56 protein-coding genes (1 of these 56 cut by a window edge) are annotated in these 54,227 nt (G+C 43.5%); 38 read left to right on the top strand and 18 right to left on the bottom strand.

The features are described from left to right. Positions 1-247 precede the first annotated feature (247 nt). From mnmE to rpmH, 5 genes are all read right to left on the bottom strand, one after another. A complete protein-coding gene (gene mnmE, locus ABXT41_RS07025; RefSeq protein ID WP_415390794.1) occupies positions 248-1,615 on the bottom strand; it encodes a tRNA uridine-5-carboxymethylaminomethyl(34) synthesis GTPase MnmE in 1,368 nt (455 codons plus the stop codon). A gap of 58 nt (positions 1,616-1,673) precedes the next feature. After that, positions 1,674-3,368 carry a membrane protein insertase YidC gene (gene yidC, locus ABXT41_RS07020; protein WP_415390793.1) on the bottom strand — a complete coding sequence of 565 codons (1,695 nt, stop codon included), beginning with the start codon at positions 3,366-3,368 and terminating at the stop codon, positions 1,674-1,676. Between the two features lie 2 nt (positions 3,369-3,370). Further along, positions 3,371-3,631 carry a membrane protein insertion efficiency factor YidD gene (yidD, locus tag ABXT41_RS07015; RefSeq protein ID WP_415390792.1) on the bottom strand — a complete coding sequence of 87 codons (261 nt, stop codon included), beginning with the start codon at positions 3,629-3,631 and terminating at the stop codon, positions 3,371-3,373. Then, positions 3,628-3,993, bottom strand: a complete 366-nt coding sequence (gene rnpA, locus ABXT41_RS07010) for a ribonuclease P protein component (protein ID WP_415390791.1) — start codon at positions 3,991-3,993, stop codon at positions 3,628-3,630. The genes yidD and rnpA overlap by 4 nt, the downstream gene beginning before the upstream one ends. Before the next feature lie 76 nt (positions 3,994-4,069). Continuing rightward, entirely contained in the window at positions 4,070-4,204 is a 135-nt protein-coding gene (rpmH, locus tag ABXT41_RS07005) for a 50S ribosomal protein L34 (RefSeq protein ID WP_415390790.1), read from the bottom strand. A gap of 516 nt (positions 4,205-4,720) precedes the next feature. On the opposite strand from rpmH, the gene mnmG reads away from it, so the two are divergent. The 16 genes from mnmG to ABXT41_RS06925 all read left to right on the top strand — a co-directional run bounded on the left by mnmG (position 4,721) and on the right by ABXT41_RS06925 (position 19,713). Continuing rightward, positions 4,721-6,610 (top strand): tRNA uridine-5-carboxymethylaminomethyl(34) synthesis enzyme MnmG, encoded by a 1,890-nt coding sequence (gene mnmG, locus ABXT41_RS07000; protein ID WP_415390789.1) that lies wholly within the window; start codon positions 4,721-4,723, stop codon positions 6,608-6,610. A 3-nt stretch (positions 6,611-6,613) separates the two neighbouring features. Then, complete coding sequence (gene rsmG, locus ABXT41_RS06995; protein ID WP_415390788.1) at positions 6,614-7,243, top strand: 16S rRNA (guanine(527)-N(7))-methyltransferase RsmG; 630 nt, start codon at positions 6,614-6,616, stop codon at positions 7,241-7,243. Between the two features lie 22 nt (positions 7,244-7,265). Then, positions 7,266-8,045 (top strand): ParA family protein, encoded by a 780-nt coding sequence (locus ABXT41_RS06990; RefSeq protein ID WP_415390787.1) that lies wholly within the window; start codon positions 7,266-7,268, stop codon positions 8,043-8,045. A 22-nt stretch (positions 8,046-8,067) separates the two neighbouring features. Then, a complete protein-coding gene (locus tag ABXT41_RS06985; protein ID WP_415390786.1) occupies positions 8,068-8,937 on the top strand; it encodes a ParB/RepB/Spo0J family partition protein in 870 nt (289 codons plus the stop codon). A 145-nt stretch (positions 8,938-9,082) separates the two neighbouring features. Beyond that, positions 9,083-9,460, top strand: a complete 378-nt coding sequence (locus ABXT41_RS06980) for an ATP synthase subunit I (RefSeq protein ID WP_415390785.1) — start codon at positions 9,083-9,085, stop codon at positions 9,458-9,460. Between the two features lie 27 nt (positions 9,461-9,487). Continuing rightward, positions 9,488-10,351 (top strand): F0F1 ATP synthase subunit A, encoded by an 864-nt coding sequence (gene atpB / locus ABXT41_RS06975; protein ID WP_415390784.1) that lies wholly within the window; start codon positions 9,488-9,490, stop codon positions 10,349-10,351. A gap of 35 nt (positions 10,352-10,386) precedes the next feature. Continuing rightward, positions 10,387-10,626 (top strand): F0F1 ATP synthase subunit C, encoded by a 240-nt coding sequence (atpE, locus tag ABXT41_RS06970; RefSeq protein WP_415390783.1) that lies wholly within the window; start codon positions 10,387-10,389, stop codon positions 10,624-10,626. A 49-nt stretch (positions 10,627-10,675) separates the two neighbouring features. Beyond that, positions 10,676-11,146, top strand: coding sequence for a F0F1 ATP synthase subunit B (locus ABXT41_RS06965; protein WP_415390782.1), 471 nt, complete (start codon positions 10,676-10,678; stop codon positions 11,144-11,146). Between the two features lie 13 nt (positions 11,147-11,159). Further along, positions 11,160-11,696, top strand: a complete 537-nt coding sequence (locus tag ABXT41_RS06960; protein WP_415390781.1) for a F0F1 ATP synthase subunit delta — start codon at positions 11,160-11,162, stop codon at positions 11,694-11,696. Between the two features lie 18 nt (positions 11,697-11,714). After that, positions 11,715-13,259 carry a F0F1 ATP synthase subunit alpha gene (atpA, locus tag ABXT41_RS06955; RefSeq protein WP_415390780.1) on the top strand — a complete coding sequence of 515 codons (1,545 nt, stop codon included), beginning with the start codon at positions 11,715-11,717 and terminating at the stop codon, positions 13,257-13,259. Between the two features lie 48 nt (positions 13,260-13,307). Further along, entirely contained in the window at positions 13,308-14,168 is an 861-nt protein-coding gene (atpG, locus tag ABXT41_RS06950; RefSeq protein ID WP_415390779.1) for a F0F1 ATP synthase subunit gamma, read from the top strand. 37 nt (positions 14,169-14,205) lie between these two features. Beyond that, a complete protein-coding gene (gene atpD, locus ABXT41_RS06945) occupies positions 14,206-15,606 on the top strand; it encodes a F0F1 ATP synthase subunit beta (protein WP_415390778.1) in 1,401 nt (466 codons plus the stop codon). 21 nt (positions 15,607-15,627) lie between these two features. After that, positions 15,628-16,062, top strand: a complete 435-nt coding sequence (locus ABXT41_RS06940) for a F0F1 ATP synthase subunit epsilon (protein WP_415390777.1) — start codon at positions 15,628-15,630, stop codon at positions 16,060-16,062. Positions 16,063-16,202: 140 nt separating this feature from the next. Continuing rightward, positions 16,203-17,567 carry a bifunctional UDP-N-acetylglucosamine diphosphorylase/glucosamine-1-phosphate N-acetyltransferase GlmU gene (gene glmU / locus ABXT41_RS06935; protein ID WP_415390776.1) on the top strand — a complete coding sequence of 455 codons (1,365 nt, stop codon included), beginning with the start codon at positions 16,203-16,205 and terminating at the stop codon, positions 17,565-17,567. A 62-nt stretch (positions 17,568-17,629) separates the two neighbouring features. Next, positions 17,630-19,459, top strand: coding sequence for a glutamine--fructose-6-phosphate transaminase (isomerizing) (gene glmS / locus ABXT41_RS06930; RefSeq protein ID WP_415390775.1), 1,830 nt, complete (start codon positions 17,630-17,632; stop codon positions 19,457-19,459). 44 nt (positions 19,460-19,503) lie between these two features. After that, a complete protein-coding gene (locus ABXT41_RS06925) occupies positions 19,504-19,713 on the top strand; it encodes a DUF2805 domain-containing protein (protein ID WP_415390774.1) in 210 nt (69 codons plus the stop codon). An 81-nt stretch (positions 19,714-19,794) separates the two neighbouring features. On the opposite strand, the gene ABXT41_RS06920 is transcribed toward ABXT41_RS06925, so the two are convergent. Beyond that, positions 19,795-20,136 (bottom strand): hypothetical protein, encoded by a 342-nt coding sequence (locus ABXT41_RS06920; RefSeq protein WP_415390773.1) that lies wholly within the window; start codon positions 20,134-20,136, stop codon positions 19,795-19,797. A 452-nt stretch (positions 20,137-20,588) separates the two neighbouring features. Then, positions 20,589-22,082 carry a cryptochrome/photolyase family protein gene (locus tag ABXT41_RS06915; RefSeq protein WP_415390772.1) on the bottom strand — a complete coding sequence of 498 codons (1,494 nt, stop codon included), beginning with the start codon at positions 22,080-22,082 and terminating at the stop codon, positions 20,589-20,591. A 253-nt stretch (positions 22,083-22,335) separates the two neighbouring features. Between ABXT41_RS06915 and djlA the strand changes: the two genes are divergently transcribed. From djlA to ABXT41_RS06900, 3 genes are all read left to right on the top strand, one after another. After that, on the top strand, positions 22,336-23,124 hold the full coding sequence (djlA, locus tag ABXT41_RS06910) for a co-chaperone DjlA (RefSeq protein ID WP_415390771.1): 789 nt from the start codon (positions 22,336-22,338) through the stop codon (positions 23,122-23,124). A gap of 379 nt (positions 23,125-23,503) precedes the next feature. Next, positions 23,504-25,669, top strand: a complete 2,166-nt coding sequence (gene uvrD / locus ABXT41_RS06905) for a DNA helicase II (protein ID WP_415390770.1) — start codon at positions 23,504-23,506, stop codon at positions 25,667-25,669. Between the two features lie 41 nt (positions 25,670-25,710). Further along, positions 25,711-26,838 carry a TRAP transporter substrate-binding protein gene (locus tag ABXT41_RS06900; protein WP_415390769.1) on the top strand — a complete coding sequence of 376 codons (1,128 nt, stop codon included), beginning with the start codon at positions 25,711-25,713 and terminating at the stop codon, positions 26,836-26,838. Positions 26,839-26,864: 26 nt separating this feature from the next. On the opposite strand, the gene ABXT41_RS06895 is transcribed toward ABXT41_RS06900, so the two are convergent. The 5 genes from ABXT41_RS06895 to def all read right to left on the bottom strand — a co-directional run bounded on the left by ABXT41_RS06895 (position 26,865) and on the right by def (position 32,684). After that, positions 26,865-28,316 carry a TrkH family potassium uptake protein gene (locus ABXT41_RS06895; protein WP_415390768.1) on the bottom strand — a complete coding sequence of 484 codons (1,452 nt, stop codon included), beginning with the start codon at positions 28,314-28,316 and terminating at the stop codon, positions 26,865-26,867. A gap of 68 nt (positions 28,317-28,384) precedes the next feature. Further along, positions 28,385-29,767: a Trk system potassium transporter TrkA gene (gene trkA, locus ABXT41_RS06890; RefSeq protein WP_415390767.1), complete on the bottom strand. Its 1,383-nt coding sequence runs from the start codon at positions 29,765-29,767 to the stop codon at positions 28,385-28,387. A gap of 86 nt (positions 29,768-29,853) precedes the next feature. After that, positions 29,854-31,179, bottom strand: coding sequence for a 16S rRNA (cytosine(967)-C(5))-methyltransferase RsmB (gene rsmB, locus ABXT41_RS06885; RefSeq protein ID WP_415390766.1), 1,326 nt, complete (start codon positions 31,177-31,179; stop codon positions 29,854-29,856). After that, positions 31,176-32,135 (bottom strand): methionyl-tRNA formyltransferase, encoded by a 960-nt coding sequence (gene fmt / locus ABXT41_RS06880; RefSeq protein ID WP_415390765.1) that lies wholly within the window; start codon positions 32,133-32,135, stop codon positions 31,176-31,178. Before fmt ends, rsmB begins: the two co-directional genes overlap by 4 nt. A gap of 33 nt (positions 32,136-32,168) precedes the next feature. Then, on the bottom strand, positions 32,169-32,684 hold the full coding sequence (gene def, locus ABXT41_RS06875) for a peptide deformylase (RefSeq protein WP_415390764.1): 516 nt from the start codon (positions 32,682-32,684) through the stop codon (positions 32,169-32,171). Positions 32,685-32,770: 86 nt separating this feature from the next. On the opposite strand from def, the gene purE reads away from it, so the two are divergent. The 4 genes from purE (at position 32,771) to aroE (ending at position 35,743) form a co-directional block, all read left to right on the top strand. Continuing rightward, the gene (gene purE / locus ABXT41_RS06870) at positions 32,771-33,277 is read left to right on the top strand and encodes a 5-(carboxyamino)imidazole ribonucleotide mutase (RefSeq protein WP_415390763.1); all 507 of its coding nucleotides are present in this window, start codon (positions 32,771-32,773) and stop codon (positions 33,275-33,277) included. Positions 33,278-33,290: 13 nt separating this feature from the next. Then, positions 33,291-33,857, top strand: a complete 567-nt coding sequence (locus ABXT41_RS06865) for an L-threonylcarbamoyladenylate synthase (protein ID WP_415390762.1) — start codon at positions 33,291-33,293, stop codon at positions 33,855-33,857. A gap of 74 nt (positions 33,858-33,931) precedes the next feature. Continuing rightward, the gene (gene hemF / locus ABXT41_RS06860) at positions 33,932-34,834 is read left to right on the top strand and encodes an oxygen-dependent coproporphyrinogen oxidase (RefSeq protein ID WP_415390761.1); all 903 of its coding nucleotides are present in this window, start codon (positions 33,932-33,934) and stop codon (positions 34,832-34,834) included. Positions 34,835-34,921: 87 nt separating this feature from the next. After that, positions 34,922-35,743 carry a shikimate dehydrogenase gene (aroE, locus tag ABXT41_RS06855; protein ID WP_415390760.1) on the top strand — a complete coding sequence of 274 codons (822 nt, stop codon included), beginning with the start codon at positions 34,922-34,924 and terminating at the stop codon, positions 35,741-35,743. 52 nt (positions 35,744-35,795) lie between these two features. Here the strand turns inward: aroE and ABXT41_RS06850 are convergent, their stop codons facing one another. Continuing rightward, positions 35,796-36,359, bottom strand: a complete 564-nt coding sequence (locus tag ABXT41_RS06850) for a gamma carbonic anhydrase family protein (RefSeq protein WP_415390759.1) — start codon at positions 36,357-36,359, stop codon at positions 35,796-35,798. A 103-nt stretch (positions 36,360-36,462) separates the two neighbouring features. Between ABXT41_RS06850 and ABXT41_RS06845 the strand changes: the two genes are divergently transcribed. The 5 genes from ABXT41_RS06845 to ABXT41_RS06825 all read left to right on the top strand — a co-directional run bounded on the left by ABXT41_RS06845 (position 36,463) and on the right by ABXT41_RS06825 (position 41,256). After that, positions 36,463-36,753 (top strand): YheV family putative zinc ribbon protein, encoded by a 291-nt coding sequence (locus tag ABXT41_RS06845; RefSeq protein ID WP_415390758.1) that lies wholly within the window; start codon positions 36,463-36,465, stop codon positions 36,751-36,753. Between the two features lie 295 nt (positions 36,754-37,048). Continuing rightward, positions 37,049-38,179, top strand: coding sequence for a cytochrome c oxidase subunit II (gene coxB / locus ABXT41_RS06840; RefSeq protein WP_415390757.1), 1,131 nt, complete (start codon positions 37,049-37,051; stop codon positions 38,177-38,179). Positions 38,180-38,193: 14 nt separating this feature from the next. Then, on the top strand, positions 38,194-39,747 hold the full coding sequence (gene ctaD, locus ABXT41_RS06835) for a cytochrome c oxidase subunit I (protein ID WP_415390756.1): 1,554 nt from the start codon (positions 38,194-38,196) through the stop codon (positions 39,745-39,747). A 16-nt stretch (positions 39,748-39,763) separates the two neighbouring features. After that, the gene (locus ABXT41_RS06830; protein ID WP_415390755.1) at positions 39,764-40,315 is read left to right on the top strand and encodes a cytochrome c oxidase assembly protein; all 552 of its coding nucleotides are present in this window, start codon (positions 39,764-39,766) and stop codon (positions 40,313-40,315) included. A 41-nt stretch (positions 40,316-40,356) separates the two neighbouring features. Beyond that, positions 40,357-41,256, top strand: coding sequence for a cytochrome c oxidase subunit 3 (locus ABXT41_RS06825; RefSeq protein ID WP_415390754.1), 900 nt, complete (start codon positions 40,357-40,359; stop codon positions 41,254-41,256). An 87-nt stretch (positions 41,257-41,343) separates the two neighbouring features. Here the strand turns inward: ABXT41_RS06825 and ABXT41_RS06820 are convergent, their stop codons facing one another. After that, positions 41,344-41,601 (bottom strand): DUF2909 domain-containing protein, encoded by a 258-nt coding sequence (locus ABXT41_RS06820; protein ID WP_415390753.1) that lies wholly within the window; start codon positions 41,599-41,601, stop codon positions 41,344-41,346. 129 nt (positions 41,602-41,730) lie between these two features. Between ABXT41_RS06820 and ABXT41_RS06815 the strand changes: the two genes are divergently transcribed. The 5 genes from ABXT41_RS06815 to ABXT41_RS06795 all read left to right on the top strand — a co-directional run bounded on the left by ABXT41_RS06815 (position 41,731) and on the right by ABXT41_RS06795 (position 45,867). Then, positions 41,731-42,516 carry an SURF1 family protein gene (locus tag ABXT41_RS06815; RefSeq protein ID WP_415390752.1) on the top strand — a complete coding sequence of 262 codons (786 nt, stop codon included), beginning with the start codon at positions 41,731-41,733 and terminating at the stop codon, positions 42,514-42,516. A gap of 69 nt (positions 42,517-42,585) precedes the next feature. Next, positions 42,586-43,170, top strand: coding sequence for a hypothetical protein (locus ABXT41_RS06810; protein WP_415390751.1), 585 nt, complete (start codon positions 42,586-42,588; stop codon positions 43,168-43,170). A 112-nt stretch (positions 43,171-43,282) separates the two neighbouring features. Beyond that, positions 43,283-44,230, top strand: coding sequence for a COX15/CtaA family protein (locus ABXT41_RS06805; protein WP_415390750.1), 948 nt, complete (start codon positions 43,283-43,285; stop codon positions 44,228-44,230). 21 nt (positions 44,231-44,251) lie between these two features. Next, positions 44,252-45,139 (top strand): heme o synthase, encoded by an 888-nt coding sequence (gene cyoE / locus ABXT41_RS06800; protein WP_415390749.1) that lies wholly within the window; start codon positions 44,252-44,254, stop codon positions 45,137-45,139. A gap of 47 nt (positions 45,140-45,186) precedes the next feature. Further along, positions 45,187-45,867, top strand: coding sequence for an SCO family protein (locus ABXT41_RS06795; protein ID WP_415390748.1), 681 nt, complete (start codon positions 45,187-45,189; stop codon positions 45,865-45,867). Between the two features lie 11 nt (positions 45,868-45,878). Here the strand turns inward: ABXT41_RS06795 and znuB are convergent, their stop codons facing one another. From znuB to ABXT41_RS06780, 3 genes are read right to left on the bottom strand one after another with little or no spacing between them, the layout of a single operon-like run. Next, on the bottom strand, positions 45,879-46,661 hold the full coding sequence (gene znuB, locus ABXT41_RS06790; RefSeq protein ID WP_415390747.1) for a zinc ABC transporter permease subunit ZnuB: 783 nt from the start codon (positions 46,659-46,661) through the stop codon (positions 45,879-45,881). Next, entirely contained in the window at positions 46,654-47,427 is a 774-nt protein-coding gene (gene znuC / locus ABXT41_RS06785) for a zinc ABC transporter ATP-binding protein ZnuC (RefSeq protein ID WP_415390746.1), read from the bottom strand. The genes znuB and znuC overlap by 8 nt, the downstream gene beginning before the upstream one ends. Further along, the gene (locus ABXT41_RS06780) at positions 47,424-47,924 is read right to left on the bottom strand and encodes a Fur family transcriptional regulator (RefSeq protein WP_415390745.1); all 501 of its coding nucleotides are present in this window, start codon (positions 47,922-47,924) and stop codon (positions 47,424-47,426) included. Before ABXT41_RS06780 ends, znuC begins: the two co-directional genes overlap by 4 nt. Before the next feature lie 197 nt (positions 47,925-48,121). On the opposite strand from ABXT41_RS06780, the gene ABXT41_RS06775 reads away from it, so the two are divergent. Together ABXT41_RS06775 and polA are read left to right on the top strand one after the other, a co-directional pair. Further along, the gene (locus ABXT41_RS06775; protein ID WP_415390744.1) at positions 48,122-48,973 is read left to right on the top strand and encodes a metal ABC transporter solute-binding protein, Zn/Mn family; all 852 of its coding nucleotides are present in this window, start codon (positions 48,122-48,124) and stop codon (positions 48,971-48,973) included. Positions 48,974-49,004: 31 nt separating this feature from the next. Further along, entirely contained in the window at positions 49,005-51,731 is a 2,727-nt protein-coding gene (gene polA, locus ABXT41_RS06770) for a DNA polymerase I (protein WP_415390743.1), read from the top strand. A gap of 170 nt (positions 51,732-51,901) precedes the next feature. Here polA and yihA read toward each other — a convergent pair whose 3' ends face one another. Next, positions 51,902-52,507 (bottom strand): ribosome biogenesis GTP-binding protein YihA/YsxC, encoded by a 606-nt coding sequence (yihA, locus tag ABXT41_RS06765; RefSeq protein WP_415390742.1) that lies wholly within the window; start codon positions 52,505-52,507, stop codon positions 51,902-51,904. Between the two features lie 125 nt (positions 52,508-52,632). Here yihA and ABXT41_RS06760 point away from each other — a divergent pair, with 125 nt between their 5' ends. The 3 genes from ABXT41_RS06760 to ABXT41_RS06750 form a co-directional block, all read left to right on the top strand. Further along, a complete protein-coding gene (locus ABXT41_RS06760; RefSeq protein ID WP_415390741.1) occupies positions 52,633-53,271 on the top strand; it encodes a c-type cytochrome in 639 nt (212 codons plus the stop codon). A 22-nt stretch (positions 53,272-53,293) separates the two neighbouring features. After that, on the top strand, positions 53,294-53,935 hold the full coding sequence (locus tag ABXT41_RS06755; protein ID WP_415390740.1) for a thiol:disulfide interchange protein DsbA/DsbL: 642 nt from the start codon (positions 53,294-53,296) through the stop codon (positions 53,933-53,935). A 95-nt stretch (positions 53,936-54,030) separates the two neighbouring features. Then, positions 54,031-54,227: the start of a phosphoserine transaminase gene (locus tag ABXT41_RS06750; protein WP_415390739.1), read on the top strand. It continues 919 nt past the right edge of the window; 197 of the gene's 1,116 nt are visible here — the first part of the coding sequence; the start codon lies at positions 54,031-54,033; the stop codon falls past the right edge of the window.

Below are 54,227 nucleotides of genomic sequence, written 5' to 3'. Positions count from 1 at the left end.
CCACAATTTTTGACAAATAAAACAGGCAGACAATAATAAATAATACCCTTTTAAAACAACAAGATAAGAAAACAGGCGCCGCTGTGTTTATAAACAGCTCAAAGGCGTCTTTATGGCTATATTTGTATGCTTTCTTGTGGATAAGTTATTGATAACTTGATTTTTTCCTGTGAATTTCTTGTCACTACAATAGTCAGACTGTAAAAAATAACATTAACTATTTTAGTGACCGGTTTGCTTAAAAAAGTCACTTTCCAACACAAAAGCTGCCGAAAATTTGGCCCAACAGGTCATCACTAGTAAACGTTCCCGTAATGAGGGCTAGCGCTTGTTGGGCCAACCGCAGGTCTTCTGCTAACAACTCTCCAGCCCCAGCTCCAAGAAGCTGCGAACGGCCTAGTAAAAGAAACTCTTCCGCGTTAATTAGCGCCTCTATGTGTCGGCGCCTCGCAACAAAACTACCTTCGTTGGTACCGGTATAACCCATGCAATCCTTAAGGTGCTCAGTCAGCACCCCCAAACCCAAACCCTGTTTTGCCGAAAGCCCAATTACAGGATAGTCGTATTCTGATATTCCAGCCGGCAAACAAGAGAGGTCCACCTTATTTAGTACAAAACTAATGTTTTTTCGGCCTGGATATCGATCAAAAAACTCTGGCCAGTTTGCTTGAAGGTCTAGTGAGTACTCATCAGCGCTGTCAATAACAAATAATACCCTGTCAGCGCGATCAATTTCACCCCAGGCCCTTTTTATGCCTTCTTTCTCAATCAGGTTCTCTGTTTCCCTAAGGCCTGCAGTATCTATTATGTGCAGTGGCATTCCATCAACATGGATATGTTCTTTAAGAATGTCGCGAGTTGTGCCCGCCATAGGCGTAACGATCGCACTATCTCGACCAGAAAGGGCGTTCAGGAGGCTAGACTTGCCCGCATTGGGTTTTCCTGCAATTACAACAGTCATTCCTTCGGAAATTAACGATCCTTGATGCGCCTTAGTTTTGATTTCACGTAATTTTGCAAGCAAACGATCAAGGTCTGCGGTTATCTTGGGGTCAGCCAAAAAATCAATTTCTTCTTCTGGAAAATCAATCGCTGCTTCAACATAAATGCGCAGGGCAGTAAGCGCCCCCACCAGCGCAACTATTTGCTTAGAAAACTCACCCTGCAAAGAACGAACAGCGCACCTGGCTGCTTGCTCTGAAGATGCGCTAATAAGGTCAGCGGTAGCCTCTGCTTGCGTTAGGTCTATTTTGTCGTTCAGAAAGGCTCGTTCGGAAAACTCTCCGGCCCTAGCCAAGCGGGCCCCCAGCTCAAGACTGCGACGCAATAAGATGTCCATGACAACCGGGCCGCCGTGCCCCTGAAGCTCTAACACTGTCTCTCCAGTGAACGAGTGGGGCGAAGGAAAAAATATTGCAAGCCCTTGGTCTATGACGCTTCCGCTGGCGTCCAAAAAATCTGCGAGCACAGCATGCCTAGGCTGCAGTTCTTTTGATAACAGGCCAGATATTAATACATCAAGGTTGGGGCCAGAAATGCGCAACACAGCAACCCCACCCCTTCCTGGCGGGGTTGCTATCGCAGCTATTGTGTCCTGATCGGAAGATAAATACATTTTTAACACTCAGGCAATCATCGAACCGCTGCCCGCCGGCAGCTAAGCCCATATTGTCTTAGTTTTTTGTTCCCGCCCCTTCTATTCTGCGTGTAATAATCCACTGCTGTAGAATTGAAAGGCAATTATTTACCGTCCAATAGAGAACAAGGCCTGCCGGAAAAAATAGAAAGAAAAAAGTAAACGCTATAGGCATAATTTGCATCACCTTGGCCTGCATCGGGTCTGGTGGCGTGGGGTTTAGTTTTTGCTGTATAACCATACTGGCCCCCATAATTAAAGGGAGCACAAAGAATGGGTCTTTCACTGATAGGTCGTTAATCCACAACAACCAAGGGGCGTGTCGTAACTCAACACTTTCAAGCAGCACCCAGTATAGTGCTATAAAAACCGGCATCTGAACCAGAATGGGCAAACACCCCCCCATTGGATTTACTTTTTCACGCTTATAAAGGCTCATTGTTTCTTGAGACATTTTTTGACGATCGTCCCCGTGGAGCTCTTTTAAGCGCAGCATTTCTGGTTGAAGCCTACGCATATTAGCCATAGATGTGTAGCTTTTAGCTGATAACTGAAAAAAGGCTGCCTTAATCAAGATTGTGAGCATGATAATTGACCAGCCCCAGTTTCCTAGAAATTGGTGCAGCTGATACAGCACCCAAAATAACGGTTTTGCTATCATCCACAACCAACCATAGTCTATGGTAAGATCGAGATATGGAGATATTTCCTCTAAGCGGTACTGGTCTTTAGGTCCAGAGTAAAAGGCTGCGCTAATGTTGCCACTTTCCCCTGGGTTGACTGTAATTTCTGGGGAGGTGAAGCCTAAAATATAAACGTCTTGGCTGCCCAACCTTCGAACATTAAAGTTATTTTTGGTACTTTTGTTTGGCACCCAAGCACTTACAAAATAGTGTTGAACCATCGCAACCCAGCCACCCAAAAGACTGTCCTCAAAAGACTTGTCGGTAATGTCCTCAAAGTCTAATTTTTGATAGTTGTTCTCATTGCTTGTTAGGGCCGCTCCAAGAAACGGCTTCATTCCCATAGCATTAACAACTGTAGGGTTGTGACTGTCTCGCTTTATTTGACCATACAGGCCGGCCTTCCATGCTGTGTTGCTCTGATTTGTTATTTTATATTCAAGCTCCACAAGATAGTCGCTACGAGTAAAAGTATATTGCTTGGTAATCGTAACGTTGTTTTCTTCCAACATTAGCTGGACTTGCAATGAGTCGTCGTTTTCTTGTAATTGGTAGTGGGTGGCTTGGGCCTTAAAAACAGGCCTTCCTGCTTTTGTGTCTGTGCCGTTAACCCCGATCAAGCCGCTTTGTGCTATATAGGTTGTTGTTGCTGTGCGATTCAGCAAAATAAATGGGGTATCTTTGTCGTCAATATCAGCCAGGTGTTTTGGTAGCTCTACCCGAACAATGTCCCCCCCATGAGTATCAATATGAACTGTCAATACGTCAGTGGAAACTGTAACAACCCGCTCGCTCTTTTCGTTTTGTATGTCTTGAAAAATTGTTGTTGTTTCTCCACCCACAACGACAGAGGGGATCTCGTTTGTCATTGGTTTGGGGGTGGGGGTGTTGGTTGGTTCAACCAAGGGGATTTCTGGAACCACCAACTCACTTAAAGCAGGACTATTTGTTACGGGATTGTATTGTGCCTGAAAGCCGTCCCACTCCAAAAAAAGCATATACAACACCACCAACATGGCGCCAATAAGAAACGAGCGTTGCCAATCCATATTTATTTCTTCCGATTTTTTTGGTCTGTTGGGGGAACGGGGTCGTAACCCCCTAGATGAAAGGGGTGACACCTTATAAGTCGATAAAATGTAAAGAAAACCCCCTTAAAGACACCGTGTGCCACAATAGCTTCCTCTGCATAACAAGAACAACTGGGCGAAAATCTACAGTTGTCCCCCAGCCAAGGACTCAATATAAACCGATAGCATTTTATTGGAAAAATACATAGTTTTTGAACTACAGTGGTAGTGCCAATTGTCATGATGTAATCCGCAGCTTTTTATGCAATTTTTTCCACGCCCCTAACATAAGGCCGGTTTGATCTTTAGATGATAATTTATCCATACCCCTACGAACAAGGAATATAACATCCACAGGAGCAAGATCATGCTGCATTAAACGAAAAGAATCCCTTACAACACGCTTAATTCTGTTTCGGTGGACAGAAAACCGGATGTTTTTTTTAGCCACAACCATCCCTAATCTTGCGTTTGATAGTTGGTTGGGGCGCGCTAATAATAAAAAATTTGGGTGGGAGACCTTATGATGTGTATCACCAAAAACGGCCTGAAAAGCCTGTGTTGTCAATAGTCGCTTTTCTCTACCAAAGGTAACTTCAGACATAGTAGTTTAGGTGTTCACCCCTAAAGACAAACAACCCACCTTATAGTTAAGGCAGAAACCCCCATAAGGCGAAAAATTAAGCTGATAGGCGTTGACGGCCCTTAGCACGACGGCGGTTAATTACAGCACGCCCGCCTTTTGTAGCCATACGAGCACGAAATCCATGTGTACGCTTACGCTTTATTATGCTGGGTTGAAATGTTCTTTTCATGATCAAAACTTCCGTTAACTAACTAACACCTCTAAGGGCGATGGATTCTAAAGAAAAAACTCCGATAGAGCAATGGAATAATGAATCATATGGTTACATACTTCTAATTTTTTAATTGTTTGGCTAAAAATTCAAAAATTAAACAAAAATAACCTGTAGATTACACCAGGGGAAACAAAGGAATACTCTGTGGATCTTTTTGTGGATAAAGACCCCCTGGTTATATCTGTGGATAAGTAGCCATATTATCCACAACCTTGGGTTTATAAAAAACCGTTTATGGTTAGCTTATAAAGAGGGATTATATTGTTTTATCTTTTTGATTAAAAAAGGATTTTTTGTGTTTTGCACAGAATTAAACCTACATAATAATAATAATAAATTTAAATATATATACATAACAACACATATATAACTTAGTGCCATTAATAATACATGAAGGGTTTTTTAGAACCGCCACCCTATTTATATTATACTAAGAGACTTGTTTCTGAATTTTCTTGACTGGTTGTATTTATGTATTACCCAGAAAAATTTGACGTGATTGTTATTGGTGGTGGACATGCTGGTACAGAGGCGTGCTTGGCTGCTGCGAGAATGGGAAGAAAGACTCTTTTGCTTACACATAACATAGAAACCTTGGGGCAAATGTCATGCAATCCTGCAATTGGTGGAATAGGAAAAAGTCATCTCGTTAGAGAAATTGATGCTTTGGGTGGCGTTATGGCCCACGCTACCGATGCAGCCGGCATACAATTTCGTGTTTTAAATGAAAGAAAGGGTCCCGCTGTAAGAGCCACCCGGGCCCAAACAGACCGGTTGTTGTACAAAGCATTTATTCGCAAAACCTTGGAAAACCAACCCAACCTCTCTATTTTTCAGCAGTCAGTAGATGACCTAATAACCGAAGGAAATAGTATTACTGGTGTTGTCACTCAAATGGGTTTGATTTTTTTTGGAAAAACAGTGGTCCTAACGGCCGGAACTTTTTTGGCTGGAAAAATCCACATAGGGTTGGAAAATCATTCAGGGGGTCGCGCCGGCGACCAACCATCTATAGGTCTTGCAAACAGGTTGCGCGAGCTGCCCTTTAGGGTTGGTCGTTTAAAGACAGGGACGCCACCACGTATTGACGCGCGGTCTGTGAGTTTTGATGGGTTAGAACCGCAATGGGGCGATAAACCTGAACCAGTTATGTCTTTCTTGGGAAACACAAACGAACACCCAGAACAAATTTGTTGTTATATAACACACACCAACAAAACAACACACGAAATCATCGAGGGGGCTATGGATCGCTCTCCAATGTACACCGGGGTCATCGAGGGTGTAGGTCCTCGCTATTGCCCCTCTATTGAAGACAAGGTTGTACGATTTGCAGACAAAGAATCACATCAAATTTTCATAGAGCCAGAAGGGCTAACAACACACGAGCTTTATCCTAATGGCATCTCCACCAGTTTACCTTTTGATGTGCAAATGGAGATGGTTAGATCGATTAAGGGTTTTGAGGATGCACACATAACCAGGCCTGGTTATGCAATAGAATACGATTTCTTTAATCCTCAGGATTTAAAGCATTCCCTAGAAACCAAATGTATAGAGGGTTTGTTTTTTGCGGGTCAAATTAATGGAACAACAGGATATGAAGAGGCTGGAGCACAAGGGTTGTTAGCAGGTATAAACGCAGCACTTATGACTCAAGAAAAAGAGCCCTGGTGCCCTGAACGGGACCTGGCTTACATGGGTGTTTTGGTTGATGATTTAATCACTATGGGGACTGTTGAGCCCTACCGAATGTTCACAAGCAGAGCAGAGTATAGGTTGTTGTTAAGGCAGGATAATGCAGACCTTCGATTAACAGAGCTGGGAAGAGGGTTTGGGTTGATTGGCGAGAGTCGCTGGAGATCTTTTTGTGAAAAAAAAGAAGCAATTATAATTGAACAGCAGCGTTTGGGGCGCGCCTGGGTTCAACCAGACTCATTGCTGGCGCAAGCAATCAAAAACAAAACCGGGTCTTCTTTAACCCGAGAGTATAATCTTTTGGATTTACTAAAAAGACCAGAACTGGGTTATGGGGACATTAAAGGGTTTGATGAAACCACCAGCGTGTCGAAGGAGGTTGCAGAGCAGGTAGAAATTCAAGCCAAATATGCTGGATACATAAACCGACAACAGGGTGAAATTGACAAACTTCGTCGGCAAGAAAACACAAAAATTCCTGATGATTTTGATTTTAGTTTAATCAGCGGTCTTTCTAACGAAGCAAAACAAAAACTTTCGGACCTTAGACCGTCAACACTAGCAAGGGCCTCCCGAATACCCGGTGTAACATCAGCAGCTATTTCTGTATTGTTGGTTCATCTTAAAAAGAGTTCCGCTATAAAAACAATAAAGACCGCATAAGCCATGAGAAGTAAACTAAAAAAACTCCTTGAGACAGGAACAATGGAGCTTTGTTTGCCTACCACAAACCAACAAATAAACCTGTTTTTAGACTACCTAGAAATTTTAAAAAAATGGAATGAGGCTTATAACTTAACAGCTATCCGCAACCCAGAAGACATGGTTGCCATGCATTTGCTTGATAGTCTCAGCATAGCGCCGTTTATTAAGGGAAAAAATATTTTGGATGTGGGTACGGGGGCCGGGTTACCAGGAATCCCGTTAGCTATATTATATCCAGAGCGCCGCTTTACCCTGTTAGATTCAAACGGCAAAAAAATAAGATTTTTGTTTCAAGCAAAAAACCAACTAGGTCTAGAAAATGTTAATGAGATACAGGGCCGCGCAGAAAAACATCAAACAGAAGCACGCTTTAACGCCATTACAAGCAGGGCTTTTTCAGACCTAAGTGACATGATTGAGAAAACCAAACACTTACTTGAGAAAGGGGGTCGGTTTTATGCTATGAAGGGCCAACTTCCAGACCAAGAGTTGAGTATGTTACCAAAACATTATAAGGTCGTTGCTTCACACCGTTTGGTGGTGCCTGGCGTAAACAACAAACGCCACCTTGTTGAAATAGAACTACCATAGCAACGCTTCCGAGGAAACCCTTGTGACTAGGATATTTACCGTCGCCAACCAAAAAGGTGGTGTGGGGAAAACCACCACCACCATAAATCTCGCTGCCTCTTTGGCTAGTTACGGCAAACGAGTGCTGTTGGTTGATATGGATCCCCAGGGCAACGCAACCATGGGCAGTGGGGTAAACAAAAGCGACCTTGAGGTCACTGCGCTTGATGTTTTGGTTGGGGCTATTGGGGCAGAAGAGGTTGTGCAGAGAAGCTTGTCAGGAAGCTATGATGTTTTGCCTGCAAACGATGATCTCACCGCAGCAGAGGTTGAGCTATTAAAGCTAAAAAACAAAGAAAGTCGTCTTCGGTACGCCCTCATACGTATAAAAAATAACTATGATTTTATTATAGTTGACTGCCCTCCATCCCTAAGCATGTTAACAATAAATTCTTTGGTCTCATGTGATGGGGTTATTGTGCCCATGCAGTGTGAATACTTTGCTTTAGAGGGCCTGTCAGACCTGATTGGCACTATTAAAAAAATTAGCCAACACCTTAACCCGGGGTTAAAAATAGAAGGAATTGTTCGAACAATGTTTGATCCAAGAAACAGTCTATCAAACGAGGTAACAGCACAATTGGCGCACCATTTTGGTGGCCTGATGTACCGGGTAGCAATCCCCCGAAATGTCCGCCTAGCAGAAGCCCCTAGCCATGGGCTGCCAGCCCTTGTTTATGATAAAAGCTCCAAGGGCGCTGTTGCTTACCTTGGTTTGGCTGGAGAAATTCTGAGACGCGGCAAAACAAAGATTAACTCATAACGTAGAAATTGTAGGTTAAACCATGAGCAAAAGAAAAGGTTTGGGTAGAGGTCTTGACGCTTTACTGGCAGCTGGCCGCGAAACAGAAGCAATCGAAAAGCATGAGAAAACAGACCAAGAGCTATTAAAGTCGCTGCCGGTAGAGTTTTTAGTTAGGGGAAAATACCAGCCTCGTCGCGACATGCATCCCGAGGCCCTAGAAGAGCTCACCTCGTCCATACAAACACACGGCATTATGCAGCCCGTGGTTGTTAGACCGACGGGTCCGGACAGCTATGAAATTATCGCCGGAGAAAGGCGATGGCGAGCAGCACAGTTAGCAGGGTTGGATACAATACCTGCTTTGATAAAAAATGTTTCTGATGATGCGGCGTTAGCTATGTCTCTTATTGAAAACATTCAGCGAGAAGACTTAAATGCTATCGAAGAAGCACAAGCTTTGGTTCGCCTACAGCAAGAGTTTGAGCTTACTCAGCAACAGGTGGCTGATGCGGTAAGCAAGTCGCGGAGTGCCGTGGCTAATCTTATGCGCCTAATGACACTGAAGGTAGAAGTACAAAGGCTACTTGAGCATGGAGATTTAGAGATGGGGCATGGTAGAGCCCTATTGGGTTTGCAGGGACAGGTACAACTAGACGCTGCCAGAGCGGTAGTTGTTAAAAATATGACGGTCAGACAAACAGAAGCGTACGTTAGGTTTTTGTTACAAGATAAACCAAAAGATCCAAACGCGAATCAATTAAATCCAGATATAAAGCGACTGCAGGAGAAGCTGTCAGATCAACTAGGCGCCGAGGTGGCTATTCAGCACAGCGCAAAAGGAAAGGGCCGCTTGATTTTAAAATACAACAGCTTGGACGAGCTGGACGGCATTTTAAGCCATATTAAATAACCAAGAAAAATACTGAGTATTAAGAAACGCATAGAGCGATAACAAGGTTTAATACAAAAGAGGTGTTGAATCTGTTGTTGGTACTACATATAATTGCCGCGCTTTTTAAAATCAAAGCGTTGTTATTGAAAGAAGTTGGTAATAAATGAGAACCACCATAGAGGCCCCACCAGTAGGCCGTATAGCAAAAACGCAAATATTAATTTTATTTGTAGTAGTAGCAGTAGTGGCTCCATTAGATATAAAGACCGCTTATTCAGTGTTGATTGGCGGAATAATACAAATAGTGCCACAGGCTTATTTTTCTTTATTGGCCTTTCGATATGTTGGGGCCAAGCAGGCGCCAAAAATATTGAGCGCTATACAGAAGGGAGAAGCAGGAAAGCTTTTGCTTACAGCTCTACTGTTTGGGTTATCATTTGGCCTTATTAGTCCATTAGATGTACCCGCGCTGTTTCTTGCTTATGGCGCCATGATAATTGTCCAGTGGTTTTGTGTTGCGAAAACACTGAATTGTAAATAAAAAATTTATTTGGTTTGAGAGAAAAGAATGGCAAGCGGTGTAGAGATAACATCAACAAGCTATATACAGCACCACCTAACTAATTTGACTTTTGGTCAAACAGACCATGGTTGGGGTTTTGCTCACAATGCTCAAGAAGCAGCAGAAATGGGCTTCATGGCTGTTAATGTAGACAGCCTTGGTTGGTCAATTTTTCTTGGGCTAGTTTTTTGTATTTTGTTTCGTTTCGCTGCTAATAGAGCAACGAGCGGTGTACCAACAGGCATGCAAAATTTTATTGAAATGATGGTTGAGTTTGTAGACGGGACTGTAAAAGACAGCTTCCATGGCAACAACCCTTGGATTGCCCCTATAGCACTAACCATTTTTGTCTGGGTCTTCTTCATGAACCTAATGGATCTAATACCAGTTGATTTTATTCCTCACTTGTTTGAGGTGGGCGGAGTGCCCTTTCAAAAAATAGTGCCTTCTACCGATCCTAATATCACGCTAGGCATGGCTTTAGCTGTTTTTGGTATGATCCTGTACTACAGCATTAAAGTTAAGGGCGTCTCTGGATTTTTAGGCGAACTAACATTACAGCCGTTTGCGGCAAAAAGCCCAATCATTCAGGCTATGTTTATGCCAATTAACCTTGCGCTTGAGTTGGTTGGTTTGCTAGCAAAACCGTTCTCGCTTGGCTTGAGGTTATTTGGGAATATGTATGCTGGTGAAATGATCTTCATTTTAATCGCCATTATGTACATGAGCGGCAGTTGGATTTTGGGCGCTTTTGGTGGAACATTGCAGCTAGGGTGGGCAATTTTTCATATTTTAATTATTACCCTGCAAGCGTTTATTTTTATGGTGTTAACCGTTGTGTATCTAGGTATGGCACACGAGAATCACTAAATTTTACAACTTACTTTAGTTATTAGGAGAACGAAATGGGACTTATCATGATCGCAGCTGCAGTTATGGTTGGATTTGGCGCATTGGGTGCCGCCGTAGGTATGGGTTTGTTGGGCGGCAAGCTGCTCGAAGGAACAGCGCGTCAGCCAGAATTGGGACCAATGCTCCAGGGTAAAATGTTTTTGCTCGCAGGACTGATTGATGCGATTCCAATGATTGGTGTTGGTATTGGTATGTACCTTATTTTTGCTGTTGCACCAGGTGTTGCGGGTTAATTTTGATGCGCGTACCCTTAATAGATAACCCAAAGAACGAGGTGTTGGCGTGAATATTAACCTGACCTTATTCGGACAGATGATTTCTTTTTTGTTCTTTATTTGGTTCTGCAAGAAATTTGTATGGACCGCCATCATTAGTTCGATGGAAGAAAGACAGAAAAAAATAGCAGCTGGGCTGGATGCTGCAGATAAGGCTTCACGCGACCTTGAGATAGCGCAAGAAAAAGTTTCAGCGCAACTCAAGGAAGCAAAAAAAGAAGCCACAGTCCTTATAGAGCAAGCAAATAAGCGAGCCGGACAGATAGTGGATGAGGCTAAAGAGCAGGCAAAGACAGAAGCCGATCGTATGAAAGCCGGGGCTAAAGCAGAAATTGATATGGAAGTGAACCGGGCCAAGGAAGAGCTCCGCGGCAAGGTCGCAGGTTTGGCTTTAGCGGGCGCAGAAAAAATCCTGAAAGCAAATATTGACGAAAAAGCAAACAGCGCTTTAGTTGACGATTTAGCAGCACAGCTGTAGGTAGAGGTGTAAAATGGCAGAATTAAGCACGCTGGCCCGACCTTATGCGAAAGCAGCATTTGAGTATGCTGTAGATGCGGCTGACCTAAAGGGCTGGTCAGATAGCTTAAAGGCCGCTTCTGTCGTTTCTCAGGAAGAAAAAGTGGTGCAGCTGCTTGGTGCCCCTGGCTATACGTCAGAACAGCAGGCAACGAACACCATAGAAATTTGTGGCGATGCGATTAATGAAAAAGCTCAAGGATTTCTGCGGGTTTTAGCGGAAAACAAGCGCTTAGGGTTATTGCCGCAAATTTCAAAACAATTTGAAGCGTTAAAGGCGAACAGAGAAAAAACCATAGATATTACTGTGGTGTCTGCTGTTCAACTGAACGATGTACAGAAAAACAAGCTGGCAAGTGCACTCAGCGCAAAACTCGAACGAGAAGTCAATATGCAAGCATCAGTTGATGTTGGTCTTATTGGTGGAGCTGTTGTTCGGGCGGGAGACACCGTTATTGATGGCTCCATTCGTGGCAAATTGAGTAAACTTGCTCAAGTATTACATTCCTAGGATCGAGGAACCGAAGACATGCAGCAATTGAATCCATCCGAAATCAGTGAAATCATCAAGCAGCGTATTGATAGTCTTGAGGTATCTTCTGAAGCACGTAACGAGGGCACCATTGTGTCCGTATCAGACGGCATCATTCGTATTCATGGTCTAGCCGACGTGATGTACGGGGAAATGATCGAATTTGATGGCGGCATATATGGCATGGCGCTTAACTTAGAGCGCGACTCTGTCGGCGCAATCATTTTGGGCGATTACCAGTCTTTGGCCGAAGGACAGAAAGCTAGATGTACTGGCCGTATTCTGGAAGTGCCAGTAGGCCCAGAGCTAGAAGGCCGCGTGGTAGACGCACTAGGAAATCCTATTGACGGAAAGGGGCCAGTCAACGCAAAATTGACGGATGCGCTTGAAAAAGTGGCTCCCGGCGTCATTTCTCGACAATCAGTAGACCAGCCAGTACAAATAGGCCTAAAAGCAATTGATGCTATGGTGCCTATTGGTCGCGGACAGCGAGAGCTGATTATTGGAGATCGCCAGATCGGCAAAACAGCAATTGCTGTTGACGCCATCATTAATCAAAAAGATTCCGGAATCAAGTGTATTTACGTCGCTATTGGACAAAAGGCTTCTTCAATTGCCGCCGTTGTGAGAAAACTTGAAGAGCACGGGGCAATGGAGCACACCATTGTTGTTGCTGCCACAGCTTCAGATCCTGCCGCCATGCAGTTCTTGGCGCCTTTTGGTGGGTGCACTATGGGCGAGTATTATCGAGACAGAGGGCAAGACGCACTAATTATCTATGATGACCTAACCAAGCAAGCTTGGGCTTATCGTCAAATATCGTTGTTGTTAAGAAGGCCCCCTGGTCGAGAAGCTTACCCTGGAGACGTGTTTTATCTGCATGCTCGGTTGCTTGAAAGGGCTGCTCGTGTAAATGCAGACTATGTTGAAAAGTTTACCAAAGGTGAAGTGAAGGGTAAAACTGGTTCTTTGACAGCGCTGCCTGTTATTGAGACACAAGCGGGAGACGTTTCTGCATTTGTACCAACCAATGTGATATCTATTACAGATGGTCAAATCTTTCTCGAAGCTTCTATGTTTAATGCTGGCGTACGCCCAGCCATGAACGCCGGTGTTTCGGTGTCTCGAGTTGGTGGCGCAGCACAAACTAAGATCGTGAAAAAACTATCTGGTGGCATTCGTACAGCTTTAGCTCAATATAGAGAGCTGGCCGCATTTTCACAGTTTGCTTCTGATCTTGATGAGGCCACAAAAGCACAACTAGATCATGGTGAGCGAGTCACTGAGCTTATGAAACAGAAACAATACGCGCCCCAAAGCGTCGCAGAAATGGCTCTAATGATTTATGCGGCTGACAATAAATTTCTTTCAGAGGTCCCAGTTAGTAAAATAGGTGATTTTGAGTCCGCTCTTCTTTCTTATATGAAGGCAGAGCACGGCGACCTGTTGGAGCAAATCAACAAAACGGGCGACTGGAATGATGATATTCAGGCTAGTTTTGAGGCAGCACTGAAGAAATTTTCTAGCACGCAAACCTGGTAATCGCTGATTAAAGCAAGCGTCTGTTGTTTTAGCATGAAGGCATAGAATATGGCTGTTGGGAAGGAAGTTAAAACCAAAATTTCTAGCATTAAAAGCACTCAAAAAATTACGAGTGCTATGGAAATGGTGGCCGCGAGCAAGATGCGTCGAGCTCAAGAGCGGCGGGCCCTTGGCAAACCATATGCAGACCGCATTCGTTCTGTAGTGGGGCAAATTGCCCGAGCAGTAAGCGAGTACAAGCATGTCTACATGGAGCAGCGCGAAGTTAAGCGTGTTGGTTATATCATCATCTCTACAGATCGTGGCTTGTGCGGTGGCTTAAACACCAACCTGTTTAAACAAGCCATGAAGTCGATGAAAGGATGGTCTGACAAAGAAGTCTCCAACGACCTTTGTGTTATTGGAAACAAGGCAGCAGCATTCTTTGGTAGTTTCGGGGGCAACATTGTTGCCACCACGAAAGATCTGGGCGATACGCCCACCGCTAACGATCTAATCGGCGGGGTCAAGGTCATGCTAGACGCCTATGAAGAAGGAAAAATAGACCAGCTTTTATTGGTGTCAAATGTATTTGTTAACACGATGACGCAAGCGCCAGTAGTTGAACAGTTGCTACCGCTTAAGCCAGCAGAGGATGAAAAGTTAACCCACCACTGGGATTATTTGTATGAGCCAGACGCTAAGGAGTTGTTGGATGGTTTGTTGGTTCGATATATTGAGTCTCAGGTTTATCAGGCGGTTGTAGAAAACAAAGCCTGCGAACAAGCGGCGCGAATGATAGCAATGAAAAGTGCCACTGATAACGCAGGCGATTTAGTGAAAGAACTGCAATTGCTTTATAACAAAGCACGTCAGGCAGCCATTACCCAAGAGTTGTCAGAAATTGTTAGTGGTGCAGCAGCAGTTTAACCAAATATTTTAAGGTTTAGCTTAAGAGGAACCGGAAATGAGTAGTGGACGTATTGTTCAAATTATTGGCGCAGTTATTGATGTAGAGTTTTCTCGTGATCAAATACCAAATGTGTATGACGCATTGTTGGTTGAAGGCAAAGAGCTAACTCTTGAAGTTCAGCAGCAACTAGGTGACGGCATTGTCCGCACTATTGCTATGGGGTCTTCGGAGGGCATAAGTCGTGGCTTGAACGTGAGCAACACAAAAGCCCCAATTTCTGTTCCAGTAGGAATAGAGACCTTGGGCCGCATCATGGACGTGCTGGGCAACCCAATTGATGAGCGGGGCCCTATTGGCGAAAAAGAAAGAGCGGCCATTCATAGAAAGCCGCCGGCCTATGACGAGCTCGCAGCCTCTGATGAGTTGCTAGAAACTGGGATTAAAGTTATTGATTTGGTTTGTCCGTTTGCCAAAGGCGGAAAAGTTGGTCTTTTTGGTGGGGCTGGTGTAGGTAAAACTGTAAACATGATGGAGCTAATCAACAACATTGCGACCGAGCATGCCGGACTATCTGTTTTTGCTGGCGTTGGAGAAAGAACACGAGAAGGCAACGACTTTTATTTTGAAATGCAGGAGTCCAAGGTTGTTAATATTGAAACTCCCAGCAAATCAAAAGTAGCTATGGTGTACGGCCAGATGAATGAGCCCCCCGGCAACAGGCTGCGGGTCGCTTTGAGCGGCCTGACCATGGCAGAAAAATTTCGCGATGAAGGTAAAGATGTGTTGTTGTTTGTCGATAACATTTATCGTTACACCTTGGCGGGAACAGAGGTTTCGGCGCTGCTTGGACGTATGCCTTCTGCTGTGGGCTATCAGCCCACGTTGGCTGAAGAAATGGGCGTGCTTCAGGAGCGCATTACTTCTACTAAAACTGGATCTATCACCTCGGTTCAGGCAGTATATGTGCCGGCAGACGACCTAACAGATCCGTCCCCTGCAACCACTTTTGCTCATTTGGATTCCACGGTAGTATTGAGTCGTGATATCGCTTCAAAAGGAATTTATCCAGCAGTGGACCCTCTTGATTCAACGTCTCGTCAGCTTGATCCTCTCATAGTAGGTCAGGAACACTACGACGTGACCCGAGGTGTGCAGTCTGTTCTTCAGCGATTTAAAGAACTAAAAGATATCATTGCTATTTTGGGCATGGACGAACTGTCTGAAGAAGACAAGCAGGTAGTTGCTCGTGCTCGGAAGATAGAAAGATTTTTGTCACAGCCGTTCCACGTAGCAGAAATTTTTACTGGCTCGCCCGGAAAATACGTTTCTTTGAAGCAGACCATTGCTGGCTTTAAGGGAATTCTTGATGGAGATCATGATGATTTGCCTGAGCAGGCATTCTATATGGTTGGATCTATTGAAGAGGCCATAGAAAAAGCTAAGCAGCTTAAATAAGCGAGATAAAGGCAGTATAATATGGCTATGATGACAGTCAAATGCGAAATTGTAAGCGCCGAGCAGTCTTTGTTTTCAGGGCTGGTTGAGCTTGTGGTTGCCGCTGGCTCACAGGGCGAACTAGGAATAGCTTTTGGTCATGCCCCGCTGCTGACTGATTTAAAACCAGGGCCTGTGCGTATTATTAAGCAAGGAGGCGAAGAGGAAATTTATTATCTTTCGGGTGGGTTTTTAGAAGTTCAGCCCAATTCTATTTCAATACTTGCTGATACCGCACTTCGTGCCGACGATCTTGACGAGGCCGCAGCGATAGAAGCGAAAAACAAGGCAGAAAAAGATATTTCTAATCAAAGCGGTGAATTTGACTACTCTAAAGCAGCATCACAGCTCGCTGTGGCTGCTGCTCAGCTTAGAACGATTGATCAGATTCGTAAGAATTTGGGCGGGAAAAAATAAACATAGGAAGAAAAGGGCGGCAATTGCCGCCCTTTTTTTTCGACTTTTATTTGTCTTAGATATACGATATTGAAGCTTGAGCGTAGCAATTGGAGGTTGTTCCTGATTAAATATAGCAAAATTACGGAACACGCGGTGCTATGACAATTGATATTGTGATTCTTGCAGCAGGACAAGGCACGAGAATGCACTCTGCCCTCCCTAAAGTGTTACATTGCTTGGCGGGAGAGCCCCTCCTTCAGCGTGTTGTGAATACAGCGTCTAGCGTGCCTGATTCCAAAATAATTATTGTTACGGGGCGGGCCTCTGAGGAAGTAAAAGCTTCGATATCAGGAGAACAAATACATTACGCCCAGCAAGATGAGCAGCTAGGAACAGCGCACGCAGTTCAGGCGGCTGTGTCTGTCTCAGGCCCCTCAGACATTACACTGGTTCTTTATGGCGATGTTCCGCTTATCTCCAAAGAGACTGTTTTAGCGGTTATCGATACAGTCGACAACGATACGATGGCCTTGCTCACCGTAACCCTTGAAGATCCCGAAGGATACGGCAGAATCCTGCGAGACAAGCAGGGAGACGTGTGCGGGATCATTGAGCAAAAAGATGCACCGCCGGAGGCGCTAAAGATTCAAGAAGTGAATACCGGTGTTCTGGCATTAAAAACAAGCCACTTAAGAGAGTGGCTGCCACAAATCGACAACAAAAACACCCAAGGCGAATATTATTTAACAGACCTGGTGGCTATTGCGAAACGAAGCGGCATCCATGTGGTAACAAAAATGCCCCGCTTCCCTCAAGAGGTAGCAGGCGTCAATACGCGCATACAGCTGAGCAAGCTTGAGCGCTTTTATCAACAACAACAAGCTGAAAAACTAATGATGTCTGGAGTGACCTTAGCGGACCCGAACAGGATAGATATTCGTGGCTCCCTAAGCAGCGGCAACGATAATTTTATTGATATAAATGTAGTATTTGAGGGCGTTGTGAAGCTGGGAAACAACGTCAGCATTGGCCCTAACTGCTTAATTACTGACAGTATGATTGGAGACAGCGTCCAAGTTAAAGCCAACAGCGTGATAGAGAAAAGCGAAATATATAGCAATGCAGTGATTGGCCCGTTTGCTAGACTGAGGCCAGGAACAGTGGTCTGTAAAAACGCCAAAATAGGCAATTTTGTAGAGGTTAAAAATACACAAGTAGGCATAGGAAGCAAAATTAGCCATCTGAGCTATGTGGGCGACGCTGAACTAGGCGCGGATGTGAATGTTGGCGCAGGCACGATTACATGCAACTACGACGGTGCTAACAAACATAAGACCATCATGGCGGACAACAGCTTTATAGGCTCCAACTCTTCGTTGGTGGCCCCTCTTAAAATTGGGAAAAATGCCACAATTGGTGCCGGATCAATCATAATAAAAGACGTCCCAGACGATCAGCTTACCTTGGCTAGAGCGCCGCAGAAAAACGTACCATATTGGGTTCGCCCAACAAAGAAAAAGTAATATTGGGCATAGGCAGTAAAAAATTGTTAAGAGCTCGTTTTCAATAATCATCGGATAAGTTTATGTGTGGGATTGTTGGTGCTGTAGCACAACGCAATATTGTTGGTGTTCTAATAGAAGGGTTAAGGCGCCTTGAGTATCGTGGCTATGATTCCTCTGGATTGTCTTTTCTGGACGAAAAAGGCGACACTTGTGTTTATAGAAATACAGGAAAAGTAAAAAATCTAGCTAACTCCTTGGCGGCTTCTTCTGCTTCTGGATTTGCAGGAATAGCGCATACCAGGTGGGCAACCCACGGAGTTCCATCAGAAGTGAACGCTCACCCACATCAATCCTCTGAGGTGACTGTTGTCCATAATGGAATTATCGAAAACCATGCTGAACTGCGCAAAGAGATGCAGGCACAAGGATATGTGTTTGTTTCTGACACCGACACCGAGGCGGTGGCACACCTCATACACTATTATTTTTCTAGCTTGGGCTCCCTTAAGGGAGCCGTGCAAAAAACCATTACTCGCTTACAGGGCGCTTATGCATTAGGGGTAATGTGCGCAAGAGAACCCGGAACATTGATCGGTGCTCGGAGCGGCAGCCCGCTAGTTCTCGGCCTTGGTGTCGCAGAAAACTTCATCGCATCAGATCAGATGGCGTTGCGACAAGTAACAGACCGATTTATTTTCCTAGAAGAAGGCGACCTTGTTGAGTTGCGCGACTCCTCATACCACCTTATAGATATTTTGGGCGAGACGGCAGAAAGAGAAACGGTAACAATTTCTAGTGCAGACGAAATCGCTGACAAGGGTGAGTATGACCATTACATGCTCAAAGAAATATTTGAGCAACCCAAAGTGCTTAAGGCCACCCTGCAAGGGCGAATTAGCGAAAAACACGTCTTGCCAGAAGCTTTTGGCACAGCAGCGCCAGCTATTTTTTCGAAGACCGAGTCCGTACATATCGTAGCATGTGGGACCAGCTATCATGCTGGGCTGATTGCGAAGTATTGGCTGGAAGAATGGACAGGGATACTTTGTCAAGTAGAGGTAGCCAGCGAATATCGTTACCGGACATGTGTTATACCCGAAAATACGTTATTTGTGACTATCTCACAGTCCGGCGAAACAGCGGATACTCTGGCCGCCCTGCAGGCAGCAAAAAAAGCTGGATACTTAGCAAGCCTGGTTATCTGCAATGTGGCCAACAGTTCTTTGGTTCGTGCTTCTGATTTAGTATTAATGACATGTGCCGGACCAGAAATTGGCGTAGCCTCCACGAAGGCCTTTACTGCCCAGCTGGCGGCCTTACAGTTGCTTTGTATTGGTCTGGGTCGAAGCCAGGGGCTTGACCATAAAAAGGAACAGCAGTTGGTAGAGGCGCTGCACCAATTGCCCGAGCTTTGTCGAAAAACATTAGAGCTGAGCGGCGCGATAGAAAAAACATTTCAGCCCTTTGCTGACAAGAACCACGCTTTGTTTTTGGGTCGGGGCGTCCAATTCCCTGTTGCTTTGGAGGGCGCTCTAAAATTAAAAGAGATCTCGTATGTTCATGCCGAGGCTTATCCCGCAGGAGAACTAAAACATGGACCACTTGCGTTGATAGACAGCAAGATGCCAGTCATTGCTGTGGCACCAAACAACGCCTTACTTGAAAAGTTAAAATCTAACTTACAGGAAGTAAAAGCCAGAGGCGGCCAGTTGTTTGTTTTTGCGGACCACGACGCTGGTTTGAAAAACGAACCAGGAGTGACCGTTATTAGCATCCCCCACGTCCCCAAAAGCCTAGAGGCAATTATTTATACCCTGCCTCTTCAGTTGTTGTCCTACCACGTAGCGGTGCTTAAAGGCACCGACATAGACCAACCAAGAAACCTTGCTAAATCAGTAACGGTTGAGTAAGTGAAGATTTTTCTTGCACTTCAGGAACCAGGACAAAGTTCAAGATGACAAGTATGCTTTCAGAAACTGAAAAAAGTGAAATTATTGCAATGGCTCTTTCAGACCACGCGAGCTTTCAAAATATAAGAAACCTATATGGCTTGCTAGAAAAAGACGTAAAAAAACTTATGCGAGAAAACCTCAAAGAGGGCTCCTACCAGGCCTGGAGGAAAAGAGTGCGAACCTTCTCTGATCGCCGAGAACATTACAAATAAATAGTTTATTGTGTGGGACCAAAAAAACCTATGACGTTAGGTCATAGGTTTTAGTTAAAGAAAGGCTTGTGATAAAAAGTACTACCGGCCCTTTGCTACCCACAGAGCAGCTTTAACAATACCGTCTGCTGGCCCCTCGATAGCCTTCTCAACATCCTGCATAGTTCCTAAAACCTCATCATGGCTTAGACCCTTATAAATTTTGTCGTCTCTTACTATTGCAACAGGAGTTAATGTCCCGATACCTTGATACATAATAAAGCGTCTAATGTTTAAAAGGGGTTCGAGGTTATCGGCGCCGTTATAAATAATAGTGCTGTTTTTTCCTCTACCAAAAGTCATTTTTGAGGCATTGTTGCCAGTCACGTTAGCGACTACAGTGTTACCATCAGTTAGTTGTGTTCCATCAAACTTCATTGCCATTTTAGGCTCCTTGTATGTTAATTACTGCAGCATCGAAAATATTGCAGTAATGATAGATAGCATTTCCATGAAATTCAAGCATGTAATTTATGTAAAGCATAATTTTAAAGAATATATTGAGGACTTAATCATAAGCAAACCTCCATGTTTTAAAGCTAGCCTGTATGATTTTGTTGGAACCTCAGCGCAGACCTTCGGTTTTTACTTGACCGGAACTATATTAAAGGTTTTGTTCTTTATGTTCGCAGTGTGCTCACTTTACATTGAAGCAAGGCCTATTTTGTATTCAGGGGGGCAACAATAATGGTCTCTTCAGACGACACGAAACAATCTTTTATGTACACTATTCTCTAACTTATAAACACTCTATAGGCACTGAGAGCCCCAAAGACAAGTATTTTGATAAAAAAGTTGATGAGACTGTAAAGCTCCTAAAAAGATCAATTTTAGGTTCACCCAGTATTTTCTTGAATAAACTGCTCTGCTTTTTCAAAAATTAAAGTTTTTCGTTCATCGGCCATTTTGTCTAGCGACCTTACTAGCATTGACAGCCTAGGATTAGACCCATAAAACCGCTTATTTTTTTCCATGAATCGCCAATACAGTCCATCTACCACGTCGCACCACGGACCTTTTTTATAGTTGCTCATTTTTAAAATATAATTTGATCCACATGTGTAAGGTTTTGTCGACATAAGCCCCCCGTCTGCATAGGTGGCCATTCCAAAAATATTTGGAACCATGACCCATTCCGACGAGTCAATATACATTTCCATAAACCACCTATATATTTCTTTGGGATCTATCTCACAAAGGTTCATCAGATTGCTGATTACCATTAGTCTCGGAATATGATGGCTGTAGCCATATTGAAGAGCGCCCTGAATAGAGTCATCTAGCGGCACCAATCCGGTTGATCCTGAATACCAGCTTTTAGACAGCGTTCTTTTGTGACCCCAGTAATTTTGAGCCAACTGGTAATCCCCCTTCTCTTGATAAACGCCCCGAACGAACTCTCGCCAACCCAGTACTTGTCTTATGAAGCCTTCTAGTGAGTTCAGGGGAATGGAAAACTCTTCTGCATGGCTGAGTAGTTTCTGGATTACCCCTGATGGAGACAGAAGACCAGTGTTCATGGCTGCGCTAAGACAACTATGAAAAAGAAAATTCTTGCCCTCGACCATAGCATCTTCGTATGCGCCAAAGTTGCCTGCCTTCATTTTCAGAAAGTCTTCAAGGTGCTCAGTCGCCGCTTTCCTTGTAACGGGAAACCAGACATTTTCAAGGCTGCCAGGATGACTACCAAAATAATTGTTGATCAAACAACTAACTTCTTCATGGTGGGCTGACTTTTTGTGCTGGGGCGGCGGAGGGATGACAGAGCTTGCGGGTATTTTTTTTCTATTCTCTTCGTCAAAAGACCATTTTCCGCCAAGAGGTTTTTTGTTTGCATCTAATAAAATGTTGAATTTTTTTCTACCCTGTTGATAAAACGATGACATTCTAAAAATTTTCTTTCCTTTTACGGCCAGCTTGAACTCTTCTCTTGAAAACATAAACATAGGCGATTGGTGGGTTACATAAGAAAGACTTTCTTTTTTCAGCTCTCCATAAATAATAGTTTCAAAAGGTTTGTCTTCAATCTCAAAAAAATGGACTGAAGGTGGCTGATGTTTTTTTATGAAGCTTTTTAAGAGCTCGACATAAGGCTGGTTTGCTTTGCGTTCGTCTAATTTAAAGTAATGTACTTTAATATTATTTAGCTGTAGCTCGTCTTTGTACTCTCTCATAGAGCAGAGAAACAAATAGAGTTTTAATTTGTGGTGTTTTTCATAAGAACACAAGCCATGGTCTTCTGCCATGAAGACTTCCTTGCAGCCTAGGTTTTTTAATTCTTGAGGCTCAAACAGCTGATTGCCAAGAATTACAAATAAATTACTTTCCATAGTTTATCCTATCAGATCCGCCCGCCACATGTGTTGTCTGCAGGACTTTAAATACAATCTACAGAGATAAATATATTGATATATCAGATATCGTCCCTGTGCTTAGTGATGATCGTAAACTGCGCACAGCTAAGGTTTTTGTGAAGATATCTAGCCGTTATAATCGCCCAGCCGTCTTTCTAGCAAACCGCCCAACTGGTATGATGTTTTATAAATAGGCATTTTTTGAAAACAACATAGAGAGTGGACTTTCATGTATAAGTACATCGTTGCCCTGCTTGGGTATCAACTGTTAGGCCTGTTTGGGGCGTTCTTAGGTTATTGTATTGGTAGCAGTATTGACCGCGCAAGAAATTATGGGATAGGGGGAGTTAATCCTTTTGGAAATGCGCGCCGCCAAACGGTTTTTCTAGAAACCACTTTTGTGATGATGGGAAAATTAGCTAAAGCTGATGGCCACATTTCTAAAGATGAAGTTAACCATATTGAAGCGCTCATTCAAAAAATTGGGATGAAGGGAGCGCATCGGCAAGCAGCTATTCAGCAGTTTAAGCGCGGCAGCGCCGCCAATGAAGCCGAGATTGAGGCCGTACTAGTCCTATTTTTAGAGACTTGTGGGCAGACCTCGCAGCTAAAGCAGGCGTTGCTCATGTATTTAATAGTTATGGCTTTGGCTGACAATAATTTAGATTTGGCTGAAGAGAAGTTTTTGGAAAAAGTTGCTTTGCGTTTAGGTTATAGCCAGGCTGAATTTAAGAACCTTCTCGAAATGACCCTTAATCAGGGTCGCTTCTCTGAAAATAGCCCAACCTCTGAATCAGGCATAGCGGATGCATACAAAGCTTTAGGCGTGAGCAAGACATGTACTGACCAAGAGCTCAAAAAAGCCTACCGCAAACTTATGAGCCAGCATCATCCAGATAAGCTAATAGGCCAAGGCTTACCGGAAGATATGATTAAGGTGGCCACAGAAAGGGCACAAGAAATTCAATCAGCGTATGATTATCTTAAGGACTATCGCAGCAAGTCAAACCCCACGTAATTTTTTGCCGAGAAGAAACAGGGTGTGATACACACAACTGTCATATGCGGCATTTAAAATAACCGAGATGATTGCGGAGGGCCGAGGCCGTAAAAATCTACTCGCTTAGGGGCACACATGGCGTTTATAGCAAGGCCTAGCCTCTCCACAGCCATCGAGTCTCTGACTTTTAGCAGTGCATCAACAGTAGAAGCAAAAACCTTAAAGGTGTGTTCGACAACAGAGCCAGCATCAGTAACGGCTGTTTTTCTTTGGCTTATTACCCTATTGTAAATAAATTACAAGCAAATGGAGCTTTTGTAGTTGTTGCTCAAAAAATTTGTTTTATAAATTGCTAATACCAACCTATCGGCGGATTGTTCTGCTAAAATTTGACGCTATGGATGTAACGACAATTCTTAACCCGCTAAACGCTGCTCAGCGAGAAGCCGTCACTAGCACCGACAAACACTTGTTGGTATTAGCTGGCGCAGGCAGCGGCAAAACGCGTGTACTGGTTCACCGCATTGCCTGGTTAATTCAGATTGAAAATCATTCGCCCTATAGTATTTTGGCGGTGACTTTTACTAATAAGGCTGCAAAAGAAATGCGAGCCCGCCTGGAAGACATGCTGGGGTCTTCTGTTTCGGGCATGTGGGTAGGTACTTTTCATGGTCTTGCGCATAGATTGTTAAAAATGCATTGGCAAGATGCCGGCCTACCCGAACATTTTCAGATACTAGATAGCGATGACCAGTTAAGACTGGTTAAGCGTGTTTATCAGGCGCTGGGAATAGACGATAGCAAATGGCCATACCGGCAAGCCCAGGGGTTCATCAACAAACAAAAAGACGAAGGGTTACGGTCAAAAAACTTGTCGCCAGCCGAAGACCCCTACCAGAGAATTATGCTGCAAATCTATGTGGCTTATGAGGAAGCGTGCGCAAGATCAGGCATGGTGGACTTTGGGGAGCTGCTTTTGCGGGCACACGAACTTTGGCTAAACAAGCCCGAGCTGCTAGCCCACTATCAACAGCGTTTTGGTCAAATCTTAGTGGATGAATTTCAAGATACAAATGCGATTCAGTATGCTTGGGTCAGGCTGCTAGCAGGGCAGACCGTCAGGCTCACCGCGGTGGGTGACGACGACCAATCTATTTATGGTTGGCGCGGAGCAAAAGTAGAAAATATCTTAAACTTCAATCGCGACTATCCCGAAACTGCTACGGTCAGGCTTGAGCAAAACTATCGTTCAACCAAAAATATTTTATCCGCCGCTAACGCAGTTATTTCTCGTAACACCGATCGATTGGGCAAAAGTCTTTGGACTGAAGAGCTTGAAGGGGAGCCTATTTCTCTTTACTCATCGTTTAACGAACATGATGAGGCCCGTTTTATTGCCGAATGTCTCAATGATTGGGTTAAGACCGGAGGCTTGCGAAGCGAAGCCGCTATTCTATACCGCTCCAATGCACAATCTAGAGTATTAGAAGAAGCCTTATTACGCTCACAGATTCCATATAGAATTTATGGGGGCCAAAAATTCTATGAACGACAAGAAATACGTAATGCCCTAGCTTATTTGCGACTAGTGATCAACCGCAATGATGATGCTGCGTTTGAGCGAGCAGTTAATACCCCCACGCGGGGAATTGGAGACAAGACAGTTCAAGCGCTGAGGCAGCTTGCTCGCGATAAAAGTATAACTATGTGGGCCGCAGCAGACAAAGCTGTTATGGAAAAAAGGTTCTCTAGCCGCGCTAGTAGCGCTGTCCAGTCTTTCATGATCCTAGTTCATAGGCTAGACGAAGACGCCACAGGGCTGGCTTTACCAGAGCAGGTGGATAGCACTATTCTTGGGTCTGGCTTGATTGACTTTCATCGTCAAGAAAAAGGCGATCGGGGCCAATCTAGGGTGGAAAACTTGCAAGAACTGGTAGTTGCATGCCGTAGTTTTGAGCCCGAAGATAAAGAGCAGCCCTCCTTGCCGCAATTCCTTGACCAGGCGGCATTGGATGCTGGGGACAGACAAGCAGACGAAGATGAAGATGCAGTTCAGCTTATGACGCTCCACTCGTCAAAAGGGCTCGAGTTTCCCTTGGTTTTTTTGGCCGGAATGGAAGAAAATTTATTCCCCCATCGAATGTCTGCAGAAGATCCCTCTCGATTAGAAGAAGAGCGGCGCCTAGCATACGTCGGTATCACTCGCGCCATGAAAAAATTATACCTTACCTTTGCAGAATCACGGCAGCAATACGGCACCGAAAGCTATAATAGTGTTTCGCGTTTTGTGCGGGATATCCCTTCCGAACATATTGAGGAGGTGAGGCTAGGAAGACAGGTAGCTCGCCCTACCAGTTATGCAAAAAAAACTGCAAGCAGGTTTAGCGATCAAGGGACAGATACTGGCCTGGCTCTGGGACAGAGAGTGTCACACAAGATTTTTGGCGAAGGCGTTATTTTAAATTTTGAAGGCAACGGCGCTAATGCCAGAATACAGGTGAATTTCTCTCATGCAGGCAGCAAGTGGTTAGTACAGTCTTATGCCAAGCTGGCCCCCATATGAAATTTATACAGAAACACGATGCTTAATAGCGATACACCCCTATGACTACAAACACTTTTTTCCGAAAGATCACTTTATTCTTGATTTGTATATCAGGGCTCATTGGTTGTAGCGGCTCTGAGAAAAATCAACCATTTGATCAGGCTACACAGCGACCCCCAGAAAAAATTTATAAGTGGAAGATGGTAACTACATGGCCAAAAAACCTTCCTGGATTGGGCTTAGCAGCAGAAAATTTTTCTATTTTAGCGAGCAAGATGAGTGGAGGTCGCCTTCAAATTAAGGTGTATGGTGCAGGGCAGCTGGTGCCAGCCCTAGAAACTTTTGATGCGGTCTCTCAAGGGACTGCGGAGATGGGTCACGGCTCCGCATACTACTGGAAGGGAAAAACACAAACGGCCGCCCTGTTTACTACGGTGCCTTTTGGCCTCAATGCGCAAGAAATGAACAGTTGGCTGCATTATGGTGGAGGTATGGAGCTATGGAGAGAGCTATACGAGCCGTTTAATTTAGTGCCGCTGGCTGCAGGAAACACAGGCGTTCAAATGGCAGGATGGTTCAATCGAGAAATTAAAAATCTGGGAGACCTGAAAGGGTTAAAAATGAGGATTCCTGGGATTGGCGGTGAAGTTATTAGTCGTTTAGGCGTAGAGACTGTGAATATTCCAGGTGGCGAACTTTACACTGCAATGCAAACGGGGGTTATTGATGCCACTGAGTGGGTGGGCCCCTACAATGATCTTGCATTAGGATTCCATCAGGTCGCTAAATATTATTATTATCCTGGATGGCAAGAGCCTGGCCCCACCCTTGAGTTAATCATTAATAAGCAGGCTTACGACTCCCTACCTGAAGACTTACGCGCAATTATTGAAGGAGCTGCGCGAGCAATTAATCAAGATATGTTAGATGAGTACACCGCTCGGAACCAGGCGGCATTAGATGTTTTGGTGGATACGCATAATGTGCAACTAAGGCAGCTCCCTGATGACGTATTAGTGGAGTTACATCGCATCACTGACGAGGTGCTAAATAAAATGGTATTGGAGGACTCTAGATTTAAGAAAGCTTACGAGTCTCAAAAGGCGTTTAAGAAACAGATACAAAAATATCATAAGATTTCGGAACAAGCGTATTATCGAGCGCGTGAGCTAAAAACGGCGAAGTAGCTAGAGTGCGACTTCGTGACAGAGATTTATTTTCGCCAGAACATAGGTGTAAGCAGTACTAGTAATGTAAATATTTCAAGCCGCCCCAAGATCATACCGAAACAAAGCACCCATTTTGCAAAAGCATTAATATTTCCATAGTGCTCAGAGACCTCGCCAAGACCAGGGCCCAAATTATTTAAAGAGGCCGCAGCAGCAGACCATGAGCTAGCGTAATCTAGCCCTGAAGCCATCAACAGCAAAAGCATAAAATAAAATACCGCAAGATAAATACCGAAAAAAGCCCAAATACCATCAGAAATAGAATGCGGCACATGCCTGTTCTTAATTTTTACTGGAAAGACTCCGTTTGGATGAATAAGCTTATAGACATGAGACATAATCTGTTTTGCAATTATTAGCAGCCTGCCCACCTTGATGCCCCCTCCAGTAGACCCGGCGCAGGCGCCAAAAAATGAAAAGAATATTAAAAAGAAGGGTAAAAAGCTTGGCCAGCTAGTAAACTTATCTGTCACAAAACCAGTGGTGGTCATAATGGATACAAACTGAAAGACGCCATGGTACATGCTTTCGCTTTGGCTATATGTTCCATTGAAATAGAGGCATAAAGATACCAATATGGCGCCAGCTAAAAGCATCGTTAAATACAGCTTAGCTTCTTGGTTGTGTAGATAGTGAAAAAGAGATTGTCTTATCCACGCATAGTAATGCAGGCCAAAACTTAACCCGGATAAAATCATGAAAACAATACAAATACTGATGATAGCCGGGTTGTTCTCGAAAAACCCCATACTTGCATCATGAGTCGAAAAACCACCTATAGCTACGGTAGAAAAACTATGCGAGAGAGCATCAAAAAAAGTCATACCTGCCGCCCAATAAGCTGTCAGGCAAGCCAGAGTTAGGCATATATAAAGAATAAATAGCACTTTTGCAGTTTCTGTTATGCGAGGGGTAAGCTTGCTGTCGCTTGTTGTTCCGGTTGCCCCTACTCGGTAAAGCTGTACAACGCCAACACCAAGCATTGGCATAACAGCAATAGCTATCACCACTATGCCTATGCCTCCGAGCCACTGTAATTGTTGGCGATAATACAGAATAGATTTTGGAAGAAAATCTAGCCCTGAAAGCACGGTTGCCCCCGTTGTAGTAAGCCCGGACATCGATTCAAATACAGCGTCTGTAAAAGATAAATTAATAACATCAGTGAGATAAAATGGTAGAGCGCCAACAATGCCTAATTCTAGCCAAAACATTACGGTAATTAAGAATCCATCGCGAGTACGAAGTACAACAGTTTTGCGACTAAACGGAAGCCACATGAGCATTCCGATAGAAAAAATAATTGCAAAAGACAAGAAAAAATCTTGGTGCGTAGTCTCGTTATAGATGCTGGCAACTAAAATGGGGGGCAACAAAGTTAGGCTGAATATCATCATCAACATGCCAAGAACTTTTGAAATCATCGAAAAATTCATTATTTTATTATAGCGCCCTTAGCTTTTTATATTGTTGTTTGGCTCTGTATATAAACGTATATGTCTAGTTAGAAGAAATTAAAACCAACCGCAAAGAGTCGTTCAACCTCTCGGGTTTGTTTTTTGTCCACTACAAACAAAATAACATGATCGTTGTTGCGTATTACTGTATCGTGGTGTGCAACTATAACCTCTCCGTCCCTAACGAGGGCTGCTATTGTAACCCCTGAAGGAGCATTAATTTCCCCAACAGTTCGATCCACCACTTTTGATGATTTGTTGTCCCCATGCACAATAATTTCCATGGCTTCAGCGGCACCTCTTCGTAAAGAATTAGCGCTGACAGTGTCTCCTTTTCTGACATGAGCCAGAAGAACGCTGGTTGTTGCCTGCTGAGGTGAAATGGCGATATCAATTTCGCCCCCTTGGATGAGGTTGGCATAAACTGGGTTGTTAATTAGCGTCATAACACTGCGAACACCAAGCCGTTTCGCTAACAGTGAGGCCATAATATTAACCTCGTCATCGTTGGTCAGAGCAAGAAAGACATCTGTTTTATCAATGTTCTCTTCTAGTAACAAATCTTGATCAGCAGCAGAACCATGAAGCACGAGGGTGTCGTTAAGACGCTCAGATATGTACTGACAGCGCTCTTTTGAATATTCGATAATTTTGATGCTATGGTCGTCTTCTAGTGCTCTAGCAACCTGATATCCGATGTTGCCTCCGCCAGCAATAATCAGCCGACGATAGGGGTTATCCAGCCTGCCAAGCTCGCCCATAACTTGGCGAATATTTTGTTTTGCAGCAATAAAAAAAACCTCGTCATCTTCTTCAATGACAGTGTCTCCCTGAGGGATGATGGGTCGATCTTTTCGAAAGATTGCAGCGACTCGAGCATCAGCTTTTGGCATGTGCTCTTTCAGTACCCTCAGTTCTTTTCCAAGCAACGGTCCGCCTTGTTCTACCTTAACAGCAACTAGTTGGGCCAGCCCATTTGCATAATCTAGCACTTGCAAAGCACCGGGCTGTTTAACGAGACGACATATATAGTCCGTGACTACCTGCTCTGGCGAGAGAATAAAATCTACTGGAAAGTTTTTTTCATGAAATAGACGACCATGATATTTTTCGGATGTATAACTAGCGCTTCTTATTCGGGCTATTTTGGTGGGTGTTCGGAACAATGATTGGGCGACCTGACAGGCAACAATGTTCACCTCATCGCTTTTTGTTACAGCGACCAACATGTCTGCATCTTCGATACCTGCTCTCAGTAAAACATCTGGATGTGAGCCCATCCCATGCACAATTCTTATGTCAGCTCGCTCTTGCAACTTCAGGAGTTTTTTCTCATTTAGGTCTACCACTGAAATATCGTTTGACTCCCCTGATAGGTGTTGGGCTAGAGTGTTACCTACTCGACCAGCTCCAATGATTACTATTTTCATAACAGATAGTCCTTAACGCCCATCAATAGCGTGATTTGTGTTATTGGCTTTTTAACACTACTTAATGCATCCATAAACACTATTTACTATAGCTTCAGGGGTTTTTTGTTTTTCCGCAGCCGAGCATAATAAAAACCATCATGGCCCCCGAGCTTTGGAAGCAGCTGACGCCCGCTTGAGGTCTTCGTGCCAATATCAAGATCTATTGTTTCTAAAGCTGCCTCTGGTGTGGAATGAACAAACTTTAAAATTACCATATCATTTTCCTGCGGCAATATAGAACATGTGGCGTATAACAGAATCCCGCCTTCCTTTAGTAGGGGCCAGAGTGCTTTTAGTAGCGCCAATTGCAATATGGCTAGCTTATCAATATCTGTCGGTTTGCGCAGTAGTTTCACATCAGGATGACGACGAATCACTCCTGTAGCCGAACAAGGAGCGTCAAGCAGAATACGATCAAAGGGTTTTCCGTCCCACCAGTCCTGTGTTTCAAGGACATCACAGGCAATCAGTTGAGCCTGCAATCCCAGTCGGTCTAAATTAGATTTTACGCGCTCCAGTCGTTTTTTTGAAACATCAACGGCTGTTACAGTACTACCTTGTGCATATTTTTTTTCAAGCACTTCTAAAATATGACAGGTTTTTCCACCAGGAGCGCAGCAAGCATCAAGAATCCTTTGGCCAGCACTTAAATTAAGTAAATGAGCAGACAATTGTGCTGCTTCATCTTGAACGCTAACAGCGCCATCTAAAAACCCAGGCAACTGTGTTACGTCTAAAGGGCGCCCTAAAGAAATCCCATCACAGCTAACCAGTGTTGCAATAGCAGCAATCTCTGCCTTTTTGAGTAGATTTAGATATTGATTTTGATTGGTTTGGTTCTGATTTACCCTAAGGGTCATGGGCGGCTGTGAATTGCTTGCTTCAATAATTGCATCGAGATGTTCAGGCCACGCTTCTTGCCAGAGCTTAACTAGCCAGTCCGGGTGCGCAGTCTGAAAAACTAAGTTTTTCTCTAAACTTGAATCTAACTGTGTTCGTTCACGCAGAAAACGACGTAATACTGCGTTTACCAATCCTGTCGCCCATGGTTTTTTTAATGCTTTGCATGCATCAGCGGCCTCGTTGACGGCCGCATGGGGAGGAATACGTGTTTCTAATAGTTGATAAATAGAGCACGCGATCACCGCTTCAAGATCTTGATCTTTGTTTTTAAAAGGTTTTTTTAGCAAAATATCCAGATAGGTTAATAGCATAGGGTAATAACGAAGGGTGCCATAACACAGCTGCTGCATCAGGGCGCGATCAGATTCGGCTACTTTTGAGACATAGTGCGGAACCAGCGTACTAAGAGATCCTTCATCGTGAAGTATGCTGGTAATGATATGCACTGCAGCGATGCGAGGATTCACTGATCATCAGCCTTTTGCCCAAAGATGTTACCAGGAGAGAAATAAACTGCTTTGGATCGTAGTACTTCTGATGCTTGTAAGCGGTTTTTTCCAGGCAATTGAAGTTGCGTTATCAGCAGGCTTCCTTGTCCTGTACCTACCTGGATGCCATCATTATTGGTGCTTATTATGGTTCCAGGAATAACAGCTTCACAGGCAATACTGGGTTCTGCGTGCCAAATTCGAACATGCTCGTTGTTTAGAGTGGTGCAAGCAACCTGAGAAGGGTTGAACGCTAAAATTTTTCGAGAGAGTCTTTCGGCTGGCATTGACCAGTCCAAAAAAGCTTCACCTTTAGTAAGCTTTGCTGCGTAAGTACTCAAGGCGCTATCTTGCTTGACCGGAACGCTCTCTCCCCGCGCTATTTTTTCTAGTGTATGCAGTAAAGCGGACGGCCCTATAGCTGACATTTTGTTCTGAAGAGAACCCCCAGTTTCATCAGAGGCTATTTTACATTCTACAAAATTTAGCATATCGCCCGTGTCGAGCCCTGTATCCATTTGCATAATAGTGACGCCGCTTTTGGTGTCTCCTGCCTCTATGGCTCTTTGTATTGGCGCCGCACCTCTCCATCGAGGCAGAAGCGATGCGTGCACATTGACGCAGCCATATTTAGGTATATTCAAAATTTTTGGTGGTAGCAGCAAGCCATAGGCAACAACAACTATTAAATCAGGCCTGAGGCTGGTTAAGATCAGTTGCTGTTCAGGGTCTTTGAGACTTATGGGCTGGTATACCGGCAGCCCCATTATTTCGGCTAAGGTCTTTACTGGGCTAGAGGCGAGCTTTTTCCCTCGACCCGCTGGACGATCTGGTTGCGTATAAACAGCAACAACCTCATGAGCGCTATCATTACCTAAAAGCACCTTGAGGTGTTGGACGGCAAATTCAGGGGTGCCAGCAAATACAATGCGCAATGGTCTCCCCCCCTCGGCTCTCATACTTAACCATTATGATGACGGATTATCTTGACGACGCTGCTTTATCATTTTTTTTTTGAGTCGCTCTTGTTTGAAGGAGGAGAGGTAGTCTACAAACAACCTTCCATTTAGATGATCAATTTCGTGTTGTATACATACGGCTAGCAACCCCTGGGGCTCAAGCTCAAAAGCCTGACCTTCTTTGTTCAGAGCCCTTACGCGAACATTTTCGGGACGATTAACAGTTTCAGTGAATCCAGGAACAGAGAGACACCCCTCTTCAGTTGGGCATGTCGATTGATCTAATACCTCAATTTCTGGATTAACTAATATCAGCGGATCGCCGCCATCCCTCTGTAAGTCGATCACTATTATACGCAAATGAACATTAACTTGTGTGGCGGCTAGACCAACCCCATCAGCCGCATACATTGTTTCCAACATATCACCGATTAGTTTTTTGGCAGCCTCGTCTATCTTTGCAACAGGTTTGGCTACTGTGCGAAGGCGCGCGTCGGGAAATTCAAGAATATTTAGTAATGACATATTGTTTTTAACGAGTTTCTGGCCATTAGGTGTTAACCACTGCTAACATATGCTGCTTTATACAAATAATTAAGGAATTATACACAATGAGTAAGCCATTTGTTGCAATTCTTATGGGTTCGGATTCCGATTTGCCCGTGATGGAGTCATGTATCGAGACTTTGCAAAAATTTGATATTCCCCTTGAGGTTAAAATAGCTTCTGCCCACCGCACTCCTGAAGCAACACACAGTTTTGTCAAAGAGGCAGACAAAAGAGGCTGCGCAGCTTTCATTTGTGCAGCAGGAATGGCTGCACATCTAGCAGGTGCTGTGGCAGCAAATACTCTTCGTCCGGTCATCGGAGTCCCTATTGCCACCTCCATGGATGGCCTTGATTCCCTGCTTTCCACAGTACAGATGCCAGGCGGAATACCTGTTGCCACCGTTGCTATAGGTAAGGCTGGAGCGAAAAATGCAGCTTATTTAGCAATACAAATTATTGCAGTTTCTAACACCAAGCTGCACGAGGCCCTTATTAACGAGCGTGAGGCTAATGCTCAGGCAGTCATTGCAAAAGATGCCGCTCTGCAAGAGAAACTAAAAAACCGTTGAACAATTACTCGCGATGATTCCTCCTGATCGTAACTCTTTTCAAATCATGCAGGCCGCAACCATTCTTAATGCCAATGGTGTTATTGCTTACCCTACTGAGGCTGTTTGGGGGCTTGGGTGCAGCCCTTTTTCTGAAAGCGCCGTTGAGCAGATATTGACCATGAAGCGACGACGACGGGGAATGGGCCTCATTCTCATAGCCAAAGACATTGAGCAATTTCAACCCTTTCTGACTGATATATCATCACAAGAGTTGGACGAATTGCAAGAAAGCTGGCCGGGCCCACAAACATGGCTAGTCCCTAACAATAATGTCGCCCCACCATGGATAACCGGGGGTCGGCTAACACTAGCACTGCGTGTAACCGATCATCCAGTTGCTGCAGCTCTTTGTGCTGAGTTTGATGGACCGCTGGTTTCAACGTCAGCAAATCCTCATGGGCTCCCTCCGGCAAAAAGTAAGCTAAAACTTAATAGCTACTTTCGCACACAACTAGACTACGTGGTACCTGGCATGCTTGGAAAGAGCTCCAACCCTACGTCAATTAAACATTTACAAACGGGTGCAGTTTTACGTTAAAACCAATGGAGTTTTATCAGGCGCGCTGTCGAGACGATACAAAATTTTTTTTAATTCTTAGTTGGCATTAATGTATGACAAACAAAACAGCAGTAAAAGAATACTTGTTAGATTTGCAGAGTCGTATTTGTATCGCCCTGCAGGCCGAGGATTCTAGGGCCTTGTTTCAAGAAGATAAATGGAGCAGAGAAGAAGGCGGCGGGGGCTGCAGTCGGACAATTACTGATGGCGGTGTGTTTGAGAAAGGCGGCGTTAACTTTTCTCATGTCCGCGGCGCAAAACTGCCTGTTTCAGCTACGTCAGCACGCCCAGAATTAGAGGGCAGATCGTTTGAGGCCATGGGGGTTTCTGTAGTTATGCATCCAGAAAATCCATATGTGCCTACCGCGCACGCAAACGTGCGTTTCTTTGTGGCCGAGAAGCCAGGAGAAACACCTGTATGGTGGTTTGGCGGCGGTTACGATTTAACGCCTTATTATGGAAATACTGATGATTGTCAGCATTGGCATCAAATTGCAAAGGAAGCCTGCCAGCCTTTTGGAGAGGATGTCTATCCTCGACTAAAAAAATGGTGCGATGATTACTTTTTTCTCAAACATCGCAACGAGCCGAGAGGCGTAGGAGGCCTTTTTTTCGATGACCTTAACCAGTATGGTTTTGATGATAGCTTTGGATTGATGTCTTCAATAGGCAATAGTTTTTTAGATGCTTATTTGCCAATCGTGCAGCGTAGAAAATTGATACCATGGGGTGATAGAGAAAGGGAATTTCAGCTCTATCGTCGAGGGCGGTATGTTGAATTTAATTTAGTTTATGACAGGGGCACACTGTTTGGTCTGCAAACAGGCGGTCGAGTCGAATCCATCCTGATGTCATTGCCGCCTATGGTCCGATGGGAGTATGACTGGCATCCGCCAAAAAACTCCCCAGAAGCAGAATTGTATGATGTTTACCTGCAACACCGTGATTGGATATGAGCGCTGTTGTAAATATACGTATGTTGAAATTTTTTTTGATTAATTTATTCTGTATTTAAAGCTCTGCAACATAATGGTCTCTAGCCTATGCTTGATAATTACGCTGTTTTTGGCAACCCTGTAGAACATAGCAAGTCCCCAGATATTCATGCTGCCTTTTCTGTGGCGACCGGTGAAAACATTTCCTATAAAAAACAAACAGTGGAAATAGATTGTTTTGCTAAGGCAGCAGATATTTTTTTTTCGTCTGGAGGGAAAGGCCTCAATATCACGGTACCTTTTAAGCTTGATGCATATGACTATGCGGGGAGACTAACCGCTAGAGCTAGGCATGCCGGTGCGGTGAATACGCTTAGTATGCAGAGTGATGGAACAATTTTGGGGGACACAACCGATGGCGCCGGCATAGTCCGAGACCTGATTAGCAATCTTGGATGGCAAATAAAGGGTAAAAAAATCCTTGTGCTTGGTGCCGGAGGTGCGGTGAGGGGAATGCTTGAGCCGCTGCTTGAATTATTGCCGCAGCACGTAGTAATTGCTAATCGTACTATTGAAAAAGCATTGCAGCTGTCTAAAGCTTTTGCTGAGATGGGATATTTGTTGGGCTGTGACTTTCACATGCTGGAAGGCCAACAGTTTGATTTAGTGGTCAACGGGACAAGTGCCACCTTGTCAGGGGAGCTCCCGCCGCTACCTAAGGCTTTATTGGCAAAAGATGCAGCCTGTTATGACATGATGTATGGTTCAGAGCAGCCTATATTTTTGGATTGGGCCCAAAAAAATGGCGCGATAGAAATTTCGGATGGCCTAGGCATGCTGGTGGAGCAAGCGGCAGAATCTTTTTATATATGGCGAGGGGTCAGACCGGAAACTCAGTCAGTAATTGCCAAACTAAGAAATCAAATATGACCTGTAGTCATGCGTTGCAGCAAAAATATTTGCGAATAGCCAGCGTGCCAGCTTAGCCATTATTATTTAGACCATGTTTTATCTCTTTTAGATACTGATCTTTGAGCAGCACATAATTGGCCGGAGAGTAAACAAAAAAGGCGCGTTCTTTTTCTGTTGTTTGGCGCAACAAACGGCACGGACTGCCGACATAAATATTTCCGCTCTCTAGTTTTTTCCCAGGAGGCACCACTGTCCCTGCTCCGATAATAACCTCGTCTTCTATCACGGCTCCATCGTTCACAATAGCACCGTTGCCGACTAGAATTCGACTTCCTATTGTACAGCCATGCAGTATTGCCCCGTGGCCAATGATAACATCGTCACCCACCGTCAAGGGCCATCCTTTAGGGTTGAAAGCGCTTACATGTGTAATATGTAGAACAGCGTTATCTTGAATGTTAGATCGGTTGCCTATAATTATTTTATGCATATCACCGCGAATTACTGCCCCTGGCCATACAGAAGCATCATCACCCAGTGTGACGTTTCCAATAACAGTAGCTGCGGGGTCTACATACACCTTTATTCCTAAAACAGGAGTCATTCCTTTATAAGATCGAATATTGTTAGCCATTTAAATTCCATGATAACTAAAGGATAGCGTTATAATAGACCTCTCTTCAGAGGACGCAGATTATTTTATTATATATAAAATAAAATTTTTTGCTTGTTGGGTGATGTCGTTACGCTCTGATAAAAATATTACCGAGATAGGGTTTTTTATGTTTAAAGCTACAAAACGTTTTATTGCTGGCGCTATATGTCCAAGATGTAGCGAAATGGACAAGTTAACAATTTTTAAGGAAGGCGAAGGAGACTATCGGCACTGCGTAAGCTGTGGATTTAAAGATCAAATGTTTTTGCAAAGTGACCCAAAAGAGGTCGAAACCAGAGTTAATATCAGCAAAGAAGAGAAGCTGGCTGAGACCCAAACAGTTAGGCTGGTTGACCCCAAGGAGCTGCATTGATATTATTTTCGAGAAAGACGCATGCTCTTAACGCCGATAATAAACAGAACTTTCAAGATCCGCTGAAGCGGCATGCAGTGTCATTATATTTGATATTTATAATCGATATTGTCTTCAGTTAGAGCAAATTTATATAAACACTGACTATAAACACTAGAGTAGCGCTACCAAAATTTGGTATAATACTGGCTGGTTTTTGAGGGCATTGAGCACAATGAGTGTTTTGAGTGCCAACAACAGCTGAATCTAAACAATCACTTTCATTGGAGATAGGGCGATGTTAAGAAGAGCAAAAATGCTTTTCGCGCTTTTGTTTGCCCCTGTTATAGCACTTGCCATATCAGGCGGGGCAGTAGCAGAAGAAGCTAAGCGTTGGGCAACAAATATGCCCAGAGGTGTAACCTCTGTGAGCAATTCAATTTACGATATTCACATGCTTGTTTTTTGGATAGTCACCGCCACTGGCGTGCTTGTTTTCGCGGTCATGTTTTATTCCATGTACGCACATCGCAAGTCTCGTGGGGCTGTTGCGGCAAATTTTCATGAAAATACCACAGCCGAGATAGTCTGGACTGCTGTTCCTGCAGTTATTCTTATCCTGTTGTGTATTCCTGCTACCACCACAATGCTGGATGTTTATGATACGTCAGAAGCCGAAATAGACATTAAAGTCACTGGTTTGCAGTGGAAGTGGCAGTATGAATACCTAGGGGAAGATATCAAGTTTCTGAGCGAGCTGACTACCCCAGAATCTGAAATTTATAACAGAGCCCCAAAAGGCCAATATTACCATGAAGAGGTCTCAGAGCCTCTCGTGATACCGGTGAACACTAAAGTACGATTTTTAATTACAGGCAATGATGTTATTCATTCTTGGTGGGTTCCTGACTTTGGTGTAAAAAGAGACGCCATTCCTGGATTTGTGAATGATGCAGCGGCAACTGTAACAAAGCCTGGTGTTTATCGAGGGCAATGCACAGAACTGTGTGGTAAAGGCCATGCTTTCATGCCGATTGTGGTCAATGTGCTTGAAAAAGAAGAATACAAGACCTGGTTGGCTGAAAAGAAAGTTGAGCAGGCCGCCATTCGTGAGCTAACTAATAAAACGTTTACCATGGATGAGCTGATGGAGAAGGGAGAAGTAGCATATAACCGCAGTTGTGCTGGTTGTCACCAGGTTAACGGTCAGGGTATCCCTGGTATCTTTCCCTCACTAGTTGGTCAAGGGATTGCAGTTGGTCCGGTAGAGGCACACATAGATATAATTGTTAATGGTCAAGCTGGAACTGCGATGCAGGCTTTTGGAGACCAACTGTCAGAATTAGATCAGGCAGCAATAATTACTTACGAAAGAAACGCTTGGGGTAACGATGTGGGAGATATAACTCAACCCATCGATGTTTATAATTGGAAAAAAGGTAAATAAGGGAGAGTTTAGTCATGGCACATGGTCCCGCTAAAGGTATAGGTCGCTGGCTATTTACCACGAATCATAAAGATATTGGAACAATGTATCTTTGGTTCAGTTTTGCTATGTTTTTAATGGGTGGTTTCTTTGCAATGGTTATTCGTGCTGAGTTATTTCAACCCGGCATGCAAATTGTAAAGCCAGAATTTTTTAATCAAATGACAACTATGCATGGCCTAGTAATGGTATTTGGTGCCATTATGCCGGCATTTGTTGGGCTAGCTAACTGGATGATTCCGCTACAGATCGGAGCGCCAGATATGGCTTTACCTCGCATGAACAATCTGAGCTTTTGGATTTTGCCTTTTGCTTTCACTTTATTGACAGCGACATTCTTTATGGAAGGCGGGGCTCCTAACTTTGGCTGGACGTTTTATGCCCCCCTCTCAACAACTTATGCCCCCCCTACAGTAAATTACTTTATTTTTGGGGTTCACCTTATGGGCGCATCCTCTATCATGGGTTCTATTAACATTATTGCTACTGTGTTGAATATGCGCGCACCCGGCATGACATTGATGAAAATGCCAATGTTTGTTTGGACGTGGCTAATCACGGCATTCTTATTAATTGCAGTAATGCCCGTATTGGCTGGCGCAGTCACCATGATGTTGATGGATATTAACTTTGGGACTAGTTTCTTTAACGCTGCTGGCGGGGGTGACCCCGTATTATTCCAGCATGTTTTTTGGTTCTTCGGACACCCAGAAGTTTACATCATCATTCTGCCGGCATTTGGTGTGATATCTCATATTATTCCAACCTTCAGCCGCAAGCCTTTGTTTGGTTATAGCTCTATGGTATATGCCACCGCTTCTATCGCGTTCTTATCTTTTATTGTGTGGGCTCACCACATGTTCTTAGTAGGAATGCCTATTGGCGGAGAGCTCTACTTCATGTATGCCACAATGCTGATCGCGGTGCCGACAGCAGCTAAAGTTTTCAACTGGATTTCGACCATGTTTCGTGGGTCATTAACTTTTGAAACACCTATGCTGTATGCCGTAGCTTTTGTGATCTTATTTACGATAGGCGGCTTCACTGGGATCATGTTAGCTATCGCGCCTGCTGATGTGCAGTATCACGATACCTACTTCGTAGTTGCTCACTTTCATTATGTAATGGTTGCTGGTGCAATCTTTTCAAGCACCGCTGCAGTTTATTACTGGCTTCCAAAGTGGACTGGAAAAATGTACAACGAAACTATGGGAAAAGTGCAATTTTGGATTTCGTTCATAGGATTTAATATAACATTTTTTCCTCAGCACTTTATAGGATTAGCTGGGATGCCGCGTCGTTATTCAGATTATGCACTGCAGTTTTCCGACTGGAACATGATCTCCAGTATTGGTGCATTTACTTATGGCGCAGCTCAACTACTATTTTTGTTTAACGTGGTCAGAACTATTCGTTCTGGTACGCCGGTCAGTGAGCCAAAAACCTGGGAAGGTGCGGAAGGACTGGAGTGGACTTTACCTACACCTGTTCCTTACCACACGTTCTCAACTCCGCCGACAATAAAATAATTATAAAGGAGAAAATATGTCGACTAGCCCGGTCAAAAAGACCCTAGTCAAGCTTCTAGTTGGAGCAGCCGGCATGTTTATATTTGCTATTTTTGTCATGCCGCCACTGTATTATGTCTTGTGTGATTTAACCGGCATTGGCGGCAAGACCGGCGGTCGTTATGAGGCTCAAGATGCTTCTGTAGATATTACCCGTAGCATTAAGGTGCAGTTTATTACGACCAACAACGGCTCCATGCCGTGGGACTTCTCTCCTAAAGTTACTGAAATAGTAGTGCACCCTGGAGAGCCTACAGCGGTTGCATTTTATGCAAGAAATCGAACATCAAAGGATATGGTGGCGCAAGCGGTACCAAATGTGTCTCCGTTTAGCGCAACGAAATACTTCCATAAAACAGAGTGCTTTTGTTTCAACGAGCAACCCTTAGATGCGTGGAGTGAAACAGATATGCCTTTAGTGTTTATTGTAGATAAAGATATACCAAAGTCTGTAAACACAATTACATTGTCATACACATTGTTTGATATAACTAACCGTGAAGACCCACCGGTCGCACAACTAAATTGATGAATTTAGCTGCGTTATAACGCAGAAGAAGGAGAAAAATAATGTCAACTGAAGGCAGCTATTACGTTCCAGAGTCCAGCAAACTACCTGTTTTTGCAGCAACAGGGTTAGGGCTAATTGCGCTTGGTGCAGGATCCTGGGTGCAGGGCCAGAGCCCCTGGGTTTTTTTGGCGGGCGCATTAGTGTTGGCATTTACTCTTTACGCTTGGTTTGCCCTGGTAATAAAAGAAAATATTGCAGGGATGAACAGCGATCAGCTAAAGCGCTCTTATGTTTGGGGCATGGGCTGGTTTATTTTTTCTGAAGCAATGTTTTTTGCCGTATTTTTTGGCTCACTATATTATATTCGTGCGCTAGTACTACCTTGGCTAGGCGGGGAGGCAACAGAAAATGAACTGTTATGGGCTGGATTTGAGCCAACTTGGCCTCTCATGGTAACACCTGATCAGGCTGCAAATGGTGACGCTGCTCAATTTTTAGGTCCAGAGCAGAATATGAGTTTTCCTGGCTGGGATAAAATCTTACATTGGCTCCCATTGTGGAACACAATTATTCTACTAAGCTCTAGTGTTACTGTACATATTGCGCATACAGGGATTAAAAATAATGACCGCAAGAAGTTTAACTTGTGGCTAGGTATTACAGTTTTCTTGGGTATAATTTTTCTGATCCTTCAGGCAGAAGAGTATATTGAAGCATATAACCATATGGGCCTGACTCTGTCTTCGGGTATATATGGCACCACCTTTTTTATGTTGACAGGATTCCATGGTGCGCATGTGACATTTGGGACAATTATGTTGTTTGTGCAATGGGTGCGAGGCCTTAAAGGACACTTTAACGATAAAGATCAATTTGGTTTTGAGGCGGCATCTTGGTATTGGCATTTCGTTGACGTTGTGTGGGTGGGCTTGTTTTTATTCGTGTATATTCTGGCTTAGCATAAGGTTGACGCTAAACCGACAGAAAGCGGTCAGGAATCTCCTGACCGTTTTTAGTTTAAAGAAAAGTAAGTATATTTAATGTGTCTAGGGTTTTGGTTTTGGGGAGAGAACACGCTCCGGATGTAGTTGTTTGTCCCACGGGGCCTTACTGCCAAGCTGTCCTGAATAGATTCCCCAGGTAATTGTTGCCACTAACGCTACAGCGAGAAAAATACGAACCCCTAAAGCGTAAAGTGTTCTCTTTCGGGTGTTTCCAACATCTTTCATTAGGAAGACTAATGCGCTACTAAGGCTCACGATAATACCTATAAATAATAAGACGATAATAAATTTTAGAAGCACGGACATTCCTTTTTGGACGTGAAAATAATGAATATGATTATAGCTTATTCCGCCTATATTCTAAAATCGGCAGCACCAGAACTTAGCAGCCACTATAAAGTAATTTGTTGTTAGCAAAAAGGCTACGTGATGACGCTACAAACTGATAAAAATCAAATGAAGCTCCGTTTTCAATGGGAGTTGAATTGGAAAATCATGCTGTTTACAGCATTTTTTTTACCAGTCACTATAAGCCTTGCATTCTGGCAGGTTGATAGGGCTGATGAGAAGCGCCAGCTACTAGATATGTACAAGTATCGTGCTGAGGCTCAGCCGGTTCCAATTTCTTCTGTACAGAAGATCTACTTTAATCAAAACACCGAAGTAGACCATTTGGGTTATGTGAGAGTAGAGGTGAATGGACAGTATAATCACAGCTCCACTTTGTTGTTGGATAATCGCGTGCGTGGCGGACGTCCAGGATATGAAGTGATCAGCCCTTTTCAAACAACCGCAGGCTATTCCATTTTAGTTAATCGTGGCTGGATTCCTGCAGATTTAGACCGTAGAATTTTGCCTGAAATACCAAGTATTTCAGGGAATGTCAGCCTAGTTGGCTATTTGTACCGCTCTCCAGGAAAACAGATTATGCTGGGCGAAGACCCATGGGTTAAAGGAGAAAGTCGAATTGTTATACAAAGCCTGGATCCCGAAATTATCTCCAACAAACTAGGAAATGAATTTTACGACTACAGCCTTAGATTGGATGCAGGAGAGACAGGAGCGTTGATGACGGGGTGGTTTGTGGTAAATGTTCAGCCAGGAAAACATACAGGTTACGCCTACCAGTGGGGAGCCTTGGCGCTGGCTCTAATAATCCTAGCAATTTTCGCTAATTCTAACCTTGGGCTTTTTATCAGCTCTAGGCGTAAATAATTATTATTGTTCAAGTGGGGAAAAATGGTGAAGCAAAGGAATACAAAAAATCAATGGCAGGTTTGGTTTATGATACTAATGCTGGGAGGCGTTATTATCGCAGGGTTCTTGATATACCCGAAGACGGAAGACCAGCGGAATCTATTGCTAGAAAAATTAGGGACCACTAATTATGGAGATTTTGTGGTGCCTCCAGCGCCAATAGCGGGCTTAAATTTTAAAAATGATGAAGACGATGCGTGGACTTTAGCAGATCAAAAACCTAAGTGGAGAATGATTATTGCTGGCGATGGAGAATGTGTAGATCGCTGCAGAGAGTTAATTTATTTAACTCGACAGATTCATATCAGTCTAGGGAAATATAGTCGTCGATTCGAGCGATTGTACCTTGCCTTGGATCAACAGCTCGTCGATGAGACTTCTGCATATTTAAAACTGAACCACCCTTTTCTAAAAGTTATATATGGCAGTAGAGAAGAATTTGAGATGCTGTTGAAGAATACAAATACTCCTTTTGGTTCAAAAAATCCAGAGCTCCTTCGAGCATACTTGGTTGATCAGCAAGGGCTGGTAATGATGTCTTATAGCTTAGCCAACAAAGGAAATGAAATCATAGAAGATATTGAACACCTAATGAAATATTCTGCCCAGTAACTTATGGTTGGCAACTTACCAACTACACACCCTTTGATGGCCTGAGAGTATAAAACTAGTGTTAATTTTTTATGCCAAAAACTCTCGCAAACCGGGATTTTTATTAGCATTTTTGTCTACAGCCCTTGCTTTGATAGTTGCGGCTCTCGGGGTATATAGTCGTTTTACAGACACCGGATTTGATTGCTCAGGATGGTTGGATTGTGATGGCGGTTTTTCTGTTATGCACGAAAATACACTCGAGGTATTCAAACACTACTTTAGTGCGGGCGGCTGGACAGAGGTAACGCATCAGTTGCTGTCTGCTGTGTTGACGCTCTTAGTCATCTGGTTGGCTGTCAATTCATGGCGTCTTCGCGAAGATGACAGCTACCCCTTTAGGCTGCCAACGTTTATTTTATTTTTAGCTGTATGGCAATCTATGCTGGGTATGTGGTCTGTTGATTTGGTTCTTTGGCCTCAGGCAGCACTAATCCACTTGTTAGGCGGCATAGTTATTTGCGCGTTGCTTTGGTTGCTAGCCTTAAGGCTTGATGGCACGTATTGGCTAGCGTCAAAAGAAATTATCTCTAGATTAGATCAAATTAAACCATGGATAACTTTAGCCATTATAATAGTTGTAATAGAGATTGCCTTGGGTGGCTGGACAAGCGTAAAGTTTGCTGCCTTTGCATGCCCAGATTTTCCATCTTGTCAAAATGCATGGTGGCCAGAAATGAACCTACAAGAGGGTTTTAATTTAGTCCAACCTCTTGGGATCGAGGCCTTAGAAAGCAAGGCTCGTGTGGCAGTAAATGTTGTCCACAGACTGGGAGCTTTGATTACAACAGTTTATTTATTGAGCTTGTCGGCTTTCTTATTAGCAGTACTTGATTATCGCGTGCAGCGTATGGGCTATGTTCTAGCCGCCGTTTTGTTTGGGCAGGTAATTTTTGTTATTGGCGCTGGGTATGTTCGTGACTCAGCTGTTTCAACAATAATGCATCATTTGGGAAGTATGCTGATATTATTGATACTGATAAGTCTTGCAAGCAGAGTGGCGCACGCTAAGCAAAAATAACACTAATTGAGGTTTGGGATAATGAAAACAGCAATGTCGGAGGTAGAAAAAGCCAGCCTAGATGATTATCTGGAGCTGACAAAACCAAGGGTTGTTGCGCTAATGATCCTAACATCAGTCATAGGGATGTTTCTTTCTGTACCCGGCATGGTTCCTTTTAATGCGCTGATCTTGGGTAATATTGGTATTGCTCTTTGTGCTGGGTCCGCCGCCGTTATCAATCATGTAGTAGATCGAAAAATTGATCTTAAAATGGCTAGAACATTGAACCGCCCTGTTGCCAAAGGAAGAGTGCAGCCCCGCCAAGCACTGTTTTTCTCTGCAATTTTGGGCTCGGCAGGCATGGCTATTTTATTAATTTTTATTAATGCGCTCACAGCATGGCTTACACTAGCCTCGTTGTTTGGTTATGCAGTGGTTTACACCTCTTATCTTAAGCGCGCCACTCCTCAAAATATTGTCATAGGCGGCTTAGCCGGAGCGGTGCCGCCGCTACTAGGTTGGACCGCCGTAACAGGAGAAGTGCATGGCCATGCCTTGCTCTTGGTGTTGATTATTTTTGCTTGGACTCCACCGCATTTTTGGGCCCTTGCTGTGCATCGTAAAGACGAATATGCTAAGGCAGAGATTCCTATGTTGCCGGTAACCCATGGCGAAAAATATACAAAACAAAGTATCTTGCTGTACACCGTTATCATGCTCCTTGTTACCTTGCTCCCTTTCGCAACAGGGATGAGTGGCTGGCTTTATCTTTTAGGGGCGCTAGCTTTGGGTGCTGGATTTTTGTATTGGGCGATCACAATGATGATTGGTAAAAAACCTGACGCAGGTATGGATACGTTCAGATACTCTATAGTTTATCTAATGGCGCTATTTATTATTATGCTGATAGATCATTATTTTATTTAAAATTTACTTTGATTTCGAGAAGAGGCTTGTATTTTTAAGTCTTAGTGTTGAGCTATAAAGATAAGGATGCAATTGTTATGGTTGGGCAAAAAAATAGCCGCGGTATTCGATTTACTTTGTTGGGGATATCCGTATTTATTGCATTAGTGATGCTTGGATTCCTTAATAAAATCAATCAGCCGCGTATTTTAAGCCCGCAAGAGTTAATGAGTTATGGGGCAGTGTTGCTTGATACTCCGCGGAAATTTAGTGAGTTTGAATTAACGGACCATCATGGAGAGTTATTTACCTCAGCTCAGTTGAAGGGCAAGTGGAGCTTGCTTTTTTTTGGCTTCACTCATTGTCCGGACATTTGCCCCACCACAATGGCTACTGCAGCAAAACTTTATGAATCCTTGTCATTTGAAGATAAAGGCAAATTGCAAGTCGTTATGATTTCTTTAGATCCAGAAAGAGATACTACAGAAAAACTTTTTCAATATGTGCCCTATTTCAATAAAGAATTTATAGGAGTAACAGGGAACAAGCACGTATTGATGAGTCTGGGCGTGCAGCTAAACATTCCTTACTCTAGAGTTTCTTTGAAGGAAGACGACTATACGATCGACCATAGCGGTAATTTTGTGATCATCAATCCCTACGGCGATTACCATGGATTTTTCAGACCACCATTTAATGTAGATAAAATGCAAGTTTCCTTGAAGTCGATAATGGCAACGCTGGACTAGTAGCGAAAGGCCTATTTGTTTTTCTTAAAGAGAGAGATTAAAAATAGAAGGCCTGCGCTAAGGACTATAGATGGCCCTGCAGGCGTGTCTATGTACCATGAGCTGGCTAAGCCTAAAATCACTGCTAAGCAACCCACTAGGCTGGCCAAAAAAGCCATTTGTTCGGGTGTCTTAGAAAAAATTCTTGCTGTAGCTGCAGGTATAATGAGCAAGGCAGTAATTAACAGCACTCCTACTACCTTCATGGCGACTGCAATCTCTAAAGCAATGATAAGCATCAAGGCTATTCGTACTGTCTTGAAGCGTATTCCTTCAACTTGCGCTAGCTCTTCATCAATAGTGATAGCCAATAACGGATTCCACAGCTTGACCAGTAAAAACATTGCAATAGCGCTGACCACATATATGGTAATCACGTCACTTGCATTAACTGTTAATAAGTCTCCAAACAGTAGGCTTAAAAGATCAACTCTGATATCTGGCATTAGTGCTATTGCGATTAACCCAACAGCTAAAGAGGTATGAGAAAGAATTCCTAGCAAGGTGTCAGAAGCAAGATTTTTTTGTTGCTGCAAGACGACCAGTACTAATGCAAATATTAGGCAGGTGACAATTACAGATATAGTAGGATTGACCGCAAGCAGCAGACCAAGTGCGACCCCTAGTAATGAAGAATGGGCCAATGTATCACCAAAATAAGCCATGCGTCGCCAGACAATAAATGCTCCAAGCGGCCCAGTAATAATAGCAACCCCTATTCCGGCTAGAAACGCATAAAGAAGAACATCAATCATGGCTGCGCCCAGGCACATATTTTTCTGACACCTTGGATTTTTTTACTTCCCCGTGTAGGCTATGCTGGTGATCATGGTGATGAGTGTATGTTGTGTATGCGGTCGTTTTGGTTCCAAAAATCTCAATAAATGCTGGATTTCTGCTAACCTGATCAGGGTGGCCATGGCAACAGACATGTTGATTTAAGCAGATCACTTCATTGGTTGAGGACATCACCAGATGGAGATCATGAGAAACCATAAGTACCGCGCAATTCAGCCTGCCATGTAGTTCGCTAATGAGCTTGTATAGAGCCTCTTGCCCCACTACATCAACACCCTGGACAGGCTCATCGAGCACTAAAAAATTTGGCTTGTGAAGAATGGCCCGTGCCAAGAGGGCTCTTTGCATCTCCCCGCCCGATAAGGATGACAAGGGGCAGCTTAAGAGCTGAATGACCCCCACTTCATCTAAAACATCAGCGCATAGTTTCTTGTTTTTTTCGGTTAGATTTAAGAATCTCTCAAGAGTGATTGGCATGGTGGGATCAATATGGAGCTTTTGCGGCATATATCCTATGCGCAGGTCAGGCGAACGAGAAATTACGCCCTCGTCAGCATGTATGAGACCTAGTACAATCTTGACCAGAGTTGTTTTGCCGGCCCCGTTTGGGCCAATTAAAGTAATAATTTGTCCTTGGTTGATAGTTAGATCTACTGAAGATAAAACCTTGTTGCCGTTAAAATATTTGCTAATGCTATTCAGCTTGATGAGGGGAGGAATCATGATTTTTTCTCCTGCTGACACCTTGGACAAAGCCCAGTTACTTCAATTATTGATAGCTCTACCTGAAAGCCAACCCGCTCCGCTGCATGTAAAACAATATCACCTATCTGTTCAGTGCTGCATTCCGCAGTGGCACGGCATATCCGACAGATAAGAAAAAAATCATTATGATCTTTTTCAGGAAATGAGCGACCAATATAAGCATTTAGTGAAGCAATTCGATGAATAAGTCCCAGATTAAGAAGAAATTCAATAGCGCGATATACTGTGGGAGCCTTGATGCGCTTACCCGTATGAACACTCAAAGCTAAGTTGTCTACAACATCATAAGCCCCCAATGGTTGGTGGCTGGTCCAGATGGTTTTAAGTACAGCTTCTCGAATAGGAGTCAGCTTGATATGGCTCTCCTCGCATAACACTCTGGCCTTTTCTAACGCAGTTTCAACACACCGCTGATGATCATGATGTTGATAGGCAAGACGAGAATATGTTAGCACGCTTGAATTCCTAAATATTATATAAAGAAGATGTTATCTTATATCATTTTTATAAGATTAGTTTCAGTTTATAAAAAATAATAGTATATTATAACAAATTAATTTTTTGGTAAAAAAATAAGATGATTAAATTTTTTAGCACTATTCTATTTACCCTGATATATATTCCTTTGGCGGCTTCAGCAGGCCCCACCATAATGACTTCAATCAAACCTGTCGCCATGCTAATAAAAGCAGTTGTAGGCGATGAGATTCCTGTAGAAGTGCTGCTCTCAGGCAATGTCTCCCCCCACGACTATAAGCTTAAGTTTTCAGATATCAGAGCAATTAGAAGTGCAGATTTCTTTGTTTGGGTCGGCCCAGGACTTGAAAGCCATCTGTCTAAGGCAATTGAAAACTATCCATCAGCCAACGTCATTCAGCTAACGACATTCAAAAACATCCAGTGGCCTGAAACGAACATTTTAGGGCACCAAGAAGATACACATAACTATAAAAACCATCATTCTTTAGTGATAGATGGACAAGATAGCAACCTATATAATTTGGATCCTCATTTATGGTTAAATCCAGAAAATAGCCTACAGGTAGTAAACGAGCTTAAGCGCATTTTGAGCCATCGATATCCTGAATATAAGGCTGTTTTCAAAAAAAATGTCGAGATATTCTCTGTATTGCTTAAGACTATGGATGGAGAGCTAAAAGAAAAATTTAGACAAGTTAAAGAAAGAGGTTTTATAGTTGAACATGACGGATATGGGCATTTTATAGAGCATTACGGGCTTCGCCAGCTAGGAATAATCGATTTAATGGAGGGCGTCTCGATTACTGCGCGACACAGAGCCAGACTCGAGACATTAAGTGTTAATGCTGCTTGTATTTTTACCTACCCTCAGAGAAATAATAAAATTGCAGATCAGTTGGCTGAAAAATTCGAATTAAACTCTAGAGGATTAGACGCAATGGGTCGTAACGTTTCTTTAGGGCAAGGTAGCTATATAGAATTTTTCAACGATTTTTCTGCAACAGTTCTAACATGTTTAGAGTAGAATAAAATTTTTAGACACAGTCGAGCAGCGCATGAAAAATAAAGCACCACTAATTCTGGTGGACGGATCTTCTTATCTTTATCGAGCATTTCATGCGTTACCGCCGTTAGTAACATCTTCGGGGCATCCTACTGGTGCAGTCAAGGGTGTGATTGCAATGATGCGTCGGATGATGAAAGATTTTCCGGATAGTCCAATCGTCGTGATTTTTGATGCCAAAGGAAAAACTTTCAGAGATGATCTCTATGTAGAATATAAGTCGCACAGGCCGTCTATGCCAGACGATCTACGCCTTCAAATTGAACCCATTCATAAAATCATAGAAGCTATGGGTCTGCCTATGCTAATTATTGATGGTGTTGAAGCAGATGATGTTATAGGTACACTGGCGGTAGAGGCAGCTTCTCAACAACGCAATGTGGTGATTTCTACCGGCGACAAAGATATGGCCCAGCTAGTCGGACCATACGTCAGCCTGATCAACACTATGACCAACACGCACATGGATAGACAGGGCGTAGTTGATAAGTTTGGAATCCCTCCAGAATTAATTATTGATTACCTAGCGCTTGTGGGCGATAAGTCAGACAACATACCAGGGGTCCCTGGTGTGGGTGAAAAAACAGCATTAGCGATATTACAAGGTATTGGCGGGTTTGCTGATATTTATAAGGATGTTAAAAAAATAGCGGACCTAGAATTTCGCGGCGCAAAAAATATACCAGACAAGATGCTAGAGCATAAAGAATTAGCAGATCTCTCATATAAGCTGGCAACTATAAAAATAAATGTCCAGTTAGAGCAAACACTGGATGACTTGGTCAATGTTGAGCCAGACAACGATAAACTTCTTTTTTGGTTCAAGAAACTAGAGCTCAAAACATGGGCTAACGAATTAGCAATTAATAAGGAACAGCTTGGTACCCCGACAGCCCTTATTGAGCCTAAAGAAAAAAATTACCAGATTATTTATTCGGAAGACCAGCTGGATAGCTGGTTAGAAAAAATAAAGCTAGCAGAATATTTTTCTTTTGATACGGAAACAACAAGTTTAGATTATATGCAGGCCAAAATTGTTGGCCTATCGTTTTCTGTGGCGCCTTATGAGGCTGCTTATATTCCTTTGGCCCATGATTACTTGGGTGCTCCGGAGCAGCTGAACCGAGAGCAAGTTTTACAAAAAATTAAGCCTCTTTTAGAGAATCCCTCCGCCTTCAAGGTAGGCCAAAATCTCAAATATGACATGAATGTTCTTGGTAATTATGGGATTACTTTGTCGGGAATTAAGTTCGACACCATGCTTGAGTCTTATACGATCAACTCGATAGGAAGCCGCCATGACATGGATAGTCTGGCTTTAAAATATTTGGAAGAAACGACGATTCACTTCGAAGACATTGTGGGCAAAGGTGCAGGTCAATTGACCTTTAATCAGGTGCCGATCGAAACTGCGGCACCTTATGCCGCAGAGGATGCAGATGTTACCTTGCGCCTACATCAAGCTATTTTCCCCGTGTTGAAAAAGCAAGAAGGCCTATTGCATGTGTTTAACGCAATCGAAGTCCCTTTGATACCAGTACTTTCTCGTATGGAAAGAAATGGAGCATTGGTGGATGCCAAGTTGCTCAATGATCAGAGCCAAGAACTGGGGATTAGGCTTGAAGAAATAGAGGAAGAGGCATATCAACTAGCGGGAGAAAAATTTAATTTGGCATCCCCAAAGCAGTTGGGCGAAGTTCTGTTTGAAAAACTTAATATTCCGATTTTAAAGAAGACTGCGAAGGGCGCCCCATCTACAAAGGAAGAGGTGCTGACGGAACTAGCGCTAGATTATCCATTGCCAAAAATATTATTAGAACATCGAACCTTATCTAAACTAAAGTCCACTTATGCGGACAAGCTACCAAAAATGATCAGCCCTGTTACTGGACGTATTCATACCTCTTATCATCAGGCTGTCACTGCGACGGGTAGGCTGTCATCATCAGACCCCAATTTGCAAAATATCCCCATACGGACAGCAGAAGGAAGAAGAATTCGTCAGGCATTCATTGCACCCGCAGGCTCTCAAATATTAGCTGCAGATTACTCTCAAATAGAGCTTCGAATAATGGCTCATTTGTCTGGAGATAAAGGTTTAACTGATGCATTTTTGCAAGGACTAGATGTCCACCAAGCAACAGCTGCTGAAGTATTTGGCGTAGCTTTGGACAAAGTGACCACAGACCAACGACGAAGCGCAAAAGCTATAAATTTTGGCTTAATATATGGCATGTCAGCTTTTGGTTTGGGGCGACAACTGCATATTGGTCGACATCAGGCCCAAGAATATATAGATAAGTATTTTTCTCGCTACCCGAGTGTCAAGGAGTATATGGACAACACTCGTAGAGCTGCTGCTGAAAAAGGTTTCGTGGAAACCTTGTTTGGCCGTCGGCTGTATTTGCCAGAAATTAACTCGAGTAATGGAATGAGAAGACAGGCAGCAGAACGGACAGCAATAAACGCCCCTATGCAAGGTACGGCTGCAGATATTATAAAACTGGCGATGATAGATGTAGATTTTTGGTTGGCTGCTGCTGGATTAAGATCTAAAATGATTATGCAGGTGCATGATGAGCTTGTTTTAGAAGTTCCGGAGTCCGAAGTTGATATGATAACTGATGGGCTGAGAAATCGTATGTCAGCTGTTGCAGACCTAAGTGTTCCGCTATTGGTTGATTTGGGCAAAGGAGACAACTGGGATGAGGCGCATTAATAAAACTTAAATGATGATATTTTTAAAATAATTTATTTTTTGCGGAACTTTAACGCTTAAAGGTATCTAATTAAGTACGCAATAGATACTTCTGCTTTCCCCCAAGAAAGACTTCTTCTCACAGCGTAACCCAGTCACTGCCGATGATTGGGTTTTTTTATGCCATAAAATTATGCTAGCCATACCCCTAGTCGCTCGTTGAGTTCACTAAGACCCTCTTTTTTGAGAGACGAAAAAGTCTGCAAAGAGAGATTATCTACCAAGCTCTCTTTCGCGAGCTCTTGCTTTACTTTTAGTAGGGTACTTTTGGCGGGCCCTGTTTTTAATTTGTCTGATTTTGTTAATAATAGATGTATTGGCATGCTGGATGCTGAAGCCCATCGAACCATCTGCCAGTCGTATGGCTGAAGTGGGTGGCGAATATCCATTAACATCACCAAGCCTTTAAGGGATTGTCTTTCTTGGAGATAGACAGCAAGATTACGGTCCCATGCTTGTTTTATTGCTTTGGGAACTTTAGCAAATCCATAGCCTGGTAGATCCACTAAACGACAGTCTTCGCTTAAGGAAAAGAAATTGAGTAGCTGTGTTCGACCCGGAGTTTTGCTGGTGCGAGCTAATTTTTTGTTGTTTGTTAGAGTGTTAATGGCGCTTGATTTCCCAGCGTTTGATCGTCCTGCAAAAGCGACCTCTTTTCCTGTATCGTCTGGAGCCTGCTTGATAGAGGGCGCACTAAGCAAAAACTCAGCTTTATTGAATAAAAGGTTGTTAGTCATAGGCGACCTGCAGGTATCTTGATTTCACTATTAAGATCCAAGAAGAGTTGGTATATAATGCCTTAGTTTTTACGAAGACAACATTAATTATACATTGTAGCGGAATACAGAGAGCGGATTAACTAATGAAAAAAATGATTTTAAATTTTTCTGTGGTTTTTGGTTGCATGATAGCTTGCTCCTTGAGCTTTGCGGCTGGTGATGCAGATTTGGGTAAACCAAAAACAGCCATGTGTTCTGGTTGCCATGGCTCTGATGGTAACAGCGCAGTGGCTTCTTTTCCAAAATTGGCCGGGCAAGGTGAAAAGTACCTTACTAAACAATTAAAAGATGTTAAGTCAGGCCGACGCAACATAGCCTCGATGACTGGAATATTAGACTCCTTTTCAGATCAGGACTTAGCTGATATAGCTGCTTACTATGCTTCGCAAAATATTCAGATATCTGGAGCTAAAGAAGATAATCTTGATAAAGGCGAGGCTATATACCGAGGAGGCAATATTGAAACTGGTGTTGCTGCTTGTACAGGATGCCACTCTCCTGCTGGACAGGGTAATAGTCCTGCCGGATACCCATTGCTGGGCGGACAGCATGCCCAGTATACGGCTAAGCAATTAAGAGCTTGGCGTACTGGCGCCCACGATCCTCAGAATAAAGATGCTAGAATTAATGATGGAGACTCAAAAATTATGCGTGGTGTAGCCGAGCATATGAGTGATGTTGAAATTGATGCAGTTGCCAATTTTATTGCTGGATTAAAATGATTGACCATAGAGGTACAAATTGATGGCTCGCGTGCTAGCTAATTTCTTGCTTGCTTTGATATTCCCGGCTGCATTGTTATGCCAAGCATCTGAAGACCCTTATCAGGCTGGTGTTCAATATGAAATTTTACCGGAGCCGGTGTTAACTCGGGACTCTTCAAAAATAGAAGTGGTAGACTTATTTTGGTACGGGTGCGGGCACTGTTATAGTTTTAAACCAATACTAGAGTCATGGCAAAAAGCTCAATTAGAAGATATTTATTTTGTTGGCATTCCTGCGGTTTGGCAGACCGAGATGCGCCTGCATGCTAAAGCCTATTATACAGCGCAGGCCTTGAAAATTTTTGATGTGATGCATGATGTTATTTTTGATGCCATGAATTTAGAAAAAGAAAAATTACAAAATGAATCTGAAATAGCCAGCCTCTTTTTAGCCCACGGTGTCACTGCGGAGAAGTTTTCCAAGATATTTAATTCAGGAACTATAGAAATGGCTGTAGATTTCGCAGAGAAGAAGCAAGCACAATATCGCCTAAGAGGCACCCCAGAAATTGTGGTTAACGGAAAATATCGTATTTCGGGCCGCACTGCAGGAAGCCCCAGAGAAATGTTAAAAGTCGCTACTTTTTTAATTGATAAAGAGCGGTCTGAATTAAATAATTAAGCATGCCAGCAGCCTAGTTTGAGATGATAGCTGAATGCCCCTAGTGTTATCATTGTAAAAATATTTAAACTTCTCGTATTCTTAGGCAATAAAATATGAAACCGACAAAAAAACCAGCCAATCCTAACTTTTCTTCTGGCCCTTGCAGTAAAAGACCTGGCTATGATGTAAATAATTTAGATCTTTCGTCGCTCGGCCGCTCTCACCGAGCCGTAGTGGGCAAGTCTGCTCTGAGTCGAGCCTGTCTTGAGACAGCAGAGATTTTAGGGCTTCCTGAAGGTTATCTCGTTGG

The organism is Porticoccus sp. Uisw_050_02 (genome assembly GCF_047729555.1).
Lineage (GTDB): Bacteria > Pseudomonadota > Gammaproteobacteria > Pseudomonadales > Porticoccaceae > Porticoccus.
Note: the sequence above shows the minus strand (reverse complement) of the source record. Positions and strands in the feature narration are given on the sequence as shown.

Coding starts and splice junctions, on each gene's coding strand:
- mnmE (WP_415390794.1), bottom strand. CDS start 1,615: ATGTATTTATCTTCCGATCAGGACACAATAGCTGCGATAGCAACCCCG.
- yidC (WP_415390793.1), bottom strand. CDS start 3,368: ATGGATTGGCAACGCTCGTTTCTTATTGGCGCCATGTTGGTGGTGTTG.
- yidD (WP_415390792.1), bottom strand. CDS start 3,631: ATGACAATTGGCACTACCACTGTAGTTCAAAAACTATGTATTTTTCCA.
- rnpA (WP_415390791.1), bottom strand. CDS start 3,993: ATGTCTGAAGTTACCTTTGGTAGAGAAAAGCGACTATTGACAACACAG.
- rpmH (WP_415390790.1), bottom strand. CDS start 4,204: ATGAAAAGAACATTTCAACCCAGCATAATAAAGCGTAAGCGTACACAT.
- mnmG (WP_415390789.1), top strand. CDS start 4,721: ATGTATTACCCAGAAAAATTTGACGTGATTGTTATTGGTGGTGGACAT.
- rsmG (WP_415390788.1), top strand. CDS start 6,614: ATGAGAAGTAAACTAAAAAAACTCCTTGAGACAGGAACAATGGAGCTT.
- ABXT41_RS06985 (WP_415390786.1), top strand. CDS start 8,068: ATGAGCAAAAGAAAAGGTTTGGGTAGAGGTCTTGACGCTTTACTGGCA.
- ABXT41_RS06980 (WP_415390785.1), top strand. CDS start 9,083: ATGAGAACCACCATAGAGGCCCCACCAGTAGGCCGTATAGCAAAAACG.
- atpB (WP_415390784.1), top strand. CDS start 9,488: ATGGCAAGCGGTGTAGAGATAACATCAACAAGCTATATACAGCACCAC.
- atpE (WP_415390783.1), top strand. CDS start 10,387: ATGGGACTTATCATGATCGCAGCTGCAGTTATGGTTGGATTTGGCGCA.
- ABXT41_RS06960 (WP_415390781.1), top strand. CDS start 11,160: ATGGCAGAATTAAGCACGCTGGCCCGACCTTATGCGAAAGCAGCATTT.
- atpA (WP_415390780.1), top strand. CDS start 11,715: ATGCAGCAATTGAATCCATCCGAAATCAGTGAAATCATCAAGCAGCGT.
- atpG (WP_415390779.1), top strand. CDS start 13,308: ATGGCTGTTGGGAAGGAAGTTAAAACCAAAATTTCTAGCATTAAAAGC.
- atpD (WP_415390778.1), top strand. CDS start 14,206: ATGAGTAGTGGACGTATTGTTCAAATTATTGGCGCAGTTATTGATGTA.
- ABXT41_RS06940 (WP_415390777.1), top strand. CDS start 15,628: ATGGCTATGATGACAGTCAAATGCGAAATTGTAAGCGCCGAGCAGTCT.
- glmU (WP_415390776.1), top strand. CDS start 16,203: ATGACAATTGATATTGTGATTCTTGCAGCAGGACAAGGCACGAGAATG.
- glmS (WP_415390775.1), top strand. CDS start 17,630: ATGTGTGGGATTGTTGGTGCTGTAGCACAACGCAATATTGTTGGTGTT.
- ABXT41_RS06925 (WP_415390774.1), top strand. CDS start 19,504: ATGACAAGTATGCTTTCAGAAACTGAAAAAAGTGAAATTATTGCAATG.
- ABXT41_RS06920 (WP_415390773.1), bottom strand. CDS start 20,136: ATGGCAATGAAGTTTGATGGAACACAACTAACTGATGGTAACACTGTA.
- ABXT41_RS06915 (WP_415390772.1), bottom strand. CDS start 22,082: ATGGAAAGTAATTTATTTGTAATTCTTGGCAATCAGCTGTTTGAGCCT.
- djlA (WP_415390771.1), top strand. CDS start 22,336: ATGTATAAGTACATCGTTGCCCTGCTTGGGTATCAACTGTTAGGCCTG.
- uvrD (WP_415390770.1), top strand. CDS start 23,504: ATGGATGTAACGACAATTCTTAACCCGCTAAACGCTGCTCAGCGAGAA.
- ABXT41_RS06900 (WP_415390769.1), top strand. CDS start 25,711: ATGACTACAAACACTTTTTTCCGAAAGATCACTTTATTCTTGATTTGT.
- ABXT41_RS06895 (WP_415390768.1), bottom strand. CDS start 28,316: ATGAATTTTTCGATGATTTCAAAAGTTCTTGGCATGTTGATGATGATA.
- trkA (WP_415390767.1), bottom strand. CDS start 29,767: ATGAAAATAGTAATCATTGGAGCTGGTCGAGTAGGTAACACTCTAGCC.
- def (WP_415390764.1), bottom strand. CDS start 32,684: ATGTCATTACTAAATATTCTTGAATTTCCCGACGCGCGCCTTCGCACA.
- purE (WP_415390763.1), top strand. CDS start 32,771: ATGAGTAAGCCATTTGTTGCAATTCTTATGGGTTCGGATTCCGATTTG.
- ABXT41_RS06865 (WP_415390762.1), top strand. CDS start 33,291: ATGATTCCTCCTGATCGTAACTCTTTTCAAATCATGCAGGCCGCAACC.
- hemF (WP_415390761.1), top strand. CDS start 33,932: ATGACAAACAAAACAGCAGTAAAAGAATACTTGTTAGATTTGCAGAGT.
- aroE (WP_415390760.1), top strand. CDS start 34,922: ATGCTTGATAATTACGCTGTTTTTGGCAACCCTGTAGAACATAGCAAG.
- ABXT41_RS06850 (WP_415390759.1), bottom strand. CDS start 36,359: ATGGCTAACAATATTCGATCTTATAAAGGAATGACTCCTGTTTTAGGA.
- ABXT41_RS06845 (WP_415390758.1), top strand. CDS start 36,463: ATGTCGTTACGCTCTGATAAAAATATTACCGAGATAGGGTTTTTTATG.
- coxB (WP_415390757.1), top strand. CDS start 37,049: ATGCTTTTCGCGCTTTTGTTTGCCCCTGTTATAGCACTTGCCATATCA.
- ctaD (WP_415390756.1), top strand. CDS start 38,194: ATGGCACATGGTCCCGCTAAAGGTATAGGTCGCTGGCTATTTACCACG.
- ABXT41_RS06830 (WP_415390755.1), top strand. CDS start 39,764: ATGTCGACTAGCCCGGTCAAAAAGACCCTAGTCAAGCTTCTAGTTGGA.
- ABXT41_RS06825 (WP_415390754.1), top strand. CDS start 40,357: ATGTCAACTGAAGGCAGCTATTACGTTCCAGAGTCCAGCAAACTACCT.
- ABXT41_RS06815 (WP_415390752.1), top strand. CDS start 41,731: ATGACGCTACAAACTGATAAAAATCAAATGAAGCTCCGTTTTCAATGG.
- ABXT41_RS06810 (WP_415390751.1), top strand. CDS start 42,586: ATGATACTAATGCTGGGAGGCGTTATTATCGCAGGGTTCTTGATATAC.
- cyoE (WP_415390749.1), top strand. CDS start 44,252: ATGAAAACAGCAATGTCGGAGGTAGAAAAAGCCAGCCTAGATGATTAT.
- znuB (WP_415390747.1), bottom strand. CDS start 46,661: ATGATTGATGTTCTTCTTTATGCGTTTCTAGCCGGAATAGGGGTTGCT.
- znuC (WP_415390746.1), bottom strand. CDS start 47,427: ATGATTCCTCCCCTCATCAAGCTGAATAGCATTAGCAAATATTTTAAC.
- ABXT41_RS06775 (WP_415390744.1), top strand. CDS start 48,122: ATGACTTCAATCAAACCTGTCGCCATGCTAATAAAAGCAGTTGTAGGC.
- polA (WP_415390743.1), top strand. CDS start 49,005: ATGAAAAATAAAGCACCACTAATTCTGGTGGACGGATCTTCTTATCTT.
- yihA (WP_415390742.1), bottom strand. CDS start 52,507: ATGACTAACAACCTTTTATTCAATAAAGCTGAGTTTTTGCTTAGTGCG.
- ABXT41_RS06760 (WP_415390741.1), top strand. CDS start 52,633: ATGAAAAAAATGATTTTAAATTTTTCTGTGGTTTTTGGTTGCATGATA.
- ABXT41_RS06755 (WP_415390740.1), top strand. CDS start 53,294: ATGGCTCGCGTGCTAGCTAATTTCTTGCTTGCTTTGATATTCCCGGCT.